55 protein-coding genes and 1 tRNA gene (2 of these 56 cut by a window edge) are annotated in these 54,607 nt (G+C 67.3%); 33 read left to right on the forward strand and 23 right to left on the reverse strand.

Annotation, left to right across the window (positions count from 1 at the left end; translation table 11 throughout):
* A protein-coding gene (locus tag JT720_RS10600; RefSeq protein ID WP_205481220.1) for a hypothetical protein crosses the window boundary here: on the forward strand, nucleotides 1-68 show its 3' end. It extends 304 nt beyond the left edge of the window; only the last 68 of its 372 coding nucleotides appear in the window; its start codon lies beyond the left edge, outside the window; it ends in the stop codon at nucleotides 66-68.
* Between the two features lie 211 nt (nucleotides 69-279).
* On the opposite strand, the gene JT720_RS10605 is transcribed toward JT720_RS10600, so the two are convergent.
* Nucleotides 280-1,275: a ligase-associated DNA damage response exonuclease gene (locus JT720_RS10605; protein ID WP_205481417.1), complete on the reverse strand. Its 996-nt coding sequence runs from the start codon at nucleotides 1,273-1,275 to the stop codon at nucleotides 280-282.
* Between the two features lie 67 nt (nucleotides 1,276-1,342).
* Here JT720_RS10605 and JT720_RS10610 point away from each other — a divergent pair, with 67 nt between their 5' ends.
* The 5 genes from JT720_RS10610 to pdeM all read left to right on the forward strand — a co-directional run bounded on the left by JT720_RS10610 (nucleotide 1,343) and on the right by pdeM (nucleotide 5,594).
* The gene (locus JT720_RS10610) at nucleotides 1,343-1,543 is read left to right on the forward strand and encodes a hypothetical protein (protein ID WP_205481221.1); all 201 of its coding nucleotides are present in this window, start codon (nucleotides 1,343-1,345) and stop codon (nucleotides 1,541-1,543) included.
* Nucleotides 1,540-3,954: a ligase-associated DNA damage response DEXH box helicase gene (locus JT720_RS10615; protein ID WP_205481418.1), complete on the forward strand. Its 2,415-nt coding sequence runs from the start codon at nucleotides 1,540-1,542 to the stop codon at nucleotides 3,952-3,954. The genes JT720_RS10610 and JT720_RS10615 overlap by 4 nt, the downstream gene beginning before the upstream one ends.
* Nucleotides 3,955-4,093: 139 nt before the next feature.
* Complete coding sequence (locus JT720_RS10620; protein WP_237219802.1) at nucleotides 4,094-4,375, forward strand: hypothetical protein; 282 nt, start codon at nucleotides 4,094-4,096, stop codon at nucleotides 4,373-4,375.
* 8 nt (nucleotides 4,376-4,383) lie between these two features.
* Nucleotides 4,384-4,839: a 3'-5' exoribonuclease gene (locus tag JT720_RS10625; RefSeq protein WP_205481222.1), complete on the forward strand. Its 456-nt coding sequence runs from the start codon at nucleotides 4,384-4,386 to the stop codon at nucleotides 4,837-4,839.
* 92 nt (nucleotides 4,840-4,931) lie between these two features.
* Nucleotides 4,932-5,594, forward strand: coding sequence for a ligase-associated DNA damage response endonuclease PdeM (gene pdeM / locus JT720_RS10630; RefSeq protein ID WP_205481223.1), 663 nt, complete (start codon nucleotides 4,932-4,934; stop codon nucleotides 5,592-5,594).
* On the opposite strand, the gene JT720_RS10635 is transcribed toward pdeM, so the two are convergent.
* The gene (locus tag JT720_RS10635) at nucleotides 5,591-6,100 is read right to left on the reverse strand and encodes a hypothetical protein (RefSeq protein ID WP_205481224.1); all 510 of its coding nucleotides are present in this window, start codon (nucleotides 6,098-6,100) and stop codon (nucleotides 5,591-5,593) included. The two genes, pdeM and JT720_RS10635, sit on opposite strands and share 4 nt — an antisense overlap.
* 11 nt (nucleotides 6,101-6,111) lie before the next feature.
* Nucleotides 6,112-7,830: a chorismate-binding protein gene (locus tag JT720_RS10640; protein WP_336511996.1), complete on the reverse strand. Its 1,719-nt coding sequence runs from the start codon at nucleotides 7,828-7,830 to the stop codon at nucleotides 6,112-6,114.
* Between the two features lie 61 nt (nucleotides 7,831-7,891).
* Here JT720_RS10640 and JT720_RS10645 point away from each other — a divergent pair, with 61 nt between their 5' ends.
* The 8 genes from JT720_RS10645 to JT720_RS10680 all read left to right on the forward strand — a co-directional run bounded on the left by JT720_RS10645 (nucleotide 7,892) and on the right by JT720_RS10680 (nucleotide 14,985).
* Entirely contained in the window at nucleotides 7,892-9,157 is a 1,266-nt protein-coding gene (locus JT720_RS10645; protein WP_205481225.1) for a dipeptidase, read from the forward strand.
* Nucleotides 9,158-9,166: 9 nt separating this feature from the next.
* Nucleotides 9,167-11,089 (forward strand): S9 family peptidase, encoded by a 1,923-nt coding sequence (locus JT720_RS10650; protein WP_205481226.1) that lies wholly within the window; start codon nucleotides 9,167-9,169, stop codon nucleotides 11,087-11,089.
* Between the two features lie 29 nt (nucleotides 11,090-11,118).
* Nucleotides 11,119-11,751: an MBL fold metallo-hydrolase gene (locus JT720_RS10655; RefSeq protein WP_205481420.1), complete on the forward strand. Its 633-nt coding sequence runs from the start codon at nucleotides 11,119-11,121 to the stop codon at nucleotides 11,749-11,751.
* A gap of 142 nt (nucleotides 11,752-11,893) precedes the next feature.
* Nucleotides 11,894-12,073 (forward strand): 50S ribosomal protein L32, encoded by a 180-nt coding sequence (gene rpmF / locus JT720_RS10660; protein WP_192585465.1) that lies wholly within the window; start codon nucleotides 11,894-11,896, stop codon nucleotides 12,071-12,073.
* Nucleotides 12,074-12,147: 74 nt separating this feature from the next.
* Entirely contained in the window at nucleotides 12,148-13,167 is a 1,020-nt protein-coding gene (gene plsX / locus JT720_RS10665; protein WP_205481421.1) for a phosphate acyltransferase PlsX, read from the forward strand.
* Nucleotides 13,164-14,126: a beta-ketoacyl-ACP synthase III gene (locus tag JT720_RS10670; protein ID WP_205481227.1), complete on the forward strand. Its 963-nt coding sequence runs from the start codon at nucleotides 13,164-13,166 to the stop codon at nucleotides 14,124-14,126. The genes plsX and JT720_RS10670 overlap by 4 nt, the downstream gene beginning before the upstream one ends.
* Before the next feature lie 110 nt (nucleotides 14,127-14,236).
* Entirely contained in the window at nucleotides 14,237-14,575 is a 339-nt protein-coding gene (locus tag JT720_RS10675; protein WP_237220041.1) for an integration host factor subunit alpha, read from the forward strand.
* 14 nt (nucleotides 14,576-14,589) lie between these two features.
* On the forward strand, nucleotides 14,590-14,985 hold the full coding sequence (locus tag JT720_RS10680) for a MerR family transcriptional regulator (RefSeq protein WP_205481228.1): 396 nt from the start codon (nucleotides 14,590-14,592) through the stop codon (nucleotides 14,983-14,985).
* On the opposite strand, the gene JT720_RS10685 is transcribed toward JT720_RS10680, so the two are convergent.
* A complete protein-coding gene (locus JT720_RS10685) occupies nucleotides 14,929-17,673 on the reverse strand; it encodes a helicase C-terminal domain-containing protein (RefSeq protein ID WP_205481229.1) in 2,745 nt (914 codons plus the stop codon). The genes JT720_RS10680 and JT720_RS10685 overlap by 57 nt on opposite strands.
* Nucleotides 17,674-17,787: 114 nt before the next feature.
* Between JT720_RS10685 and JT720_RS13870 the strand changes: the two genes are divergently transcribed.
* The gene (locus JT720_RS13870; protein WP_237219800.1) at nucleotides 17,788-18,333 is read left to right on the forward strand and encodes a TM2 domain-containing protein; all 546 of its coding nucleotides are present in this window, start codon (nucleotides 17,788-17,790) and stop codon (nucleotides 18,331-18,333) included.
* A 90-nt stretch (nucleotides 18,334-18,423) separates the two neighbouring features.
* Here the strand turns inward: JT720_RS13870 and JT720_RS10695 are convergent, their stop codons facing one another.
* Entirely contained in the window at nucleotides 18,424-18,741 is a 318-nt protein-coding gene (locus JT720_RS10695; protein WP_205481230.1) for a DUF6481 family protein, read from the reverse strand.
* Between the two features lie 115 nt (nucleotides 18,742-18,856).
* Here JT720_RS10695 and JT720_RS10700 point away from each other — a divergent pair, with 115 nt between their 5' ends.
* On the forward strand, nucleotides 18,857-20,461 hold the full coding sequence (locus tag JT720_RS10700) for a lysine--tRNA ligase (protein WP_205481231.1): 1,605 nt from the start codon (nucleotides 18,857-18,859) through the stop codon (nucleotides 20,459-20,461).
* Here the strand turns inward: JT720_RS10700 and JT720_RS10705 are convergent.
* Nucleotides 20,458-21,525, reverse strand: coding sequence for a S41 family peptidase (locus JT720_RS10705; RefSeq protein WP_237219862.1), 1,068 nt, complete (start codon nucleotides 21,523-21,525; stop codon nucleotides 20,458-20,460). The genes JT720_RS10700 and JT720_RS10705 overlap by 4 nt on opposite strands.
* 24 nt (nucleotides 21,526-21,549) lie before the next feature.
* Nucleotides 21,550-21,726, reverse strand: coding sequence for a hypothetical protein (locus JT720_RS10710; RefSeq protein ID WP_205481233.1), 177 nt, complete (start codon nucleotides 21,724-21,726; stop codon nucleotides 21,550-21,552).
* Between the two features lie 73 nt (nucleotides 21,727-21,799).
* Here JT720_RS10710 and JT720_RS10715 point away from each other — a divergent pair, with 73 nt between their 5' ends.
* Nucleotides 21,800-22,294, forward strand: a complete 495-nt coding sequence (locus JT720_RS10715; RefSeq protein ID WP_205481234.1) for an AsnC family transcriptional regulator — start codon at nucleotides 21,800-21,802, stop codon at nucleotides 22,292-22,294.
* 147 nt (nucleotides 22,295-22,441) lie between these two features.
* On the opposite strand, the gene JT720_RS10720 is transcribed toward JT720_RS10715, so the two are convergent.
* The 3 genes from JT720_RS10720 to JT720_RS10730 form a co-directional block, all read right to left on the reverse strand.
* Nucleotides 22,442-24,301, reverse strand: coding sequence for a DUF885 domain-containing protein (locus JT720_RS10720; RefSeq protein WP_205481424.1), 1,860 nt, complete (start codon nucleotides 24,299-24,301; stop codon nucleotides 22,442-22,444).
* 94 nt (nucleotides 24,302-24,395) lie between these two features.
* The gene (locus JT720_RS10725) at nucleotides 24,396-25,295 is read right to left on the reverse strand and encodes an RcnB family protein (protein ID WP_205481235.1); all 900 of its coding nucleotides are present in this window, start codon (nucleotides 25,293-25,295) and stop codon (nucleotides 24,396-24,398) included.
* 29 nt (nucleotides 25,296-25,324) lie between these two features.
* A complete protein-coding gene (locus tag JT720_RS10730; RefSeq protein WP_205481236.1) occupies nucleotides 25,325-25,882 on the reverse strand; it encodes a (2Fe-2S)-binding protein in 558 nt (185 codons plus the stop codon).
* A 48-nt stretch (nucleotides 25,883-25,930) separates the two neighbouring features.
* On the opposite strand from JT720_RS10730, the gene JT720_RS10735 reads away from it, so the two are divergent.
* From JT720_RS10735 to JT720_RS10755, 5 genes are all read left to right on the forward strand, one after another.
* Nucleotides 25,931-26,707: an alpha/beta fold hydrolase gene (locus JT720_RS10735; RefSeq protein WP_205481237.1), complete on the forward strand. Its 777-nt coding sequence runs from the start codon at nucleotides 25,931-25,933 to the stop codon at nucleotides 26,705-26,707.
* Nucleotides 26,704-28,293, forward strand: a complete 1,590-nt coding sequence (locus JT720_RS10740) for a tetratricopeptide repeat-containing sulfotransferase family protein (protein ID WP_205481238.1) — start codon at nucleotides 26,704-26,706, stop codon at nucleotides 28,291-28,293. The genes JT720_RS10735 and JT720_RS10740 overlap by 4 nt, the downstream gene beginning before the upstream one ends.
* An 86-nt stretch (nucleotides 28,294-28,379) precedes the next feature.
* Nucleotides 28,380-30,962, forward strand: coding sequence for a TonB-dependent receptor (locus tag JT720_RS10745; protein ID WP_205481239.1), 2,583 nt, complete (start codon nucleotides 28,380-28,382; stop codon nucleotides 30,960-30,962).
* A gap of 39 nt (nucleotides 30,963-31,001) precedes the next feature.
* The gene (locus tag JT720_RS10750; protein ID WP_205481240.1) at nucleotides 31,002-33,278 is read left to right on the forward strand and encodes a bifunctional salicylyl-CoA 5-hydroxylase/oxidoreductase; all 2,277 of its coding nucleotides are present in this window, start codon (nucleotides 31,002-31,004) and stop codon (nucleotides 33,276-33,278) included.
* A gap of 41 nt (nucleotides 33,279-33,319) precedes the next feature.
* The gene (locus JT720_RS10755; RefSeq protein ID WP_205481241.1) at nucleotides 33,320-34,039 is read left to right on the forward strand and encodes an energy transducer TonB; all 720 of its coding nucleotides are present in this window, start codon (nucleotides 33,320-33,322) and stop codon (nucleotides 34,037-34,039) included.
* A 3-nt stretch (nucleotides 34,040-34,042) separates the two neighbouring features.
* Here JT720_RS10755 and JT720_RS10760 read toward each other — a convergent pair whose 3' ends face one another.
* On the reverse strand, nucleotides 34,043-35,419 hold the full coding sequence (locus JT720_RS10760) for a L,D-transpeptidase scaffold domain-containing protein (RefSeq protein WP_205481242.1): 1,377 nt from the start codon (nucleotides 35,417-35,419) through the stop codon (nucleotides 34,043-34,045).
* Between the two features lie 8 nt (nucleotides 35,420-35,427).
* Nucleotides 35,428-36,000, reverse strand: coding sequence for a glycine zipper domain-containing protein (locus JT720_RS10765; RefSeq protein ID WP_237219798.1), 573 nt, complete (start codon nucleotides 35,998-36,000; stop codon nucleotides 35,428-35,430).
* A 283-nt stretch (nucleotides 36,001-36,283) separates the two neighbouring features.
* On the opposite strand from JT720_RS10765, the gene msrB reads away from it, so the two are divergent.
* On the forward strand, nucleotides 36,284-36,733 hold the full coding sequence (gene msrB, locus JT720_RS10770) for a peptide-methionine (R)-S-oxide reductase MsrB (protein ID WP_205481243.1): 450 nt from the start codon (nucleotides 36,284-36,286) through the stop codon (nucleotides 36,731-36,733).
* A 33-nt stretch (nucleotides 36,734-36,766) separates the two neighbouring features.
* Here msrB and JT720_RS10775 read toward each other — a convergent pair.
* Nucleotides 36,767-36,859: transfer RNA gene (locus JT720_RS10775), tRNA-Ser, on the reverse strand.
* A 255-nt stretch (nucleotides 36,860-37,114) separates the two neighbouring features.
* Between JT720_RS10775 and JT720_RS10780 the strand changes: the two genes are divergently transcribed.
* Entirely contained in the window at nucleotides 37,115-37,888 is a 774-nt protein-coding gene (locus JT720_RS10780) for a Crp/Fnr family transcriptional regulator (RefSeq protein WP_205481244.1), read from the forward strand.
* Here JT720_RS10780 and pyrC read toward each other — a convergent pair.
* Nucleotides 37,885-38,919, reverse strand: a complete 1,035-nt coding sequence (gene pyrC, locus JT720_RS10785; protein WP_205481245.1) for a dihydroorotase — start codon at nucleotides 38,917-38,919, stop codon at nucleotides 37,885-37,887. The two genes, JT720_RS10780 and pyrC, sit on opposite strands and share 4 nt — an antisense overlap.
* A gap of 23 nt (nucleotides 38,920-38,942) precedes the next feature.
* Between pyrC and ygfZ the strand changes: the two genes are divergently transcribed.
* Complete coding sequence (gene ygfZ / locus JT720_RS10790) at nucleotides 38,943-39,644, forward strand: CAF17-like 4Fe-4S cluster assembly/insertion protein YgfZ (protein ID WP_205481246.1); 702 nt, start codon at nucleotides 38,943-38,945, stop codon at nucleotides 39,642-39,644.
* Here the strand turns inward: ygfZ and JT720_RS10795 are convergent.
* The 4 genes from JT720_RS10795 to JT720_RS10810 all read right to left on the reverse strand — a co-directional run bounded on the left by JT720_RS10795 (nucleotide 39,641) and on the right by JT720_RS10810 (nucleotide 43,534).
* Complete coding sequence (locus JT720_RS10795) at nucleotides 39,641-39,898, reverse strand: CBU_0592 family membrane protein (protein WP_205481247.1); 258 nt, start codon at nucleotides 39,896-39,898, stop codon at nucleotides 39,641-39,643. The two genes, ygfZ and JT720_RS10795, sit on opposite strands and share 4 nt — an antisense overlap.
* Nucleotides 39,892-40,290 carry a hypothetical protein gene (locus tag JT720_RS10800; protein ID WP_205481248.1) on the reverse strand — a complete coding sequence of 133 codons (399 nt, stop codon included), beginning with the start codon at nucleotides 40,288-40,290 and terminating at the stop codon, nucleotides 39,892-39,894. Before JT720_RS10800 ends, JT720_RS10795 begins: the two co-directional genes overlap by 7 nt.
* Nucleotides 40,290-42,968 (reverse strand): aconitate hydratase AcnA, encoded by a 2,679-nt coding sequence (gene acnA, locus JT720_RS10805; protein WP_205481249.1) that lies wholly within the window; start codon nucleotides 42,966-42,968, stop codon nucleotides 40,290-40,292. Before acnA ends, JT720_RS10800 begins: the two co-directional genes overlap by 1 nt.
* A 71-nt stretch (nucleotides 42,969-43,039) precedes the next feature.
* The gene (locus JT720_RS10810; protein ID WP_205481250.1) at nucleotides 43,040-43,534 is read right to left on the reverse strand and encodes a low affinity iron permease family protein; all 495 of its coding nucleotides are present in this window, start codon (nucleotides 43,532-43,534) and stop codon (nucleotides 43,040-43,042) included.
* A gap of 99 nt (nucleotides 43,535-43,633) precedes the next feature.
* On the opposite strand from JT720_RS10810, the gene JT720_RS10815 reads away from it, so the two are divergent.
* Nucleotides 43,634-43,870 carry a hypothetical protein gene (locus tag JT720_RS10815; RefSeq protein ID WP_205481251.1) on the forward strand — a complete coding sequence of 79 codons (237 nt, stop codon included), beginning with the start codon at nucleotides 43,634-43,636 and terminating at the stop codon, nucleotides 43,868-43,870.
* A gap of 10 nt (nucleotides 43,871-43,880) precedes the next feature.
* Here the strand turns inward: JT720_RS10815 and JT720_RS10820 are convergent, their stop codons facing one another.
* Nucleotides 43,881-44,861 (reverse strand): magnesium transporter CorA family protein, encoded by a 981-nt coding sequence (locus JT720_RS10820; protein WP_205481252.1) that lies wholly within the window; start codon nucleotides 44,859-44,861, stop codon nucleotides 43,881-43,883.
* Between the two features lie 67 nt (nucleotides 44,862-44,928).
* Here JT720_RS10820 and dmeF point away from each other — a divergent pair, with 67 nt between their 5' ends.
* From dmeF to JT720_RS10835, 3 genes are all read left to right on the forward strand, one after another.
* A complete protein-coding gene (dmeF, locus tag JT720_RS10825; RefSeq protein ID WP_205481253.1) occupies nucleotides 44,929-45,825 on the forward strand; it encodes a CDF family Co(II)/Ni(II) efflux transporter DmeF in 897 nt (298 codons plus the stop codon).
* Nucleotides 45,822-46,400: a DUF2585 family protein gene (locus tag JT720_RS10830; RefSeq protein WP_205481254.1), complete on the forward strand. Its 579-nt coding sequence runs from the start codon at nucleotides 45,822-45,824 to the stop codon at nucleotides 46,398-46,400. Before dmeF ends, JT720_RS10830 begins: the two co-directional genes overlap by 4 nt.
* Before the next feature lie 67 nt (nucleotides 46,401-46,467).
* A complete protein-coding gene (locus JT720_RS10835) occupies nucleotides 46,468-46,986 on the forward strand; it encodes an acyloxyacyl hydrolase (protein ID WP_205481255.1) in 519 nt (172 codons plus the stop codon).
* Between the two features lie 106 nt (nucleotides 46,987-47,092).
* On the opposite strand, the gene fumC is transcribed toward JT720_RS10835, so the two are convergent.
* Both fumC and JT720_RS10845 read right to left on the reverse strand, forming a co-directional pair.
* Entirely contained in the window at nucleotides 47,093-48,487 is a 1,395-nt protein-coding gene (gene fumC, locus JT720_RS10840; protein WP_205481256.1) for a class II fumarate hydratase, read from the reverse strand.
* A 129-nt stretch (nucleotides 48,488-48,616) separates the two neighbouring features.
* The gene (locus JT720_RS10845) at nucleotides 48,617-49,108 is read right to left on the reverse strand and encodes an SspB family protein (RefSeq protein WP_205481257.1); all 492 of its coding nucleotides are present in this window, start codon (nucleotides 49,106-49,108) and stop codon (nucleotides 48,617-48,619) included.
* A 48-nt stretch (nucleotides 49,109-49,156) separates the two neighbouring features.
* Here JT720_RS10845 and JT720_RS10850 point away from each other — a divergent pair, with 48 nt between their 5' ends.
* Both JT720_RS10850 and JT720_RS10855 read left to right on the forward strand, forming a co-directional pair.
* On the forward strand, nucleotides 49,157-49,534 hold the full coding sequence (locus JT720_RS10850; protein ID WP_205481258.1) for a histidine triad nucleotide-binding protein: 378 nt from the start codon (nucleotides 49,157-49,159) through the stop codon (nucleotides 49,532-49,534).
* Nucleotides 49,535-49,618: 84 nt separating this feature from the next.
* Nucleotides 49,619-51,193, forward strand: coding sequence for an amino acid permease (locus JT720_RS10855; protein WP_237219797.1), 1,575 nt, complete (start codon nucleotides 49,619-49,621; stop codon nucleotides 51,191-51,193).
* Nucleotides 51,194-51,259: 66 nt separating this feature from the next.
* Here JT720_RS10855 and JT720_RS10860 read toward each other — a convergent pair whose 3' ends face one another.
* Complete coding sequence (locus tag JT720_RS10860; RefSeq protein ID WP_205481259.1) at nucleotides 51,260-52,252, reverse strand: adenosine kinase; 993 nt, start codon at nucleotides 52,250-52,252, stop codon at nucleotides 51,260-51,262.
* Between the two features lie 188 nt (nucleotides 52,253-52,440).
* On the opposite strand from JT720_RS10860, the gene JT720_RS10865 reads away from it, so the two are divergent.
* Nucleotides 52,441-52,800, forward strand: coding sequence for a hypothetical protein (locus JT720_RS10865; protein ID WP_237219796.1), 360 nt, complete (start codon nucleotides 52,441-52,443; stop codon nucleotides 52,798-52,800).
* On the opposite strand, the gene queG is transcribed toward JT720_RS10865, so the two are convergent.
* On the reverse strand, nucleotides 52,761-53,840 hold the full coding sequence (gene queG, locus JT720_RS10870) for a tRNA epoxyqueuosine(34) reductase QueG (RefSeq protein ID WP_205481261.1): 1,080 nt from the start codon (nucleotides 53,838-53,840) through the stop codon (nucleotides 52,761-52,763). The two genes, JT720_RS10865 and queG, sit on opposite strands and share 40 nt — an antisense overlap.
* 69 nt (nucleotides 53,841-53,909) lie before the next feature.
* On the opposite strand from queG, the gene JT720_RS10875 reads away from it, so the two are divergent.
* On the forward strand, nucleotides 53,910-54,607 hold the 5' portion of the coding sequence (locus JT720_RS10875; RefSeq protein ID WP_205481262.1) for an ABC transporter ATP-binding protein. The gene runs 253 nt beyond the window's last position; the window shows 698 of its 951 coding nt (coding positions 1-698); its start codon is at nucleotides 53,910-53,912; its stop codon lies off the right edge, out of view.

A 54,607-nucleotide genomic window follows, 5' to 3' on the forward strand; every position in this document is an offset into this window, starting at 1 on the left:
TGCGCCGCCTACTTGCTGAAGCCGAGGCGTTGGCCGAAAATGAGCCACATACCGGAGTTGGTGGTTAGGTCCGCTTTCCGCCCATAGCGGACATTCACACCATCCTTGAACAGTAGGATCGCGCCTGCTCCAAGCCGGGGCGCGGCTCCCCGCAGGCTCCTTCTCAACTCAGCAGCACAGTTTGGTCGAACTCCGCACGACCGTGAACATTGGGAACATTGGGGAGCCAGGAGGCAGGGGCGAGGTCCCCATCAGGCAAATTTTGATATCCCGTCCTCCTCACCCATCCTCCTCGTCATCTTCGTACCCCACAAGGTTCAGCTCCCGCGCCTTGATCTGGTGGAGCATGCACCAGTGCATCAGCGCATCCTCGCGGCCGTGGGTGATCCAGACTTCCTTCGGCGCGACCTCGCGAATGGTGGCGATCAGCTCGTCCCAGTCGGCGTGGTCGGAAACGATCAGCGGCAGCTCGACATTCTTCTGCCGCGCGCGCTGGCGGATACGCATCCAGCCGCTGGCCATGGCCGTGATCGGATCGGGCAGCCGCCGCGACCAGCGGTCGTTGAGCGCGCCAGGCGGACACAGGATCAGCTTGCCCTGAAGCTCCGCCTTCGGAACGCCCGTCGCCGGCCGCAGCTCGCCGAGATCGATCCCGAGGTCCTGGTACAACCGGCACAGCCGCTCGAGCGCACCATGGTAGTAGATCGGCTCCTCATGTCCGCGCCGCCGCGCCTCAGCGATCACCCGCTGCGCCTTGCCGAGCGCATAGGCGCCGACCAGCACGCACCGGTCCGGATTGTCGTGCAGCCGTGCTAGCAGCCGGTCGACTTCGGCACCAGTATCGGGGTGACGGAACACGGGCAGGCCGAACGTCGCCTCCGTGATGAAGATGTCGCACGGCACCGGCACGAACGGCTCGCATGTCGGGTCCTCGCGGCGCTTGTAGTCGCCTGACACCACCACCCGCTCGCCCCCGTAGTCGAGCACGATCTGCGCCGAGCCGAGCACATGGCCGGCAGGCACGAAGCTCACCTCCACCTCGCCGACCTGGACGCTTTTGCCATACGCCACCGGGCACTCGGTCTGCGGGCCATAGCGAACGCCCATGATCGCCAGTGTTTCGGGCGTCGCCCACACCCGCCCGTGCCCGCCGCGCGCGTGGTCGGCGTGGCCGTGGGTGACCAGCGCCCGCTCCTTCGGCTGCGACGGATCGACCCACGCATCGGCGGGCCGCACGTAGATGCCTTCGGGAAAAGGCTCGATCCAGGAACCCAAGCGGGGCATCGCGTTGTTATACCCGAAACGAAGCGGCATGGTTCCGCTTGGCTAAGGAGTGCTTCAGATGGCCGACGGCAACGACGTCAACTATTGGAACCTGATCTTCATCGGCGCCATGCTGCTGCTGGCGGTGATCGTCGTCCTGATGCTCCGGTCCAAGCCGCGTTCGCAGGAAATGCACGACCCGACCACCGACGAAGGCACGCGCCGGGTCTATGAAGAGGAGCAGCGGATCCACAAGCGGGATCCCGGCAGCGGCCTCTGACGGAAGGGGCACTGCCGGCGCCCGTCGCGCGCTGGTTCGAGACACGCGGGTGGCAGCCTCGCCGGCACCAGATGGAAATGCTGGAGCGCGCCCACGCGGGCCGTAGCGCGCTGCTGGTCGCCGCCACCGGCGCGGGCAAGACGCTCGCGGGTTTCCTCCCCACCATCTGCGACCTGGCTGAGCAGCCCGCGGAAGGGTTGCACACCCTCTACGTCTCGCCGCTGAAGGCGCTCGCGGTCGACGTTCAGCGCAATCTCCTCACTCCCATTGAGGAGATGGGCCTGCCGATCCGGGTCGAGACCCGCACCGGCGACACGCCGTCCGACCGCAAGGCCCGCCAGCGCGTCCGCCCGCCACAGGTGCTGCTGACCACACCCGAATCACTAAGCCTGCTGCTGAGCTATCCGGACAGCTTCACCCTGTTCGAGAACCTGCGCACCATCGTGATTGACGAGATCCACGCTTTCGCCCGGGAAAAGCGCGGCGATTTGCTGAGCCTCTCGCTCTCCCGTCTGCAGGCGATCGTTCCCGACCTCCGCCGCGTCGGCCTCAGCGCCACGGTCGCGGACCCGGACGCCTACCGCCAGTGGCTAGCACCCGACGCCGACGAGGAGCTGGTGGACCTGGTCATCGGCGATCCCGGCGCGGAGCCGCACCTCGACATCCTCATCCCCGAAGGCCGCGTTCCTTGGTCCGGTCACTCCGGCCGCTACGCTGCACGCCAAGTGATGGATCTGATACAGCGACACAAAACGACTTTGGTCTTCTGCAACACCCGGGGCCTGGCCGAGCTCATCTTCCAAGACCTCTGGCGGGTGAACGACAATGCCCTTCCAATCGGCGTTCACCATGGCAGCCTCGCGCTGGAGGCCCGCCGCAAGGTCGAGGCTGCCATGGCCGACGGCCGGCTCCGAGCCCTGGTCTGCACATCGTCACTCGATCTCGGCATCGACTGGGGCGATGTGGAGCTGGTCATCCAGATGGGCGCGCCCAAGGGCAGCTCGCGCCTGCTTCAGCGCATCGGCCGAGCCAACCACCGGCTCGACGAGCCGAGCGAGGGCACGATCGTGCCCGGCAACCGCTTCGAATATCTCGAGGCCCGGGCTGCCCTCGATGCGGTGGACGCACGGGAGATGGACCCGGAGGTCTTCCGCCCCGGCACGCTCGACACGCTCGCCCAGCACATCCTCGCCTGCGCTTGCGCCGCCCCGTTTGAGCAAGCTGCGCTGCTGCGCGAAATTCGCTCAGCCGCACCCTACGCCGGACTTACGGACGAGGTGTTCGACCGCGTCCTCCAGTATATCGCCACCGGCGGCTATGCCCTGCGCGCCTACGACAAGTTCCGCCGCCTGGTGGAAGATTCGCCGGGCCACTGGCGCATCACCAAGCCCGCGGTCGCTCTCCAGCACCGTCTGAATGCGGGCATCATCGTCGACAATCCCATGCTCGACGTCCGCTTCAAGAATGGTCGCATGCTCGGGCGCGTCGAGGAGGGGTTCGCGTCGACCCTGACCGTCGGCGACCACATCTTCTTCGCCGGCCTCAGCCTCGAGGTCCTCTCGTTCAAGGACAGCGACATCCTGGTCCGCGCCTCGGCCAAGGAAGCGCGGCTGGTCACTTACGGGGGCCAGCGGATGAGCATGACGACCCATCTCGCCGACCGCGTCCGGGCGTTCCTCGCCTCGCCGCAAGAATGGCACCGCTTTCCCGACGATGTCCGGGAGTGGCTGGAAGTCCAGCAGCGCCGCTCCCGTCTGCCGCAGCCCGACGAGCTGCTGGTCGAGACCTTCCCGCACGAGAAGCGCCATTACATGGTGATGTACAGCTTCGAGGGCTGGAACGCGCACCAGTCGCTCGGAATGCTGATCACCAAGCGGATGGAGAAGGCCGGCCTGAAGCCTCTCGGCTTCGTCGCCAACGACTATGCCATCGCCGTCTATGGCCTGGAGCCGATCGACGATCCTGCGCCCCTGCTCTCCGCCGATATCCTCGAGGGCGAATTCGTCGAATGGGTGGAGCAGTCCATGCTGCTGAAGCGCGCCTTCCGCGAGGTCGCGGTCATCGGCGGCCTCGTGGAACGCCAGCACCCGGGCAAGCGCAAGACCGGCAAGCAGGTCAGCTTTTCCACCGACCTCATCTACGACGTGCTTCGCAAGTACGAACCCGAGCACCTGCTGATGAAGGCCGCGTGGGAGGATGCCCGGGCCCGCATGACGGAGTTGGGCCGCCTTGCCCGATTGGTGGAACGCGCCGCCGACCAGATGGTCCATGTCGCCACCAGCCGCGTCACGCCCATGGCGGTGCCCCTGATGGTGATCATCGGCCGGGAGGCGCTGCCCAGCGGCACCGCGGACGACCAGTTGCTGATCGAGGCCGAAGCGCTGGCTCAGGAAGCGATGCGACTGGACTGATCCGGTCTTCCCTTCGCTCGTGCTGAGCGGAAGGCCGCAGGCCTGCAGTCGAAGGGCGCCCTTCGACTTCGCTGCCGCTCCGCTCAGGACGAACGAAGGGTTCATCCCGCAGCAAGGTCCGCCCACTCATCACCGCCGGATGCGGTTCCTCCTGCCTGTCCTCCTTGTCCCGGCCCTGTCCGGCTGCGTTGTCGGCACCATCGCCAGCACCGCCGTCGACGTTGCCACGCTGCCGGTTAAGGTCGTGTCCGCCGGGGTCGATGCCGCCACCACTAGCCAGTCCGAAGCCGACGAGAAACGCGGTCGAGAGCTGCGCAGGGAAGAAGAGCGCCGGGGCCGCGAGGCTCGCGAACTTGCTGAGCGCTGTCGCAAGGGCAAGGAACGCTCCACGGACATTTGCCCAGAACCGCAACCGCGCTAAGCGCGGGCATGCGCTATTTCCTCGACTGCGAATACAACGGCTTCGGCGGCGGCCTGATCAGCCTCGCCCTCGTACCGGAAGACGGTGGCGAGGAATTCTACGCGGTCGTCACCTGCACCGAGCCGCTGCACGAATGGGTGCAGCGCAACGTCCAGCCCTATCTCGACCACGTTCCGGTCGGGCTGCAGCACCCCGCCCAGGACCCGCTGGAGGTTGCAGCCCACCTGTCGTCCTGGCTGTCGGGCTTCCCGGATGTGGAGATCGTTGCCGATTGGCCGGAGGACATCGCGCTCTTCTGCCGCTTGCTGATGACCGGACCCGGGCAGATGGTCGCCGTGCCCGCGCTCACCTTCCGATTGTGGAAGCTGCCAGGTTTCTCGACCGCACGGAACAGCACCGTGCCGCACAATGCGCTTCACGACGCACGGTCCTTGCGGGACCATCTGCTTGGGCTGGAGCACTGACTGCGCTTCGACAGGCTCAGGGTGAGCGCGAGAGCAGCCTTGCGCTCACCCTGAGCTTGTCGAAGGGTGAAGCCGGAAGCTAAAGCGTCATCATGGTTCCCTTTTCGTTCGCTGGCCACGACTTCCTCGCCGACCCGCAAGGCGCGCTTCACTGGCCGGCCGAGCGGGCGCTGCTGGTGGCCGACCTGCACCTTGAAAAGGCGAGCTGGTTCGCCCGCCTCGGCCAGTTCCTCCCGCCTTACGACAGCCAGGCGACACTCGCCGCGCTGACGGCCATCGTCGAGCGGGCGGGAGTCGAGCGGCTCTACTGCCTTGGCGACAGCTTCCACGACCGCTTCGGCTGCGACCGCTTGCCGGAAGAGGCCCGCGCCATGCTGCTGGCGCTGACCGCAAGGCTCGACTGGACCTGGATTCTCGGCAACCACGACCCCGGCTTCGCCGACCATTGCGGCGGACGGCTGCTGGAGGAAGCGGAGGTTGCGGGTGTGCTGCTGCGTCACGAAGCGGATCCCGCGGACCCCCGGCCGGAGATCAGCGGCCACTATCACCCCAAGCTGCGGCTGCAGCTCAAGGGTCGGAACGTGTCGCGGCGCTGCTACGTGGGCTCGTCCGCCAAGCTGATCCTGCCGGCATTCGGTGCGCTCACGGGCGGCCTCGATGCCGGCCACCCGGAGATCCGTCGAAAGGTCGGTCCGGAAGCGGCGGCGTTCGTTCCCGTCGCCGACCGGATGCTGCGCTTCCCGCTCGCCGCTTAGGTGGTGGGAGCCTTGCGCGGCACGCCGGCGATCACGCCCCGGCGCAAGGTCACCCTGGCACCGGTGACCCGGTCCGTCACCACCGCCTGGATCAGATACGGTCCGGGCTTATCGCTCGCCTCGATCTTCATCGTCAGGGCGCCCGGCGATGCGAGCAGGTTGGTGCCCTTCGCCGGAGGTCCGCTGTAGGCGGTCCCGGTGGTTCCCTTGCCGTAGGTCTTCTTGTCGGGACCCATGATCGAGAAGGTGACCCCCACATTGCACTTGCCGTTCGAGGCCGCCCTGCAGCCGGTGAGGATCAGCAGCGCATGAACCGGCTTGAACGGCGTGACGGTGTTGGTCTCCCGGATCTTGGGCGGCGGGGGCCCGCGCCACGTGCGCCAAAATCCGCCGAGATCGTCGACCAGGATCAGGCGCGCGGCGAGATTGCCGCTCTTGCCCTCGAAGGGCCGGGGCTGAGCCGCCGCGGGGGAGGCGACCAGCCCCAGCACAAACAGCCAACGCAAGATAAACCCGATCATTTGAGCCTCGCTGGAATGAGTCCGCGAACGATGTTGCCGATGAGGAAACCGCCCGACAGGTCTTCAACGCGCACGTCGCCCTCCTCGGCCCGCCCCTCGTCGATCAGCTTGGCGCGGAGGATCCCGGGGAGCAGGCCGCGATTCAGTGGTGGTGTCACCAGCTTGCCGTCCCGCTCCACGAAGACGGAGCTGAACGTCCCTTCCGTCACGAAACCATCCTGGTCCACGAAGATCGACTCATAGGCTCCGCCGGCCCGTCGGGCCTCGTCGTAGAAACTCCGGTCACTCGTCTTGTGGCGGATGCGGAAATCATCCGCCGACACGGGCAGCGGAAGCACGGCGACCGTGACTGGAAGCTCGTCGGGCGCCTCGATCCGCCTGACCTCCACCGACATGATTCCAGTGGGCGAGAGCATCAGCCGGGCCATCGCCTTCTGCTTGCGCCCGAATGTCGCCGCCTGAAGCTCGTTGCGGGCCGCATGGCGATTGTAGCGGAACCCCAGCGTCGTCGCCGCCTTGCCGAGCCGGTCGAGGTGTCGGTCGAGTTCGACAATCCCCTCTTCGGGATCGAACCGCATCGTTTCCAGCAGGTCGACGGCAGGCATGGACCGGGTCACGAAGGCTCCCTTGCTGAGGCACTCGTCCCACTCATCGCGGAGACACGAGTCTACGACAAGCCCCGATCCGAGCCCGAGGTGCGCCGGTCGCTCCTCCGGACCGATCTCGAGCGTCCGGATCAGCACGTTGAACGAAGCATCACCTTCAGGCTCGATCCAGCCCATCGCCCCCGTGTACGCACCACGCGGCTCCGGCTCGAGCTCCCGCAGCGCCAGCATGGCCGCGATCTTGGGCGCACCCGTAACGGAGCCGCACGGAAAGATGGTGCGGAGTACGTCGACCGCGTCCAGCCCCGGCGCCAGCCTCGCCGTCACCCGGCTCACCATCTGCTGGAGCGTCGGAAACCGCTCCACCGCGAACAGCTCCGGCACGGCCACGCTGCCGGCAACGGCAACGCGGGCGAGGTCGTTGCGGAGCAGGTCGACGATCATCAGGTTCTCGGCCCGGCTCTTGGCGTCTGCGGTCAGCGTCTCGGGCGCAGCATCGCGCGGCGCGGTGCCCTTCATGGGCTTGGCTTCGATCACGCCGTTGCGAAGCGTGAAGAATTGCTCCGGGCTCAGCGAGAGCAGCCAGCGGTCCGGCAACCGTACCACCCCGCCCCAGGCGGCCGCACTTGCCTCCCGCAGCCGCCGGTAGAGCGCCAGCGGATCGCCTGCGAATGGCACGTCACAGCCGAACGTCAGGTTCGCCTGGTAGAAATCGCCCTCATAGAGGTGATCGCGAACCCTCTCCGCTGCGCGCAGATATTCCGCGGGGCTGATCCGCGGTCGGGGCGATGCGGCAAAGGCACCCTCCCCGGGTGGCAGCCAGGCTGCGGCATCCACCTGCTCGAACCCGTCGAAGAGACCGAACCACAGGAGCGGCCCGGAACCCTGGCGAGCAGCAGCCAGCAGCGCCGGGTCGAGCGCGTACCCCGCCTCGTACGCCATGAAGCCGGCCGCGTGCGAGCCACTGCGAACCGCCTGCTGCAGCCGGTCCAGTGCCGGCAGCACCTCCTCCATCCGCCACGCCACCACCTCCTCGACAGGACGGTGATACAACCGGGCATGCACCCCAGGCGTGCGCGCATCGTCGAACAGGAGAAATGGCGGGTCCACCGGCCCCGTTTGCCCGCTGGCCCGCGGCTTCGTAAAGCTCGCCCTTCAATCAGGAGAGCCCATGCGCCCTTTGCTCGTCGCCGCAGTCCTTGCCCTGCTCGCAACTCCCGCCGCCGCTCAGACCCAGCCACTCGATCCCGCCATCGCCAAGCGGATCGACCGGATCCTCAAGCGCACACCCCTGATCGACGGACACAATGATCTGCCAGGCGAACTTCGGGAAAAGTACGGCAGCCGCGTCGACAATCTCGCCAGCGGGACCGACAAGCTCGAAAAGCCGCTGATGACCGACATAGCGCGGCTGCATGCCGGGCGAGTGGGCGGACAATTCTGGTCGGTCTACATCCCAGCGTCGGTCACTGGAGCGGAGGCGATCCAGATGACGATCGAGCAGATCGATCTCACGCGCCGGATGATCGATGCCTACCCCAAGGACCTGCAGCTTGCGCTCACTGCCGACGATATCGTGCGGGCGCATCGCAAGGGCCGCGTCGCCTCGCTGATCGGCATGGAAGGCGCTCACCAGATCGGCGATTCCATGGCGGCCCTGCGCCGCTTCCATGACCTTGGCGTGCGCTACATGACGCTCACCCACACCAAGACCAACACGGTTGCCGACAGCGGCACGGACGAGCCGCAGCACCAGGGCCTTTCTCCGTTCGGTCAGGAGGTGGTCAAGGAGATGAACCGGCTCGGGATGCTGGTGGATCTCAGCCACGTGTCACCCGAGACCGCGATCGCCGCCATCCAGCTGAGCCGCGCCCCGGTGATCTTCTCGCACTCCAACGCGAAGTCGATCGCCGACCACCCGCGCAACGTTCCCGCGGACGTCCTTCGACAGCTCGCCTTCAATCGCGGCGTGGTGATGGTGAACTTCTATCCCGTCTTCCTGTCCGAGCAGGTGCGCCAGTGGAACGCCAATCGCGCCGGCGAGGAAGCCCGGCTGAAGAGCCTTTACCCCGACGGTGCCTCTAAGGTGGCCGAAGGGCTTGAGACATGGGACGCCGCCAATCCGCGACCTGCAATGGACGTGAGCCTCGTCGCCGATCACATCGAGCGGCTCGCGGCGTCCACCAGCTATGACAATGTCGGGATCGGCGGCGATCTCGACGGCGTGCCGTTCACAGCCGCCGGTCTCGAGGGCGTGGACGACTATCCCCGCCTGTTCGCCGAGCTGATCCGCCGCGGGTGGAGCGACCGGAACCTGGCCAAGCTGGCGGGCGGCAACCTCCTGCGGGTCATGCGCCAGGCCGAGGCGGTCTCCCGTTCGATGAAGGACGTGCCCCCGTCGATGGCCGTGCTTGAGGTGGAGAAAACTGCCCCTTAAGCAGGCCGCATGATCAAGCCGCTCCGCATCGCGCTGGCCGCGACCGCCGCCCTTCTCCCCACCCCGTTGCTGGCGGCCGATGCGCCCAGGCCGGCGGCGCTTGTCGCGGACGGCATGCCTGCCATCCCGCAGGAGCTTGCCGTCGCCGCCCGACCCTACATGGAATTCCGCACCGCCGGCTTCTCCGGCTGGAACGCCCGCGACCGCTCCATGCTGATCAGCACCCGGTTCGGAAACGTCTCGCAGCTCCATAGTGTCGCCGGGCCGCTGATGATGCGCCGCCAGATCAGCTTCGAGGCCGAGCCGCTCGGTGGGCGCTGGTCGCCGCAGGGTGATGTCCTCGCCGTCTCCAAGGACAATGGTGGCGACGAGTTCTACCAGATCTACACGCTCGCCAACGGCCGGCTGAACCTCCTGACCGATGGCAAGAGCCGCAACGAAATGGGTCCGTGGAGCAAGGACGGCCGCATGCTCGCCTACAGCTCGACCCGCCGCAACGGCACGGATTCCGACCTCTATGTGGTCGATCCGCGCAATCCTTCCACCAACCGGATGGTTGCGCAGGTCAAGGGCGGCGGCTGGGGCATCGCCGACTTCGCGCCGGACGGGCGGCGCGCCGCGGTGATCAACTACCAGTCGATCACCAACAGCGATCCCTACCTGCTCGACCTCACGACCGGCGCGCTGAGCCCCATCGGCGACCACTCCAAGGACATTGCCTACGGTGGGGGCAAGTTCGCGCCGGACGGCACCTTGTGGGTCACCTCCGACGAGGGATCGGACACGCAGCGGCTCGGCATTCTCTACCCGACCACCGGCAAGTTCACGCCCGTCTCGGCACCAAGTCGCTGGGACGTCGAGGAGATCGAGATCTCTCACGATGGCCGCACCATCGCGTACGTCGTGAACGAGGCCGGCATCAGCCGCCTCTACCTCATGGACGTGGCCAGCCGGCGCGTGCGCCCGGTCACCAGCCTGCCGGTCGGTGTCGCCGGCGGGCTCGAGTTCGCACCCTGGGGAACGCTTGGCCTGACCCTGACCTCTGCCCGCAGCCCCTCGGATGCCTATGCCGTAGACCCGAAGACACTGAAGGTCACGCGCTGGACCGAAAGCGAGACCGGCGGCCTCGATCCCGCCCGCAACGTCGAGCCCGAACTGGTGGAGGTGAAGAGCTTCGACGGGGAGACAGTGAGCGGCTTCCTCTATCGCCCGGACGCCAAACGCTTCCCGAGCAAACGACCCCTGATCGTCAACATTCACGGCGGCCCGGAAAGCCAGACCCGCCCCGGCTTCCTCGGCCGCACCAACTACCTCATCAACGAGCTCGGGATCGCCGTCTTCTACCCCAACGTCCGCGGCTCCACAGGCTACGGCAAGCGGTTCGTCAGCCTCGACAACGGCCCCTTCAAGCGGGAGGACAGCGTCAAGGACGTCGGCGCCTTCCTCGAGCGGCTGGCTGCCGACCCCCGCTTAGATGCGGAGCGCATGGGTGTGACCGGCGGCTCCTATGGCGGCTACATGTGCTACGCCTCGGCGATCCGCTACAATACCCGCTTCGACGGTGCCCTGTGTGTCGTTGCCATCTCCAACTTCAACACATTCCTGGAAAACACACAGAGCTACCGCCGCGACCTGCGCCGCGTGGAATATGGCGATGAGCGTGATCCCGCGCAGCGCGCCAAGCTGGAGGAAATTTCGCCCCTTCGCCGCGTCAGCGAGATCAAGGCGCCGCTATTCGTGGTGCAGGGCGCAAACGACCCGCGTGTCCCCGCGTCGGAGGCCGACCAGATCGTCAAGGCGGTCCGCAGCGGCGGCAATGAGGTCTGGTACCTGACCGGCCAGAACGAGGGCCATGGATTCGCGAAGAAGGAGAACCAGGACTATCTGTTCTGGGCGACCCTCCTGTTCTGGCAGAAGAACCTCCTGAAGTGACCGAGCCTAACCCGCCGCTCCGCGCGGCCATGATCCCGGTGACGCCGCTGCAGCAGAATTGCAGCCTCGTCTGGTGCACCGCCACCATGAAGGCGGCGGTCGTCGACCCCGGCGGGGGCCTGCCACGGATCAAGGACGCGATCGCGAAAACGGGCGTCACGGTCGAGAAGATCATCCTCACCCACGGCCACATCGATCATGCGGGCGCTGCGGGAATCCTGGCGGAGGACCTCGGCGTTCCCATTGAGGGACCGCACGAGGAGGACCGCTGGCTGATCGCCACGCTGGCGGAGGATGGGGCACGCTACGGCATCGAGGGCCGACCATTCGAACCCTCGCGCTGGCTGGTCCAGGGAGATACGGTCACGATCGGCGATCTGACGCTGGATGTGCACCATTGTCCCGGTCACACTCCGGGACACGTCGTCTTCCATCACCCCGCCTCCAGGCTGGCGATCGTCGGGGACGTGCTGTTCGCCGGCTCCATCGGCCGCACGGACTTTCCGCGGTCCGATCACCAGGCCCTGATCGATTCGATCCGCACCCGCCTTTGGCCCATGGGCAGCGATACGATGTTCATTCCAGGCCACGGGCCGATGTCGACCTTCGGGCGTGAGCGGGCATCCAATCCTTTCGTTTCGGATCGCGCGTTGGCGGCCTGAGCCGAAGCGCTTGCGCTTCCTTAGCTTTACGCTATAGGGCACCCCGTTCGCGACGACCCATCGCCGCCGCGGGGCATGTCCCGTTGAGCATGGCATGGATCGTCGCATCTTTTTTTGACCGCTTGAAGAAACAGGTGCCGCAATGGCCGTCCCTAAGAGAAAAACCTCGCCGTCGAAGCGCAACATGCGTCGCAGCCATCACGCGCTGACGCCCGCCAGCTTTCAGGAGTGCTCGAACTGCGGTGAGCTGAAGCTTCCGCACAACCTGTGCACGGCCTGCGGCCACTACAACGGCCGCGAAATCGTTTCGACCGAGGCCTGACGGTTCCAACGTCCGTGACCCGCAACCCGGAAAGCGCCGGATCTCTCGGGGCGCCGCGGATTGCGATCGACGCCATGGGAGGCGATGCCGGCCCGGCCGCGATGCTGGGTGGAATGGCGCGCGCCCTGAAGTCCGACCGTTCGCTCCGCTTCCTTCTGGTCGGTGACGAAGCCCGCGTGCGCGCGGAGCTGGAGCGCCATGCCTTCCCGGCCGGTTCGGCCGAGATCCTCCACGCCCCTGACTCGATCGAATCGAGCGAGAAGCCCAGCCAGGCGCTGCGCCGAGCGCGCACGACGTCCATGGGCATGGCCATCAATGCCGTGAAAGACGGTGCTGCCCATGCCGCGCTGTCCGCCGGCAACACCGGTGCGCTGATGGCCATCGCCAAGCTGGCGTTGCGGACGATGCCCGGGATCGACCGGCCCGCACTCGCGGCCCTCCTCCCCACCTTGGGGGAGCATGATTGCGTCATGCTGGACCTCGGCGCGAACACCGAATGCGACGCCCAGAACCTCGTTCAGTTCGCCGTCATGGGGGCGGCCTATAGCCGCACCGTGCAGGGCATCCGCCGGCCGCGGGTAAAGCTGCTCAACATCGGCACCGAAGAACTGAAGGGCACGGACGAATTGAAGGATGCCGCTGCCCTGCTCCGCGAAGCGAGCTATCTGCCGTTCGCATTCGACGGCTTCACCGAAGGCGACCAGCTGTCGCGCGGCAAGGTGGATGTGGTCGTCACCGACGGCTTCTCCGGCAACATCGCGCTCAAGACCGCCGAGGGAACTGCCCGCTTCGTTACCGACCTGCTGAAGCGGGCGTTCACCTCGTCGCTGCGGTCGAAGGCGGGTTTCGCTTTGTCCAAGCCCGCGCTGCACATGCTCAAGGTGCATCTCGATCCGAACAACCACAACGGCGCGGTCTTCCTCGGCCTCAATGGCCTGGTCGTGAAGAGTCACGGCAGTGCCAACGCCAAGGGTGTCGCGAACGCGATCGGCGTGGCCGCGCGGATGGTCCGCAACGACATCACGCGAAAGATCGGCGACGACCTCGACAACTTCCGCGCCCATGCCTTCGCCAATGGGCAAGCGGCAGAATGACCCTTCGTTCCGTGATCGCGGGCGTCGGCTCCGCGCTTCCGAAGCGGCGGCTCGACAACGCCGAACTCGCCGCACAGGTCGATACATCGGACGAGTGGATCGTCGAGCGCACCGGCATCCGGACCCGCTACATCGCCGGCGAAGGGGAGACCACGGCGACGCTCGCCACCGAGGCCTGCCGCAAGGCGCTGGCCGAGGCGGGGATGGACGCAACCGAGGTGGACCTCATCGTCCTCGCGACGGCGACTCCCGACCAGACGTTCCCGTCCTCCGCGACCAAGGTGCAGGCGCTGCTCGGCATCCGCGACTGCATCGCGTTCGACGTGCACGCGGTCTGCACGGGCTTTCTCTACGCGCTGTCTGTCGCCGACGCGATGCTGCGCGGCGGCAATGCCCGCACCGCGCTGGTGATCGGCGCGGAGACGTTCAGCCGCATCCTCGACTGGGAAGACCGCACCACCTGCGTGCTGTTCGGTGATGGCGCCGGCGCGGTGGTGCTTCGCGCCGAAGACACGGAGGATCGCGGCATCCTCGCTACCCGGCTGCACGCGGACGGGCGGCATGGCGATATGCTCTACGTGGACGGCGGTCCTTCGACCACCGGCACCGTCGGCAAGCTGCGGATGAAGGGCCGTGAGGTCTTCCGCCATGCGGTCGTGAACCTCGCCGACGTCCTCGGCGAAGTGCTCGAGGCATCCGGCCTGACGCCGGACGATGTCGACTGGGTCGTGCCCCACCAGGCGAACGCCCGCATCATCGACGCCACGGCGCGCAAGCTCGGCCTCTCGCCGGAGCGAGTCGTGCTGACGGTCGATCGTCATGCCAACACCTCGGCTGCCTCCGTGCCGCTCGCGCTGGACGTGGCGGTGAAGGATGGACGCATCAAGCACGGAGACGTGGTGGTGCTGGAAGCCATGGGCGGCGGCTTCACCTGGGGCGCGGCGGCGATGCGTTTCTAACGGGTTTAACTCGCGGCAATCGCAGCCGATTTGCCGACGCGAGTTGTTTCGGTTAGCGTGCTGAGCAAGGCGCGCCAGCGGGGCGCCAAAAAGGGGGGCGGAGAACGAGAATGGCCGATGCGGGTGTGGCCCGGTCCGGGCACAATGTGGAGATGCACGGGGGCACGTTGACCCGTGCCGACTTGAGCGATGTCGTCCACCGGCAGCTTGGACTGTCGCGGGCGGAGTCTGCCAGCATGGTCGAGCGGCTCCTCCATCACATGTGCGCTGCTCTCGCGGACGGGCAGAATGTGAAGATCTCCGGCTTCGGCAGCTTCATCCTGCGCGACAAGGGTGAGCGCGTCGGCCGCAATCCCAAGACCGGTGTCGAGGTACCCATCGCGCCCCGCCGGGTCATGACCTTCCGCGCCAGCCAGATGATGCGCGACAAGGTCGCGCGCGGCGCTTAAGGAGCGCGCGCCCCGTGGTGACCACCAAGGCTCCGGATGCCTTTCGCACCATCGGCGAACTGGCGGAGGAGCTGGGAGTCGCCCAGCACATCCTGCGTTACTGGGAAAGCAAGTTCCCCCAGCTGAGGCCGCTGCAGCGGGCCGGCAACCGGCGCTACTATCGGCCGGCCGACGTGGAACTCGCGCGTCGAATCCACCGCCTGCTCAACCAGGAAGGCTATACCGTTCGCGGCGTGCAGAAGCTGCTGGCCAACGGCTCCGCAGCAGAAGCGTCCCCCGTTTCTGAGCCCACCCCCGACAGGACGCGGATTCCGGTTCCACCGCCGCCCGCATTGGCCCCGACCGCCGCAGTCTCAGCGGACGATCTCCGCGCCGTCCGAGAGAATCTCGCCCTCGCGCTGGATGCCTGAGCGCCCCGCCGCTCGCACCCGTTCCAGCGCTGCGTCGAGCGTCAGCCTGTGCACCGGCACTCCTTCCGGGAAGGCACTGAGGAAGCGCGACGGGCAGGCGGCCGAGAGGATCACGAACTGCCCGCGGTCGCCCTGCCGCCGGATCAGCCGCCCGAACGCCTGCGCCAGCCGCGCCTTGATCACACGGTCGTCGTAGGCGGAACCGCCCGAGGCCATCCGCCGCGCGGCGTGCAGCACGGTCGGGCGAGGCCAGGGGATCCGCTCCATCACCACCAGCCGCAGCGATTCGCCGGGCACGTCCACCCCGTCCCGCAGCGCGTCGGTGCCGAGCAGGCTGGCCCGCGGGTCATCGCGGAAGATGTCCACCAGCGTGCCGGTGTCGATCGGGTCGACATGCTGGGCCAGCAGCGGCAAGCCTTCCCGCGCGAGCCGGTCCGCGATCCGCGCATGTACCGCTTTCAGCCGCTGGATGGCGGTGAACAGGCCCAGAGTGCCGCCGCCCGACGCTTCAATCAGCCGGGCATAAGCACCGGCCAGCGCCGCCAAGTCGCCCTGCTTGACGTCCGTGACGATCAGTACCTCGGCATTGGCGGCATAGTCGAACGGGCTCGCCGCCTCGAACCGTTGCACGGGCGCCGGCAGGTGCGCCGCACCGGTCCGGGCCTCGGCCGCAGCCCAGTCGCCACCGCCGCCCTTGAGCGTCGCCGAGGTGACCAGCACCCCATGCGCCGGCTCCAGCACGGTCTTCGCCAGCGGCCGGGTCGGGTCGAGCCAGCGCCGCTGCAAGCCGATGTCCAGCTCACGCCCCTCGATCCGGTCGACGTTCAGCCAGTCGACGAAATCCGGGTCCGCCGCTCCCCCCACCCGAGCCAGCAACTGCGCCCAGGCCTGCACCGCGGCCGCCCGCCAGGTCAGCCCGGCTATGGCACCCTCGACCCGCGCCCGTGCGGCCGAGTCGAGCCAGTCCGGCGCATCCTCCAGCACCGCTTCCAACCGTCGCCCCAGCGCAGCCAGCGGCTTCAGCAAGCCCTCAAGCGCCTCCAGCGCATCCGCAGCGGCCGCCACCAGGTCGCCGTCCGGCTCGGCCAGCTCCGTCTCGAGCCCGTAGCCGGCATCTTCGGCCCGGGCCCGGGCGTAGACGGTGCCGCGAACCTGGCCGAACAGGCGCTCCAGCGGCCCGAACGGCGCGCCTTCCACGATCCGCCCGATCCAGCCGTCCGACGGGAGCGCCCGGGCGGCGTCCACCGCCGCCTCCAGCGCCTGCGCCCCCTGCTCGTCGTAGCTCGCCACGTCCATCAGCCGCGCTGAAAGCCCCCGCCGCCGCCCCCGCGACTTGCCTTCCGGCCCCACGATCCACCGCCTCAGCTCGATCGTTTCCTGCCCTGTGAGCGCAACGGCGAAGGTCGAATCGGCCGCGTCGAACAGGTGGTGACCCTCGTCGAACACGATCCGCTCGGGCGGGCGAGTCATTCGGGCACGCGCCGCGCTGACCATCACCAGCGCGTGATTCGCGATCACCAGGTCCGCGTCCCGGCTGGCCCGCTCCGCCCGCTCGATGAAGCAGCGGCGGTAGTGAGGGCAGCCCGCGTAGACGCACTCGCCCCGCCGGTCGGTCAGCGCGGTGGAGCCCGCACGGCGGAACAGGCTCGGCAGCCAGCCCGGCAGGTCCCCGCCAACCATGTCACCGTCCTTGGTGTAAGCCGCCCAGCGCCCGACCAGCTGCGCCAGCACCGCCGCCCGGCCGGAGAAGGCGCCCTGCGACGCATCCTCCAGGTTGAGCAGGCACAGGTAATTCTCGCGCCCCTTGCGCACGACGATCCGGCGGCGGCGCTCGGCCTCGTCCGGCACCAGCCGCGCGCCTTCCGCATCGAGCTGCCGCTGCAGCGCCTTGGTGTAGGTTGACACCCACACCGCCCCTCCCGCCTTTTCCGCCCACAGTGACGCGGGCGCGAGATAGCCCAGCGTCTTGCCGATCCCGGTGCCGGCCTCTGCCAGCAGCATGTTGGGCGCGTCCTTGCGCTCGCGGGGCGCGAAGGCTGAGGCCGCCGCCCCGGCGAACGCACGCTGTCCCTCGCGCACCTCCGCGCCGCGCCCGGTCAGGGCAGCGAGCCGCTCCTGCGCTTCAGTCTCCGCGATTCGGATGGTGCGCGGCGGCGGGCGATCGCCGGTTTCCTCCCACTGCGGCAGCCGGGAAAAGAGCATCCGCTCGGCGCGCTCCGGCCGGGCAAGCCGCGAACCGATGATCCCGGCCCAGCCCCAGCCGAGCCGATGCAACGTCGCATTGCTGGTCCACGCGCCCTCTCGCGCCGCCCATGCCGGATCGGCGAGGACTGCCAGCAAGGCTTCTGCGATCTGCGGTAGCAGTGCAGCCGCCTCCGCATCGCTCATCGGCGCTTGACCAGAGCCTGTCGCAGGGACCAGTCCCACCGCCCGCGCCATCCCCGTGACCGTTGGCACCGCGAACCGCGCCGGGTGGACGAAGGCGAACAGCTCCAGCAGGTCGAGGCCGCTGATATCGGGATAACCGAGCCGCTGCCCGACCAGCGGGGCGTTCAGCAGGATGTGCGGAGTTTCGGCCGCTTGGCCGATCGCCTCGCCCCGGCTCGCCTCGCGCACGCCATTCTCACCCGCGATCCAGATGCCGGCATGGGTCGCATGAAGCGCGGGAAGGCGGAGCGGAGCGGCCACTCGCCTCGATGTAGCCTTCGAGAACGAAAGGGCAACAGCGGATCAGCCAAGGCGGCGGTAAACCATCGTTAAAGTGCAGCGGCTATGCTCGGCCGTCCTCGAGGAGAGTTGAAGATGACGGGCTTTGGGCGAAAGGGTTCAGTTGGCGGCACGGACTCCTCGGCGCGGCAGCAATTCGGTGCCGCGCAGCCAGTTCGGCAAGCCACCGCCGCAGCCGATCACGGCCTCTCGCCCCAAGCTCGCGCCTTCCTCGCCGCCGAACGCAGCCGGAAGAGTTCGGAGCCGGCACCTGCCCCCTTGTCCGCATACGAGTCGGCCGCGCTGCTTCAGCCCACCGTCGCCAAGCCGATGAAAAGCCTCGCTGTCGCCTACCTGCTCTGGTGGTTCGGAGCCACCTTCGCGGCGCACCGCTTCTACCTGGGAGCTTACCGCTCGGGCGCCGCCATGCTCGGTCTCTTCTGGGGTGGTCTTCTGCTTGGTGCGGTCATGTCCAAGACCAGCTCGATGTGGGTTGGCGATGTCGCCGTCCCACCGCTCTGGGCCGCGATGATCCTGGTTTGGATGATCTGGTGCGTCGTGGATGCTTTCCTGATCCCGGGCCTGCGACGCCGTCATGCGCAGGTCGGTGCCAACCGATCTCTCTCGACAGTGTTCGCCTAAGCGGCGGACGTCATCCGCAAGGGCGTCGCAACCGCTACGCCCGACGCCGGTCGCCAAACGATTGTTTCGCCCCCCGGGAGTGTCAGCTCCCTACCTCCGGGCCTTGCGGGCAGCGTAGCGGGCGTCGCGGGCAGCCTTGCGCTCCGCTTCGGTGAGCTCGGGCTTGGCAGCCTTGGCTGCAGCGGTCGCCTTGGCTTGCGCGGCGGCTTCCTTCTCGGCCTCCCGCGCGGCCTTGCGAGCAGCGGCCTTCTCCGCCTGCGCCGCCCTGCGCCGCCCTTCAGCCGCCAGTTGCTCGGCAATCACCTCCGGGCTGGGCGCAGGCTTGGCGCGCAGCTTCTCCAAAGCCTTCTGCTTGGCGGCGGCTGCCTGACCGGCGCGATCCTGGAACGTGGGAATCTTGTAAGCCATCGAGTTCGTGTCTCCTGCCTCCTTCCAATTCGGAAAGACGATCGCCGGGGGCCCTAGCACAGCTCGGCCGGGAGCGGGACTTGCCTTCGCAGGTGCGAAGGGACATGCGGCGGGCATGACCGACGACGCTCTCCGCACTGCTGCTCTCACCTCCAAGGCCTGGCCGTTCGAGGAAGCGCGCAAGCTGCTGAAGCGCTGGCCGGATGGGAAGCCGGACCCTTCGGCAGGCTCAGGGCGAGCGGCTCCCATGCTGTTCGAGACGGGTTACGGACCCTCGGGCCTGCCGCACATCGGAACCTTCACGGAGGTCCTGCGCACCACCTGGGTGATGCACGCTTATCAGACACTCGCGGGTGGTGCGCCGGCCAAGCTGATCGCGTTCAGCGACGACATGGACGGCCTGCGCAAGGTGCCAGACAACGTGCCCAACGGCGCGATGCTGGCCGAGCATCTCGGCCGCCCGCTGACCAGGGTGCCGGACCCGTTCGGCGAGTACGAGAGCTTCGCGCACCACAATAATGCGATGCTGCGGCGTTTTCTCGACCGGTTCGGCTTCGAGTACGAGTTCCTCAGCGCCACCGACTGCTACGCCAGCGGTCGCTTCGACGAGACGCTGCGCCAGGTGCTGCGTAAGTTCGACGACATCATGGGGGTCATGCTCCCGACCCTGCGCGAGGAGCGGCGGCAGACCTACTCGCCCGTGCTCCCCGTCTCCCCCACGACGGGCCGCGTGCTGCAGGTGCCGGTTCGCGTCGTCGATGCGGAGGCCGGCACCATCGCCTTCACCGACGAAGACGGGACCGAGGTCACGCAATCGGCGCTCGGTGGCCTCTCCAAGCTGCAGTGGAAGGTCGACTGGGCGATGCGCTGGGTGGCGCTCGGCGTCGACTATGAGATGGCGGGCAAGGACCTCATCGACTCCACCATCCAGTCCGGCAAGATCGCGCGGGTGCTCGGCGGCCGGCCGCCCGAGGGTTTCAACTACGAGATGTTCCTCGACGAAAAGGGCGAGAAGATCTCCAAGTCGAAGGGCAACGGGCTCAGTCTCGACGAGTGGCTGACCTACGGCAGCGAGAAGAGCCTGGAATTCTACCTCTACCGCGAACCGAAGAAGGCCAAAAGCCTCCACCTCGGCCTCATTCCGCGCGCGGTCGACGAATATTGGCAGTTCCGCGAGAAGTGGCCCGAGCAGCCGGTCGAGCAGCGCCTCGGCAATCCGGTGCACCATATCCACGACGGCCAGGTGCCGGCGCCGTACAGCCTGCCGGTCAGCTTCGGCCTGCTGCTGAACCTCGTCAGCCTGCCCGGCTGCCACGACAAGGAGACGGCCTGGAAGTTCGTCCAACGCTACAATCCGGCCTGCTCGCCCGAGGCCAGTCCCGACCTCGACGAGCTGATCGGCGTAGCGGTCAACTATGCGCGGGACTTCGTGGTGCCGACGCTGAAGCGGCGCGCTCCGATCGGGCATGAGGTGGATGCACTACGCGATCTCGACGCGCATCTCGCGACCCTGCCCGCAGCCGCGAACGCCGAAGCCCTCCAGAACGAGGTGTTCGAGATCGGCAAGAAGTATCCCTTCGAGAGCCTCCGCCACTGGTTCCAGGCGCTCTACGAGACGCTCCTCGGCAGCAGCCAGGGCCCCCGCATGGGCAGCTTCATCGCACTCTACGGGATCGACAACAGCCGCAAGCTGATCGCGGAGGCGCTCGCCTCCGCCTAGCGGAGGTTGGCGAGCGCCAGCTTGGCGTCCCCGCTCACACCGGCTCGCTTCAGGGCTTCGTCCAGCGCCTCGTCCGCGGCCACGGCGACATCGGGCTTGATGCCCACGCCGTCCCAGCCTTCGCCGGTGTCCGGGTCGAACGTCCGCCCGACCGGGATGAACGCAGAATAGCCGTGGCCCAGGTCGGCCAGGCCACCATAGTTGCCCGCGCCATAGGTGGTCTCTCCGATCAGCGTCGCGCGACCGGTCCGCTTCAGCGAGAGCGCAAAATGCTCGGCGGCGGAGGCGGTCTTCTTCGAGGTCAGCACGAAGACCTTCGCCTCCCGCAACGGAGTGACGGCGCCCGGCGTGGCCCAGTGGGCGCGCCGCACGACCCCTTCAGGGCCGTCCATCTTGCGGACCGTCGGAATGTCGGCGACCGGGCTGCCCATGCGCTGCTCGACGGAGACGCGCGTGTCCATGCGCACCAGCTCCGTCGGGGTGGCGAACAGGTAGGGGAAGATGACGTCCATTTCGCCCAGCCCGCCGCCATGGTGGGCCCGGGCGTCCAGGATCAGCGTCTTTGCATCCTTGTGCTGCTCGAGGAACGTCCGCAGCCTGGCTGCAGTCGCCTCATCGCTCGGGAAGAGCTCGAACCCGATATAGGCCACGCCAGGAGCGATCCAGCCCGACCTGGTGATCGCCTTCGACGGATCCAGCGAGCGGCTCGGCCGGCGTTCGCCACCCTTGTCCAGGCGCGGCGGCTTGAGATCGAGGTGCCCGTCGGGGTGAACGGCGGCAAGGTCTTCGCTGACCTGCTTCGCAAAGGCGCCGGCATCGGCGAACGAGGAATACTTCCCGGCCGCCAGGTTGGAGCGCAGCATGGTCGCGTAGCGCTTGGCGATGTCCGGGAAGACGTAATCCTCCTCCAACTGCTTCGCGAGCGCGGAGACGACGCTCTCCGCCTCTGCCTTCACGAACGGCGCGACCACGGGCGCCTGCAACGGAGTGGCCGGCACGGCGGTCTGGGCGACGGACGGGAACGGGGCAGCCGCGGTCAGCAGCAAGGTCAGCGAAAGACGCATTGGCAATGCAGAACTCCTGAACGATCAGAGGGAGACGGCGGGGACCGCGAAGAAGGCGTAGGTGCCCTCCTTCGCGCCGATCTGCGGCGGGCTGCGCTCCTGGGAGCAGGCCGGTCCGCCGGCGAGGGAATGGACGCGCGTGTCGGCGGCGGGAAGCTGGGCCGACATGGCCGCGAACATCATCATGGCAATGAGACGCATGGGAACCTCATGACCTCCGAGCCTGATCTTACGCCCGCCTTCAGGTTCTTTGCGCGCTTTGCGGGTGCACATCGTGCCAGAATTTGGCACCACTGCCCCGATGCTCGACGATTTCGATCTCGCCCTCCTCGACCAGGTCCAGCGCGACGACTCCCGCACGGCCGAACAGCTGGCGGAGTCGGTGCCCCTGTCCCCTTCCGCCATCGCCAGGCGGATGCGGCGGCTTCGGCACGAGGGCTGGATCGCCCGCACCGTCGCCCTGCTCTCACCCAAGCTGACCGACAAGCGACTGCGCGCGCTGGTGCTGGTCCAGCTTGGAGAACATGCCGACCGGGCGGGCAAGGACGCGCTGTTGCGACGTCTGCACACCTCCCCGGAAGTCCAGTTCGTGTACGAGATCAGTGGGACCTACGACCTGCTCGCCCTGCTCAGCTGCGAACACATGGACGCGTTCGTCGAGGAGGCCGAACGCCTGTTCGCGACCGACGCAACCGTGCGCCGCTACGAGACCAGCTTCGTCAAGCGCGAGCTCAAGTTCGCGCCGTTCGTTCGCCTGAGCGGCTCCTGAGCCAGCCTATGCGGGCCTCTCGGCCTGCCCTCGAATGCTCTGCCCGCGTCACCGCGATCTCCGCCCGAGCTGCATCACTGCACTTCGCGGCCTCGGCACCGACCTCTTCGGCCATCTCGGCCGAAGGCCCCACGCGGGGTAAGCGGCCTAGGAGGCTTTGCGCTCCGCGATCCAGCGGTCGATCTTCTGCTCGAGGATCGTCAGCGGCAACGCGCCCGTCATCAGCACCTGCGCGTGGAAGTCGCGGATGTCGAATTTGGGCCCCAACTCCGCCTCGGCCTTCTGGCGCAGCCGCTGGATCGTCAGCGCGCCGACCTTGTACGCGGTCGCCTGACTCGGGATCGCGATGTAGCGCTCGACCTCGGCGGTGGCGTCGGTCTTCCCCATGCTGCTGTGGTCCAGCATGTACTGGATCGCCTGGTCGCGGCCCCACCCCTTCGAGTGGATGCCGGTGTCGACCACCAGCCGCATCGCGCGCAGCATCTCGTCGTCGAGCGTGCCCATCCGCTGGTAGGGGTCCTGGTAGAAGCCCATGTCGTAGCCCAGCGTCTCGGCATAGAGCGCCCAGCCTTCGACAAAGGCCGTGTTCCCGCCGAACCGCATGAACGACGGCAGCGCCTCGTTCTCCTGGGCCAGGCTGATCTGGAAGTGATGCCCCGGCGCACCCTCGTGAAGGTAGAGCGTCGTGATGCCCGGAGTCGTGCGCGACGGCAGGTCGTACGCATTGAAGTAGAAGATGCCCGGCCGCGAGCCGTCCGGCGTGCCCTGGCTGTAGCTCCCGCCGGCTTCGAACTTCTCACGGAAAGGCTCGTAGGGGCGGATCTCCAGCTTGGTCTTGGGCACGGTGGAGAAATATTGCGGAAGCTTCGCGTCGACCGCCTTGCCCACGTCATAGTAGCGCTGGGTCAGCGCCTCGCGGCTCTTGGCCTTGAACTTCGGGTCGGTCCGCAGGTGATTGAAGAACTGCTGCAACGTCCCCTTGAACCCAACCTCCTGCCGGACCTTCTCCATTTCCGTCGTGATCCGCGCGACCTCCTTCAGGCCCAGTTCGTGGATCTCTTCGGGGGTCATGGGAAGCGTCGTCGTCGACTGCACCTGATAGCGGTAGAGCTTGTCCCCACCCTTCATGTACATCTGGCCAACGCCCTCACGCGCCGCCGGCAGATATTCGGTGCGCAGGAAATCCCGCACCCGCTTCAGGGCCGGGTACAGCTCGCCCGTGATTGCCGTGCGATACTCCGCCGCCAGCCGCGTCCGGTCCGACGCGGAGATGCCGTCCGGAAACTTCTTGATGGGGCCGTAGTAGGGAGAATCCTCCGGCTTCTGCTTCAGCTGCGTGTCGAGCTGCTCGATCATGTTGCGGACCGTCAGCTTGGTGTCGACCACCCCGCTCGCCATGCCCTCGCGCCAGCGGCCGATCGCCCGGTCCAGGAAGGTCACGAAGTCCTTGTGACGCTTCAGGTTGTTCTCATAGTCCGCGAGGGTGGTGAACGGCGCCCCACCCTGCCCGCTCGCCAGCGTCGGGTAGAAGGTATGGATGCCGAAGAAGTGATTCATCGGCCGGACTCGCGTCAAGGCGAGCAGGTCCGGCTGATAACCGCGCAGAGTATCCTCGGTGGTGAACTTGAACGTGTCGTAGGCCAGCTGGTCGGTGGGGTTCAGGACCGACCGGTCGATCGCGGCCAGCGCAGCCAGGTCCTGCTCGGCCGCCGCCTTCTCGGCCGCATAATATTCGTCGCTGATGAAGTCGCCGAGCCGGTCGGCATAGCGCTGGTCGCCACGGAACAACGCATTGATCGGGTTTCGCCGGAGATTGTCCTCGTCGCTCTGCTTGAACAATGCCCAAAGCTTCGCCTTTTCGCTCTCGGCCGTTGCTCTCAGAGCGGCCGGCGCGGCGGCTGGCGTTTCGGTTACGGGCGGCGTCAGCAGCGGATCGGCCTGGGGGGCGGTGGCGCAGGCCACCAGGGTTGCAGTCGAGGAGGCAAGCAGCAGCAGGCGAAGCTTCATCAAGGATCCCCAGGCGATATGGTGCAGGTGTCGGTGGCAAGCGGGCGCGCCGCATCAGGCGCAATGCTTCCTTCGACCAACCGGCGGCCGGCGTCTACCAGAAGACGTCGTAAATGACGTCCACCACGCGCCCGGTCCGCAAATCCACCAGCAGGGCGTCGTCATAATAACGGATCCAGCGGTATGAGCCGTAAACCGTCGGAAGGCGCCACTGCCAGGGATCGCGCAGCCAGTAGCGGTCGCTCCAGTAGCTCGGCCAGATGTTCCAGCCGATGTTCCAGCGGCGATAGCCCCAGCCGAACGGGTCGTAGTACCAGCCGAAATGGAACAGGTGCCGGTTGCGGTCACGGTGCCGGCGCCAGTCGTAGCGATGATCCCGCCGCCAGCTGTGTCGGAAGCTGTCGACTGAACCCCGGTCGCGCAGGTCGCGGAACGCCGGCGGCCGAGCCACTGGCGAGCGGTCGCGTTCGGCCCGGCGTTCGGCTTCGCGCTCCGCCCGGCGCTCGCGCAGGTTGTCGCCGAGGATCTGGCCGGCCCGCTGGCGCCGCTGCTCGGGCGTGAGATCGGCCGGGGGCAACTCGCGGGGCACGGTGGTACCGGCCTGCTCACGGCGCAGGATCCGCTCCCGCGCGCGCCAGTCCGTGACACTGTCTCTCGAGCGCTGCTCGACATCCCGGCGAGACGCCCGACCCTCCGAAGCTTCGCGTCGCTGCTGCAGGATTTCCTGCGCCCGTTCGAACCGCTGCGCCCGGGTCGGCTCACCCCCGTCGGGAGCCGATCGGAGCACCGGCTGTGGCCGTTCCACCTCGATCCGCCGCTGCACGTCCCGCCGCTCGGAGCGGGGCTGCTCAGTCCGCTGTTCACGAGCCTCGCGCGCCCGTTCGACAACGGCGGCGCGCCGTTCCGCACGGCTCTCGCCGTCGCTCGGATCGGCGCTGGCGGCAGCCGGCAACAGGACGGACGAAAGCAGCAATGTGGCAAGGAACGTACGCATGGTGAGCCTCGAGCGAACCGCGACTGGTCTTAACCCGGAATGTCGCTCCCAGCAGATGAGCCGTTGCTTAACGGCTGTTCCGGTGCCGGTACGTTCGATCCACCCGGAGGAGAGACCGGCGGAGCAGGCGCTGCAGCCCCCGCAACCGCCTGGCTCGCGCGCTGGATCGCCTTCAGGATACGCGGCTGCGCGCCGCACGCGCACATGTTCGGCAGCGCTTCGATCTGCTCCGGGCTTGGCTGCGGGCTTTTTGCCAGCAATGCGGCAATTGCCATGATGAAGCCCGGCTCGCAGAAGCCGCACTGGCTGACCTGCTCCGCCGCCCAGGCCTGCTGCACCGGGTGGGCGCGTCCCTGGGACAAGCCTTCGATGGTCGTAATATCCGCGCCTTCGAGCGCAGCGATCGTCACCGTGCAGCTCGCCACGGCATTGCCGTCGATGATTACCGTGCAGGCGCCGCACTGGCCGGTGCCGCAACCATATTTGGCGCCCGTCAGGTTGGACGCATCGCGCAGCGCCCACAGCAAGGGCGTCTGCGGGTCCAGGCGGTAGTGGATGGCTTGGCCGTTCACCGTCATGCGCGTCATGGGCGCAAGGCCTAGCGCGCGCCCGCCCCCGCTGCCAGTATGCAAGGCATGGGGTGGGTCGAGACCGCGCGCGGGCGCATCGGCATGGTCGAGCAGGGCAGCGGCGGCGTTCCGCTGGTGCTCCTGCATGGCGTCGGGTCGGACAAGAGCGTGTGGCATCCCCAGCTCGACCACTTCGGCGCGAGCAGGCGGACGCTCGCCTTCGACTATCCCGGTTACGGCGAGAGCGACTTTGCGGCCGGTGCCGGCCGCGATGACTTCGCGAGCGCCATCCTCGCCGCCATGGACGCGCTTGACGTCCGGCAAGTCCACGTCTGCGGGCTGTCGCTCGGCGGAGTGATCGCGCTCGCCATGCACGCCGCCGCACCCGAGCGCTGCGCTTCGCTGATCCTCGCCGACAGTTTCGCCGTCCACCCCGATGGACAGGCGATCCACGACCGATCGCTGGCGGCCAGCGGCAACCTGGGAATGCGCGGCCTCGCCGAGTCCCGCGTCGACGCGCTTGTAGGCTCCTCGGCATCTCAGGAGGTACGGTCCGAAGTGATCGAAACCATGAGCCGCATCGACCCCTCCGCCTACGCCCTGGGCGCCCGCGCCGTCTGGCTGGCCGACCAGCGCGACCGCGCCGCCGCCGTCCGCTGCCCGACCCTGATCCTGTGCGGCACCGAGGACCGCATCACCCCGCCGTCGCTCAGCGAGGAACTGAAGGACCTCATCCCCCATGCCGTGCTGGTCGAGATCGCTGGCGCCGGCCACCTCAGCAACCTGGAACAGCCCGCCATCTTCAACCGGGTGGTCGAGCGCTTCCTGGCAGGGATCGAATGAGCGCCGCTGCCCGCCCTTACGGCCCGCGCCTGATCGACGCGGCGCTGGCGTTGCACGACAACCGCCTGGACGTGGCCGAGCGGCTGCTCAAGGCTCAGCTCCGCGACGACCCGTTCGACGTGAAGGCGATCCGCATGCTGGCGGAACTCGCCTCCCGCATCGGACGCATGCAGGACGCGGAGCATCTCCTCCGCCGCGCACTCGAGCTGGCGCCCGGCTTCACCGCAGCCCGCGCCAACCTCGCCTTGGTGCTCGGTCGCACAGGCCGGCCAGCCGAAGCGCTGGACCTGATCGGGCCGCTGGTCGAAGCCGAGCCGGACGATATCGGCCACTTCAACCTCAAGGCCGCGACCCTCGGCCGTCTCGGCGACTTCGACGAGGCCATCGCGCTCTACCAGCAGGTGGTCGAGCGCACCCCCAACCAGCCGCGCGTGTGGCTCAGCCTTGGTCACATGCTGAAGACCGTCGGCCGACTGGACGAAGGCATCGGCGCCTACCGTCGCGCCCTCGCCATCCGGCCGGACCTGGGCGAGGCGTGGTGGAGCCTCGCCAACCTCAAGACGGTCCAGTTCACGCCTGAGGACCGGGACGCCATGCGCACTGCGCTGACCCGAACCGACCTTCGCGACGAAGATCGTTTCCACCTCGATTTCGCCCTCGGCAAGGCGCTGCACGACCTGGGCGAAAGCGACGCGGCATTCGCCCACTATGCCGCCGGCAACGCGCTCCGGCGCAAGAGCCTGCCCTACCGTCGGGCCGATATTCGCGGGCTCGTGGACCGCAGCATCGCCGCCTTCGCCCCGCAGGCCTTCGCGGACCGGGCGGGCGGCTGCGAAGCGCGCGACCCGATCTTCATCGTCGGGATGCCGCGTTCGGGATCGACCCTGCTGGAGCAGATTCTCTCCTCCCACCCGCTGGTGGAAGGCACGTCCGAGCTGCCCGACCTCCCTGCCCTGGCCCGCTCGCGGCCCGGCTATCCGGAAAGCGTTCTCGGCCTGTCCGCAGACGAGCGAAAGGCGCTGGGCGAGGACTACCTCCGCCGCGCCTCCGTTCAGCGCCGGACCGACCGGCCCTTCTTCATCGACAAGCTGCCGAACAACTGGCTGTTCGTGCCCTTCATCCAGCTGATCCTGCCCAACGCCACCATCATTGACGCCCGGCGCCATCCGCTCGGCTGTTGCCTGTCGAACTTCCGCCAGCATTTCGCGCGGGGGCAAGCCTTCAGCTATGACCTGTCCGACATGGGCAGCTACTACGCCGACTATGTCCGCCTGATGGCGCATGTCGATGATGTCCTGCCCGGCCGCGTGCACCGAGTGATCTACGAGCGGATGGTGGTTGATACCGAGGCCGAGGTTCGCGCCCTGCTCGCCGCCTGCCGTCTTGACTTCGATCCCGCCTGCCTCGAGTTCCACAAGACCGAGCGCGCCGTCCGCACACCCAGTTCGGAGCAGGTCCGCCGTCCCATCTACCGCGACGCCACCGACGAATGGCGCCGCTACGAGCCGCACCTCGAACCGCTCAAGCAGGCACTCGGCCCAGTGCTGGACGCCTACCCCGACGCACCGGCGCAACATCCATTGTAAAAGAGCACCGAATGCCGCGCCCGCGTTGACAATCCTCTGCCCCTCTGCCGCAATGTTGCATTCGAGGAACGATCCAGGGGGATTCGATGATCGACAAGACCTCGCGCGTGGCTTGGGCTCTCCTTGCCACAAGTGCGCTCGCGTCACCGGCTTTTGCCCAGACTGGCGTAAACGACACTCCGCCTTCTCCGCAGGAACAGGTCGCCACCGATGGCCGGGAAGAAGACCCGACCGAAATCGTGGTCACCGCCACCAAGCGGGAAGAGAACCTCCAGGACGTTCCCGTCTCCATCCAGGCGATCGGCACCCGGCGGCTGGACCAGCTGAACATCTCGAACTTCGAGGATTACACCAAGCAGCTGCCCTCGGTCAGCTTCCAGACGCTGCAGCCCGGCTCGACCACCGTCTACATGCGCGGCGTCGCTACCGGCGGTGACGGCAACCACTCGGGCTCCTTCCCGTCGGTCGGCACCTACCTCGATGAGCAGCCCGTCACGACCATCGGCGGCACGCTCGACATCCACATCTATGACATCGCCCGGATCGAGAGCCTCGCCGGGCCGCAGGGCACGCTCTACGGCGCGTCCAGCCAGGCGGGTACGATCCGCATCATCACCAACAAGCCCGAGATCGGGCAGTTCAACGGCCGCGTGGACGGTGAGATCAACAAGATCGCTGGCGGCGACTGGGGCGGCAGCCTCGAAGGCATGGTCAACGTGCCGATCAACGACCGGATGGCCGCCCGCTTCGTCGCCTTCTACCAGCGCGACGGCGGTTTCGTGGACAACGTCTTCGGCTCGCGCACCTACTGCGGCGATCCGGTCCTCGATGGCGAGGGCGAGGTCGTGGGCTGCGTCCGCAACGGCATCAGCGTCGATAACGAGGAGTTCGTCGAGAAGAACTTCAACGACTACCGCGTTTATGGCGGTCGCGCCGCGCTGAAGATCGACCTCGACGACAACTGGACCGTCACGCCCACGATCATGCATCAGAACGGCAAGGTCGATGGCTATTACGGCGTCGATCCGGATCTGGGCGGGCTGCGCATCGACCGCTTCCGTGACGAAATCAGCAAGGACAAGTGGACGCAGGCCGCGCTGCTGATCGAAGGCAAGGTCTTCGACTTCGACGTGACCTACTCGGGCGCCTACCTGAAGCGCCCGACGTACAGCCTGACCGACTACACCGACTATGCCGATGCCTATGACGCGGCCTACGAAGGCGTGGGCGGCCTCGCCAACTACTTCTACTACCAGGATGCCGCGGGGAACACGATCGACCCTCGCCAGTACATCATCGGCACGAACGACTTCCGGAAGCTCAGCCAGGAAATCCGGGTCGCCTCGCCCCAGGACAAGCCGTTCCGGGTGATCGCCGGCGCCTTCTACCAGGTCCAGAAGAACGATATCTTCCAAGACTACAAGATCGACAATCTCGCGCCCGACCTGTCGGTCAACGGCTATCCGGGATCGCTGTGGGTCACCAAGCAGAAGCGCAAGGACAAGGACTACGCGCTGTTCGGCGAGGCCAGCTTCGACATCACGCCGCAGGTCACGCTGACCGGTGGCGGGCGCCTGTTCAAGTTCGACAACACCCTGTTCGGTTTCGCCGGATTCGGCGTGAACCCCAACTACGACCCGGACGATCCAGACTCGCCGCCACGCAACGCTGCGGGGGGCTCGTCCGGCGTCTACCGCTGCTTGACGGTGAACGGAGAAGCCTATCTCGACGACTTCGGCGCACCCTTCGCGCCGGGTGGTCTGGCGGGCACGCCGTGCACCAACGTGGGCACCTTCCGCGACGGCAAGGTCGTCCCCCGGCGGAGCAAGGGCAACGGCTTCATCCACCGGCTCAACGCACAGTACAAGCCGATCGAGGACGTGATGTTCTACGCGACCTGGTCGCGCGGCTTTCGTCCGGGCGGCATCAATCGCCAGCCGCTCGCCCCGGCCTACGATCCCGACTACCTCACCAACTACGAACTCGGGTGGAAGACCAGCTTCGGGCGGCTGCGCTGGAACGGCGCCATCTATCGACAGCGCTGGGAGAAGTTCCAGTTCAGCTTCCTCGGCCTCAACAGCCTCACCGTTATCCAGAACGGCCGCGATGCGATCATCAATGGCATCGAGACCGACGTGAACTACGTGGCTGGCGGGCTGACGCTGAACGCGGCGGCCGCCTACACCGATGCGAAGACGGACGGGAACATCTGCAACTTCGCGGAAGGCAATTCCGACTGCTCCGGTCTCGACGATCAGGGCGATCCCGATTTCGTGGTCACGCCGTCGGGCTCACGCCTGCCGGTCACGCCCAAGTGGAAGGGCTCGGTCACGGCGCGCTACGCCTGGCCGATGTGGACCGGCCGGGCCCACGTGCAGGGAGCGATGAGCTTCCAGTCGGGCGCCCGCGCCGACATCCGCCGCAACGTTGGCGACGGCGAAAACCCGCTGGATCCCGCCACCTATCTCGGTCGGATCAAGGGTCGCACCGTGTTCGACATCTACGCGGGCTACGACTGGAGCACGTACAATGCCGAGCTCTTCGTCTCGAACCTGTTCAACGAGGATATCGAGCTGACCCGCGGCGTGGTGTGCAGCATCTGCACCAACACGCTGATCACCCCCGGCCGGCCGCGCACGATCGGGGTGAGGCTCGGCACGAAGTTCTGAGCTGGTCATCGCGGCGCATGGCGTTCTAGGTTGAGCGCCATGCGCATCGCGGTGATCGGAGGCGGGCCGGCGGGGCTGTACTTCGCGACAGCCATGCTGCTGCGCTCACCCGCGCACGACATCACGCTGTTCGAACGCAACCGCGAAGGCGAGACCTTCGGCTGGGGCGTGGTCTTTTCCGACCAGACGCTCGAAAACCTGCAGCGCTGCGACCCCGTTTCCGCCGACGCCATTGCCGGTCAGTTCGCGCATTGGGACGACATCGCGGTCCACATCCATGGCGAGGTGGTTCGCTCGACCGGGCACGGCTTCATCGGCATCGGTCGCAAGCGGCTGCTGGAGATTCTCACCGATCGCGCGCGAGAACTCGGCGCCACCCTCCACTTCGAGCACGAGGCGGAAGTCGACCCGGCCGACTACGACCTCGTGATCGCCGCCGATGGCATCAACAGCCCAACCCGTGAGCGCGAACCCGAGGCGTTCGGCGTCGAGGTGGACACCCGCCTCAACAAGTTCGTCTGGCTCGGCACCCGGCGGACCTTCGACGCCTTCACCTTCGCCTTCGAGCAGACGGAGGCGGGCTGGATCTGGGCGCACGCCTATCGCTTCGACGAGGACCTCTCGACGTTCATCGTCGAATGCTCGGAAGCGACGTGGCGCGGATTGGGCCTCGACCGCATGGAGCAGCCCGAAGCAATCGCGCTGTGCGAGCGCATCTTCGCCCGCCAGCTCGGCGGCGAGCGCCTGCTCAGCAATGCGGCCCACCTGCGCGGCTCGGCGGCATGGCTGAACTTCCGCCGGATCACCTGCCGCCGCTGGTATCACGGCAACCTCGTCCTGTTGGGCGACGCGGCCCACACCGCTCACTTCTCCATCGGCTCGGGCACCAAGCTGGCCTTGGAGGACGCGATCAAGCTGGCCGAGGTGCTGAACCGCCCCGGCCTGCCGCTGGCCGCCGCACTGGAAGAGTACCAGGCCGAGCGCGAGGTCGAGGTCCTCAAGCTCCAGAACAGCGCGCGCAACTCGACGGAATGGTTCGAGACCCTCGAGCGCTACCTGCACTTCGAGCCGATCCAGTTCGCTTACTCGCTGCTCACCCGCAGCCAGCGGATCAGCCACGACAACCTCCGCCTGCGCGACCCGAAGTGGCTCGATGGAGTCGAGCGCTGGTTCTGGAACCGCGCCGGAGTCCCGAATCGCGGCGCACCGCCGATGTTCGCGCCCCTCCAGTTGCGCGACATGGCGCTGGAGAACCGCGTCGTGGTCTCCCCCATGGCGACCTATTCGGCGGTCGACGGAACACCGACCGACTTCCACCTCGTCCATTATGGCGCTCGGGCGCAGGGCGGCGCGGGGCTGGTCTTCACGGAAATGACGTGCGTCTCGCCGACCGGTCGGATCACGCCGGGCTGTCCAGGCCTCTATGCGCCCGACCATGTCGCGGCGTGGAAGCGGATCGTCGACTTCGTGCATTCGCACAGCCCTGCGCAGTTCTGCCTCCAGCTCGGCCATAGCGGCGGCAAGGGCAGCACGCGGGTGGGCTGGAACGGCATGGACCAGCCGTTGGACGAGGGTAACTGGGAGCTGATCGCGGCCTCCGACGTGCCCTGGTCGGAAAACAACCAACGCCCCCGGCCGATGACCCGCGCCGACATGGACCGGGTCCGCGACCAGTTCGTCGCCGCCACCCGCATGGGCCTGGAAGCCGGCTTCGACATGGTCGAGCTCCACGCCGCCCACGGCTACCTGCTCTCCAGCTTCATCACGCCGCTCCAGAACAAGCGCACCGACGAATATGGCGGAAGCCTCGAAAATCGCCTTCGCTTCCCACTGGAGGTGTTCCGGGCCATGCGCGCGGCCTGGCCGTCCGACAGGCCGATGTCCGTCCGCATCTCCGCGAACGACTGGGCGGGTGACGAGGGCGTCACGCCCGCGGAGGCCGTGCTGATCGCCCAGGCTTTCGCCAACGAAGGCGCCGACCTGATTGATGTCTCGGCGGGCCAGACCTGGGCCGACGCACGCCCGGTCTATGGCCGCATGTTCCAGACGCCCTTTGCCGATCGCCTCCGGAACGAGGGGCGGCTCTCGACCATGGCGGTGGGCAACATCACCGACCATGACCAGGTCAACGCCATCCTCGCCGCCGGGCGGGCGGACCTCGTCGCCATCGGCCGGCCGCATCTCGTGAACCCGTTCTGGACCCTGCACGCCGCCGCGGCGCAGGGCTACGAGGACCTGTGGTGCCCGCCGCCCTATCTCAACGGCATGGCCCAGCTGCAACGTCTGGCGGAACGCGCGCGCACCGCAACGAGTTAATGCATTAGCGAGCTGTTTGGCGCTAATATGCTGCTTGTCCAATGGCCTACGCACGCAACAGAGCGGATCGACAGAAGGCGGCGGCGCTGGTCGTCGCACTCCACGTCGCGCTTGGCGCGGCGCTGATCAGCGGCCTTGGCGTCGACACCGTCCGGCAGGCGACCGAGACCCTGAAGAGCTACACCGTCGAGGAGGTGCCGCCTCCGCCTCCCCCGCCGCCCACCCTTGAGCAGGCCGGCGCCCGCCAGGAGCCCGCCCCCGCCAACATGCATTCCCGGCCCCTCCCCCAGGTCGCTCCGCCCCCACGCATCCCCCTGCCCGCACCGCCGGCCGCGGATGTCCGAGCGCCCGAGACCGGCCTTGACCGGACCGCCGGTGCAGCGGACGAGGCCGGCCCGGGGACGGGCGCGGGCGGTTCCGGCAACGGCTTCGGCGGCGGAGGCACGGGCGGTTCTGGCGCCGGCCCCGGCGGCGAGGTCGGCTCTCCCGCGCGCCTCATCCGGGGCATGCGCTCCAGGCTCGACGAGACTTACCTGCGCGGTTTCGCCGTGAGTAGCGGCCGCGCGGTCCTTGCCCTGACCATCGACGCCCGCGGCCGCGTTCAGGATTGCGAGGTCACGGAAGGGACCGGCAGTCCCATGCTCGACCAGGAGCTGTGCGCCCGCATGGCCAGCCGCAGTCGCTGGCAGCCCGCGCTCGACCGTAACGGCGAACCCATCCCCGTCCGCGTCCGCTACACCGCGACCTGGTCGCGTGGCTGAGCGCTAGCGGGCGGCCACCTCACGCCCACCGCGCCGTTGCGCCAGGCGCTGCGCATCGCGGCCATAGATATCCTGGTAGAAGGCGACCTCGGAGCCGGACGGCACGGCTGTCAGGTAGGTCAGGTACACGGGCACGGGCTGCGGCAGCGGCACCGCCTGTTCGGGCTTCGCGCCCTTCGCCCGAAGCGGCTTGCCGTACAGCCAGGTCGCCAGCCGCGGCGCAGCCTCCAGCCGCACGCACCCGCCGCTGAACATGCGTGATGCCTCGTTGAACAGCTCGGTCGATGGCGTGTCGTGCAGGTAGATGCCCTGCGCATTGGGGAACATGAATTTCATGGCGCCCATGGAGTTCGACGGCCCCGGAAGCTGCCTCACGCGGATCTCCGTACGTCCCTCCGCGACGGCGCGCCAGTCCACGGTTGACGGGTTCACGACCTTCGGATTGTCGCTCCAGTCCGACAGGACCTGGTAACCGCGGCTCCGCAGAAAACCCAACCCCTCCTTCAGCACAAATGGGGCAACCCGCTCGGCGGCGAGGTCCGGCGGCACGTTCCAATAGGGGTTGAGGCTCGTGAAGCGGATCAGCGCCGCCATCATCGGCGTCGGCTGGACGGGCTTGCCGACCACCACCCGCATGGAGTCCACGACCTGCCCGTTCTCCATCATGAACAGGCGCTGCTGCGCGATGTTCACCACGACATAACGGCCAAGGCCGCCTGGCAGGCTGCGCGCCCGCTCCAGGTTGAGCTGCAGCAGCTGTGGCTGCGATCGCTCGCCGAAATTGCCCTGGATCAGCGCGTTGCGAAGCTCCGCATAATAGGGATGCATCCAGCCCATGCCCGCCACAAACCGCGGCAGGGATGGCGACGCCGCCGCCAGCTCGAGCAGTGCGCGCGGGCTTGGCGCCTTGGGCCTCAGCTCCGGATCGACATAGATGGTGCCCACGTCCGGCGCATCCCGGAGGTCACGGGCATAGGCCACGTAGGCGCTCGAAAGTTCCAGCTCCGCACGCCGCACCGCGTGCGGGTTCCCGCCCCAGGCGGCACGCAGGGCCCGTTCGATCTCGCGCGTACGGTAGCGCTTGGGGTTCAGCCCGTCCGACCTGGCGGTTCGAAGCAGCATCAGCAGCTCGGTCGCCGCATCCCCATTGCTCTGGCGCAGCCACAACGGCTGCCACCCCCGCGCTGCATAAAAGTCCTCGACCGACTGGCCATAGGCCGGCCGCGCCAGCACCGCCCCCTCGAGCGGTGCAGCCGCAGCCACCGGCAGCGGCGCCAGCGCAAGCGCCAGTCCCGCCGCGACTCCAGGCCCCAAAACAAGACGTGCCGGCCGGGATGGCCGGCCGGCACGCTGATCAGCTTTGATACGCAAGCGGATCATTCAGGTCCTTAGCCGCGCTCGCCGCTACGGACCGGAGCGCTGTAGGTCGGCTGCGTCGGAGCAGTGGTCTGCTGCGGAGCGCCCGCGTAATACTGACCGTTCTGGACGTAGCCATCGACTCGGCCGTCGTTGTTCTGGTCGGCCCAGATCGCACCGGCGAGACCGCCGACGACCGCACCGGCAACCGCGCCCTCAAGGACGCCGAGGCCCGGGATCAACGCGCCCGCGCCGGCACCAACCGCAGCGCCAACACCGGCACCCGTGGCAACGCGGCCGAGGGTCGAGTCATAGCCCTGCGGCTGGCCCTGGTAATACTGGCCGTTCTGGACATAGCCGTCGGCATAACCGTCATTGTTCTGGTCGGCCCATACGGCGCCGGCCAGGCCGCCGATGGCCGCACCGACGGCCGCGCCGGCGATCGGGCTCACGCCCGGAACCACTGCGCCAACGGCCGCACCGCCGACTGCGCCCACGCCAGCACCGGTCGCCGCATCCGCGAGGGTGTCGTTGCCGGTGGTCGAGCAGGCGCCCAGTGCGAGCGAGCTGGCTGCTGCCAGTGCCAAAATCTTCGTCTTCATCATGCCTTCTCCCGATGGTTGAATGGCAGCCCGTGCCCCGGACGCGGGAAACACCCGGCGTCGGCGCACGAAGTCAGCACCCGGCCTAACGACACACCGCACAAAAGAGTTCCGGGTCGGTAACAACCGGCTGAAAGCGAAGGGATTATGCCGTCCGCATTTGCACGTCGGGGCTTCATCTTCCTCCGAAAACACGGAAGCTGGACCCGGATCCCGCTTGCCACGAAGGCGGCCGGCCCCATGTTAACGACCGACCGCCAGTGCGGTGAGACCAGTGAGGACACCCATGCCCACGTACGAAAAATCCGAAGACGTTATCGCCCGCCTGACGCCCGAGCAGTTCCACGTGACGCAACGCAACGGAACGGAACGTCCCGGCACCGGAGAGCTCCTCCACAACAAGGAGCCTGGCATCTACGTCGACATCGTGTCGGGGGAACCGCTGTTCGCCTCTTCCGACAAGTATGAATCGGGTTGCGGCTGGCCCAGCTTCACCAAGCCCATCGAACCGGCCAATGTCGCGGAGCTGCGCGACACCAGCCATGGGATGATCCGGACCGAGGTCCGCTCCCGCCACGGCGACAGCCACCTGGGCCATGTCTTCGACGACGGCCCCCGGGACCGCGGCGGTCTGCGCTACTGCATCAACTCCGCCTCGCTGCGCTTCATCCACCGCGACGACATGGAGCGGGAAGGTTACGGCGCATACCTGTCCCAGGTCGAGGACGTACGCTGAGGCGGAAAAGGCTGATGCGCGCCGAATAAACGCTGGCGGAGACGGAGGGATTCGAACCCTCGGTAGGAGTAATCCCCCTACGGCGGTTTAGCAAACCGCTGGTTTCAGCCACTCACCCACGTCTCCGGATGCGGCAGGACACGGCGCTTAGCGGAGAGGGGCGCGCGGTTCAACCGCCCTTCTCGTGCGCCCTCCATAGTCGGCTTCAGGGTAACTTCCACCGTCGCGCAGCAACGTCGGATAGCCGACATAGAAACGGGTCTAAGCCTTTGTAACTTAAGCTATTGCAGTCGGTCGGAACGTTGGCGTAATGCTGTGCGCGTAGGGGGATCGCGGCGCTTGCGGCGAGATGATTGTCTACGCCGCACAGAGGGGGATTGCATGAACCAGCCGGTCGAAGCTCTCGTGGGTGACGAGTTCGACGGAGCCTTCCAGGGCAACCGCCTCCTGGCAACGCTGGGTCCGGCCGAGCGCAACCTCTTGCGGCCGCACATGACGCTGGTCGAGATGGCGGCGGGGGACACCGTGCTGAGCGCGGGTTCGCCCGTCACGCGCAGCCTGTTCCCTTTCGATAGCCTGGTCGTCTCCATGATGGTCGAACTCTCGGGCGGCCGCTCGGTCGAAGTCGCCTCGGTCGGCAAGGAAGGTGCGGTCGGCGGGATCGTCAGCTGCGGGAACTCGCCCGCCTTCACCCATGCCGTGGTCCAGATCGGCGGCCCGGCGGTCACCATCCCTATCCACGCCCTGGAGCTGGCAAAGCAGGCGTCCAAGCACCTCGAGCACCTGTTCTGCCGCTACGCCGATTATCTGCTGGCGCAGGTCATGCAGTCCGCCGCCTGCAACAGCTTCCATCCGATCGACGCCCGCGCCGCGCGGTGGCTCCTCCACGTGCAGGATCGCGTGGGTGACGACCGCATCACCCTGACGCAGGAAGCGCTCGCGGCCATCCTGGGTGTCCAGCGGACCACGGTGAACGCGGTCGCCCGCGTGCTGCAGGAGCAGGGGCTCATCTCCTACCGTCGCGGCAACATTCAGGTAGCGGACCGCGAGGGGCTGATGAAGGCGGCCTGTGAATGCTATGCCGCAGTGGAGGGCCACTTCGCCGCCGTCCTGGGCGAAGACGGCCGCGGCGGTCCGATGAGCGACTGCGCTTAAGCGGCCAGGCGCCAGCCGATCGTCTCTCCGGCGTGGAAGGGGACGAGGCTGCTGCCCGCAGCGGACACGCCGGCAGGCACCGGCACCTCGGCCCGCTCCAGCGTGACCGTCCCTTCGTTCAGCGGCAAGCCGTAGAAGCGTGGTCCGTTCTCGGAGGCGAAGGCTTCCAAGAGGTCCAGCCGCCCTTCCTCGTCGAACACCGTGGCATAGCTCTCCAGTGCGTAAGGCGCGTTGAAGATGCCTGCGCAGCCGCAGCTCGACTCCTTGGCTTCCTTGAGGTGCGGAGCACTGTCGGTGCCGAGGAAGAACTTGGGGCTGCCTGACACCGCCGCGGCACGCACCGCCAGCCGATGCTGCTCGCGCTTGGCGACGGGCAGGCAGTAGGCATGCGGCCGGATGCCGCCGGCAAAGATGGCGTTGCGATTGATGATGAGGTGCTGCGGCGTGATCGTCGCTCCGACCCGCTCCGGCGCTTCCATCACGAACTGCGCCGCATCGGCGGTGGTGATGTGCTCGAACACGATCCTGAGCGCCGGAAAGTCGCGGACGAGGTGCTGGAGGATGCGCTCGATGAACACCGCCTCGCGATCGAAGATGTCGACCTCCGGGTCGGTCACCTCGCCGTGCACCAGCAGCGGCATGCCGATCCGCTGCATGCGCTCGAGCGCCGGAAAGATGTTGCGGACGTCGGTAACGCCATGGGCGCTGTTGGTGGTGGCGTTCGCGGGATAGAGCTTGGCCGCCACCCACACGCCTTCCGCATGGCCTACCTCCAGCTCGTCAGGGTCGGCGCCGTCGGTCAGGTAGCAGGTCATCAGCGGCGTGAAGCCCGCGCCCGCCGCCGCGCGGATGCGCTCGCGATAGGACGCCGCGGCTGCGATCGTCGTCACCGGCGGCGTCAGGTTCGGCATGATGATCGCCCGTGCGAACTGGCGCGCGCTGTAGGGCGCGACGGCCCGCAACATTTCCCCGTCCCGCAGATGGAGGTGCCAGTCGTCCGGGCGGCGGATGGTGATGCTTTGCGTTTCCACGGGGCCGCTCTTAGCTAACAGCCATGCCCGCCACCACCCTCGCCGACCGCGCCTTGATCCGTCTCTCCGGACAGGACGTCCGCGGCTTCCTTCAGGGCCTCGTCACCAACGACGTCGCTGGCGAATTGCCAGTTTGGACCGGCCTGCTGACCCCGCAGGGCAAGTGCCTCTTCGATTTCCTGGTGTGGGCAGATGGCGAGGACCTGCTGCTCGACTGCGAGGCGGCTGCGGCAGATGATCTCGCCAAGCGGCTGACGCTGTACCGCCTGCGCCGGCCGATCACGATCCGGCGCGTCGAGGAGCTGGCGGTGCATTGGTCCTTCGACCTCGAGCAGGGGCAACCCGATCCCCGGCTCGACGCGCTGGGCCGGCGCTGGATTGCGCCCGGAACCGAGTCTGCTTCGGGCTGGCTTCGGCACCGCCTCTCCCTCGGCGTCTGCGAGGGCCGGGCGGAACTCGGCGACCTGCTCTGGCTGGAATGCAATGCGGCCGAACTGAACGGCGTCAGCTTCACCAAGGGCTGCTTCGTCGGACAGGAAAACACCGCCCGCATGAACTGGCGAAGCAAGGTCAACCGGCGACTGGTGGTCGTCTCAGCAACCGAGCCCGGCCCGCGGACGCGCGTCTTCTATCCCGAACTTGGGCTCGCCGTGGAGCATCGCCGGGTCGAGGACCTCGCCGACGCTGCCCTGCCCGCGTGGCTCGCCGAAGCGCTTGCGAGCTAGGCGGCCGGGGACCGGCGCCTCAGGATCGCCTGCAACGCCACGATACCGATGCCCATCCAGACGATGTTAAGCACGGCCGATGGCAGCGCTCCGTGCCACCAGCCATTGATCGCGAATCCCGCCGCGCCGACGACGTTCATCGACTGGTAGGCGATGCTGTTGGCCTGCAACTTGCCGGCGGTCAGCAAACCATAGGCGCCCAGGATCAGCACCGCTCCGGTCCAGCCGACGATTTCGACCAACAGGTTCAGCATCCGACGACCCTCCGCCGAGCCGCTTCGGCTCCGCCGCAATACCACGCGTCGGTGGCGCCGATCACATATTCGACCACCTCCCAGTGGCCCTGCTTCCGCCGGAGGACGGCATCGACCCGCAGGCCGTCCATGTTGTCCCAATCCTCCCCGAACAGCGCCAGCCCGTCGATCCGGGTTCCGCCGGGCCGCTGCGGCTCCGCCACGACGAACGCCCACGCGCCATCGCTGCGCAGCGTGTCCACCACGAACTCGACCTTGCCCCGCAGGCGCGCCTCGACCGCAGGCCGAAGCGTATCCAGGATCGCCGCCCGCTCGGCCGATCCAGCGGGTGGAGTGATCACCCGCGGCGGCGATGTCGCCAGCAGCATGGCGGCAAGGGCCGCCGGGAGCATCAGGCCGCCAGCCGCCGCAGCACGTACGGCAGGATCCCGCCCGCGTGGAAATATTCCAGCTCGTTGTACGTATCGATCCGGCACCGCGCCGTGATGGTCGTCGTCGAGCCGTCCGCTCGCGTGACCAGCACCTCCACGTCCTGCCGCGGCTTGATGCCCGCCACATCGACAATCGTGAACTGCTCGTCGCCGGTCAGGCCGAGGCTCTCCGCGCTCTCGCCATCGCGGAACTGCAGCGGCAGCACGCCCATGCCGACCAGGTTCGACCGGTGGATGCGCTCGAAGCTCTCGGCGATCACCGCCCGCACGCCCAGCAGCACCGTGCCCTTGGCCGCCCAGTCGCGCGAAGAGCCGGTACCGTACTCCTTGCCCGCCAGGATCACGAGCGGCGTGCCCTCCGCCTTGTAGCGCATGGCCGCGTCATAGATCGGCAGCTGCTCGCCGCTGCCGATGTGCCGCGTGAAGCCGCCCTCGACGCCCTGCAGCATCTTGTTGCGGATGCGGATGTTGGCGAAGGTGCCGCGCATCATCACGTCATGGTTGCCGCGCCGCGCGCCATAGCTGTTGAACTCGGCACGCGTGACCTGCCGCTCCTGCAGCCAGCGGCCGGCGGGGCTGTCCGGCTTGATCGCGCCCGCCGGGGAGATGTGGTCGGTGGTGATGGAATCCCCAAACACCGCCAGCGCCCGAGCGCCGTTGATGTCCTCGATGCCCTTGGCGGTCATCGTCATGCCCTCGAAATAGGGCGGGTTGGCGATGTAGGTGGAGCCCGCCGGCCACGCATAGGTGTCGCCGCCGGTCACGTCGATCGAGGCCCAGCGCTCGTCGCCCTTGTAGACGTCGGCATAACGCGCGCGGAACAGGTCGGAGTGGACGTGCGCATCGATCAGCGCGCGCACCTCGTCGTTGCTCGGCCAGATGTCCTTCAGGAACACCGGCGTGCCGTTGCGCGCGATGCCGATCGGCTCGTTGACCATGTCGGAGGTGACGGTGCCCTTCAGCGCATAGGCGACCACCAGCGGCGGCGAAGCGAGATAGTTCGCCCGGCAGTCCGGCGACACGCGCCCCTCGAAGTTGCGGTTGCCCGACAGGACCGAGACCGCGACCAGGTCCTGCTCGTTGATGGCGGCGCTGATCGGCTCCGGCAGCGGCCCCGAATTGCCGATGCAGGTCGTGCAGCCATAGCCGACCAGGTCGAAGCCGATGGCGTTCAGGTCCTCGGTCAGGCCCGCGCGGTCGAGATAGTCCGTCACCACCTGGCTGCCCGGCGCGAGCGAAGTCTTCACCCACGGCTTGCTGTCCAGCCCAAACTCGCGTGCCTTGCGGGCGACGAGACCGGCCGCGATCAGCACGGACGGATTGGACGTGTTGGTGCAGCTGGTGATGGCGGCGATCACCACGTCGCCATTGCCCAGGTCATGGCTCGCGCCCTCGACCGGCACGCGCCCGTCCACCGTCTTCTTGTAGGTGCCCTCCAGCTCCGCATTGAACTGGTCGTCCACGTCGGCCAGCAGCACCCGATCCTGCGGCCGCTTGGGCCCGGCGAGGCTCGGCTGCACGGAGGACAGGTCGAGCTCCAGCGTGTCCGTGAACACCGGCTCCGGCGTGTTCGCATCGCGCCACATGCCCTGCGCCTTGGCATAGGCCTCGACCAGCGCGATCCGCTCCTCGTCGCGCCCGGTCAGGCGCAGATAGTCGAGCGTCCGGGTGTCGATCGGGAAGAAGCCGCAGGTCGCGCCATATTCCGGCGCCATGTTGGCGATGGTCGCCCGGTCAGCCAGCGTCATCGCATCGAGACCCGGCCCGTAGAACTCCACGAAGCGCCCGACCACGCCCTTGGCGCGCAGCATCTGCGTCACGGTCAGCACCAGGTCGGTCGCCGTGATGCCCTCGTTCAGCGCGCCCGACAGGCGGAACCCGACCACTTCGGGGATCAGCATGGACACCGGCTGTCCCAGCATCGCAGCCTCCGCCTCGATCCCGCCCACGCCCCAGCCGAGCACGCCCAGGCCGTTGACCATGGTCGTGTGGCTGTCGGTCCCGACCAGCGTATCCGGATAGGCGATCGTCTCGCCGTTCAGGTCCTCGGCGGTCCAGATCGTCTGGCTGATGTACTCGAGGTTCACCTGGTGGCAGATGCCCGTGCCCGGCGGCACGACCTTGAAGTTGTCGAACGCCGACGAACCCCACTTCAGGAACTCATAGCGCTCGCGGTTGCGGGCATATTCCAGATCGACGTTCTGCTCGAACGCCTTGGGCGTGCCGAACTCGTCGACCATCACGGAGTGATCGATCACCAGGTGCACCGGCACCAGCGGGTTGATCTTCTGCGGGTCGCCGCCAAGCTGCTTCATCGCGTCACGCATGGCGGCGAGGTCGACCACCGCGGGCACGCCGGTGAAGTCCTGCATCAGGACGCGCGCCGGCCGATACTGGATCTCGCGGTTGATCCGCCGTTCCTTCTGCCAGTCGACCATGGCCACCAGGTCGTCCCGCGTGACCGTCACCCCGTCCTCGAAGCGAAGCAAATTCTCCAGCAGCACTTTCATGGAGAAGGGCAGCCGCGAAACATCGCCCAGCGCCGCGCCTGCCTTCTGCAGGCTGTAATAAGCGTAGCTCTTGCCGCCGACCGTCAGCGTGGAACGAGTCTGGAGGCTATCCTGGCCAGTGGGGATCATGGCGCTTTCCTGCTTCGAACGAGGGAATTGGCGCGGCCCTTAGCAAGCCTCCCCTGCCCCCGCAAACGCCCTCACGCGCTCCCGCCGGTCTTTCGGCGCCGGCTCTTCACCTGCGCCTTCGCCCGGGCGCCCGCCTGTTCGACAGCCGCCTTAGCCGCCGCCCGCTCTCCCGGGTCGCCGGCCCGCTCGCCCTGGGCGTCGATCGCCTCCTTGGCCTGCTCCTTCAGCTCCTCGATCTCCTCCTCCTCGAGCACCTCTATGCCCGCCATCTCGTCGCGGGCGCCCTTCATGGCGTGAAGCAGCTCGTCGAGCTTCGCGTGCATGGCGACATCGCGCTTGCGATCTTCCGCTTCCCGGTCGTTCTGACGATTGAGGACCATCTGCGTGAGGGTGATCGCAAGGATGGAGAGAGCCGCCGTCAGCGACTCCGCATGAAAGCCCAGCCAGAACCAGGCCACGCAGAAGAGGATGACCCCGACCTGCAGGTAAGGGTGGGCGAACAGGTTGCTGACCCATTCGGAGATGCGATCCCCGATTTCGACCAGCTTGCTCTTCCGCACAGACATCAGGGCACGAACGCCGCCTCGTGAAAGTTGTTGCGTCGAAACGAACTGCCCGCACGTTGGTCAGAGGGAACAAAGCTCGCCCCAACCGGTTGTGCTCTCGTGGAAAAGCGTACGCCCGCGGGGATCCCAGACATGTTCGCCACGCCCGAGTTCAATCGCCGGATGGCATCGCTCCAGCGGGCGGAGGCTGGCCGATCCGGCGTGCCCGTGCGCTCTCCGCTGGCCAAGGTGGCGCTTGCCCGGCGTCTGTCGGCCCGCGCTGCCGATCTGCCAGGGGCGGTCGACCCGGTCGCCGCCTCCGTGCCGGACTGCCGGCCGCTCTTCTTCGGCGCCTGAAGGCCAGGCCCTAGATCCAGCCCCTACGCTTCAGGATCCACAGGGGAAGCACCGCGCTCAGCAGCATCACCAGCAGCGCCATCGGATAGCCCCAGACCTCGTCCAGTTCCGGCATGTGGGTGAAGTTCATGCCAAAGATTCCGGCAATCAGCGTCGGCGGCAGGAAGACGATCGCCACCCATGAAAACAGCTTCATTGCGGCATTCTGCTCGATGCTGATCAGGCCCATGGCGGCATCAAGCTGGAAGTTCAGGTCATCGCCCAGATAGCCCGCATGATCGAGCAGCGCCGACGCGTCCGTCTGCAGGCTGACGATATGGTCCCGCTCTCCCTGGCAATCGCTCCGATGGAGGCGCTCGCTGCCGGACAGGAAACTGAGCAGCCGGATCGCGCTGACCGCCGTTTCGCGCACCCGCGCCAGCAGCGCCTGGGCTCGTCCGATCCGGGTCAGCAGCGCGGTCAGTTGTCGGGCCGGAATGCGCCGCTCGTCCATGTTCGGGGCGAAGATGATGGAGGAGACCTCCTCCATCTCGGCTCCCGAGCGCTCCAACTCGTCGGCCAGCCGGTCGATGATGGAATCGAGCAGGCGAACCAACACCGTCAGTGCATCCCGCGCCAGCGTCGGCTCGTGGTGCACATGGTTGGCGAAATCGCGAATGGGCCGGGGCGTCGCGTATCGGATGGTGACCAGCTTGCCGTCGGTCAGGACGAAGCCGATGGGCTCGGTGGTCGGCCGCCCCTCGTCGACGCCGCGCAGGGTGCTCAGCGTCATGTAGAGCACGCCGCGCTGCTCATACAGCCGGCTGGACGGTTCGATCTCGCTGAGGTCGTCGCGCGTCGGCACGGATACGCCGATGGCCTGCTCCACCAGCTTCTCCTCCTCGCGGGTTGGCTCCTCCAGGTCGATCCAGGTCGCGCCCGCCGGAATGACCTGCCCGCGGCCGGCCTCGACCAGCCCGCCGTCACAATCCGGTCCATACACGCGCAGCATGCCCCTGCTTGGAACCGGCCGAGGCTGCTTGGCAAGCCCTCCCCGCTCGCCTAGCCAGGGGTCCGGCATGACCAGCAGCCATTCCCACGATTTCCTCGGCCAAAGCCACGACCGCAACGAGCGGCGGACCCGGTGGGTGGTATTGCTGTCGGCGATCATGATGGTGGCCGAGATCACGGTCGGAACCATCACCGGCTCCATGGCGCTCACTGCCGACGGATGGCACATGGCGACCCACACGCTGGCGCTCGGCGTTGCTGCACTCGCCTACTGGCTGGCGCGACGCTGGTCCAAGGATCCGCGCTACAGCTTCGGAACGGGCAAGCTCGGCAGCCTGGCCGGTTTTGCCTCCGCGCTCGGGCTCGGGGCCGTGGCGATCGGGATTGCCGTCGAGAGCGTCAGCCGCTTCTTCGAACCCCGCACCGTCGACTATCGCGAAGCCATGGTGGTGGCGGTGATCGGCCTCCTGGTGAACCTGGTCAGCGCCGCCCTGCTGCACGAAGGCGGTCACGCGCACGACCACGACCACGATCATGATCACGGGCACCACCACGGGCACGACCACAATCTTCGCTCGGCCTACCTCCACGTCCTCGCGGACGCGCTGACGTCCGTGCTCGCCATCGCGGCGCTCGCCGCGGGCATGTTCGCCGGCTGGGGCTGGCTCGACCCCGCGGTCGGCATCGTCGGCGCGATCGTCATCATCCAGTGGAGCCTCAAGCTCCTCCAGGACACGGCCGGAGTGCTGCTCGACCGCGTTCCGGACCCGTCGCTGGAGCAGTCCATCCGCGCCCGGATCGAGAAGGGCGGCAATGCGCGCATCACCGACTTCCACCTGTGGCAGGTCGGTCCGGGGCGCTACGCCGTTATCGTCGCCTTAACCGGCGATGTGGATAGGGGGGAGGTCTGCCGCCGCATCGGCAAGGACGCTCGCCTCGCCCACATCACGGTGGAGATCGCTTGACCCGTAAGCAGCAGCGGCCCCTCTTCGCCGCCTTCGCCGTCATCCTCGTCGCCGCCGTCATCCTGTGGCTGATGGGCCGTCCGCCCATCTGCACCTGCGGGGAGATCGACCTGTGGGTGAACAGCGCCGCCAGCCCGCGCACCAGCCAGATGCTCGCCGACTGGTATGCGCCGAGCCACATCCTGCACGGCATCATCTTCTACGCGCTGCTGACCTGGGCTTTCCGCCGCTGGAGCGTGCAACGCCGTTTCCTGGCCGCCACCCTCATGGAGGTCGCATGGGAGATCGTCGAGAACTCCCCGATCATCATCGACCGCTACCGCGAGGCGACCGCGGCCGTCGGCTACACCGGCGACAGCATCCTCAACTCGGTGAGCGACATCGCCATGATGGGCATTGGCTTCTTTCTCGCCCGAAAGCTGCCGATCTGGGCAATTTTGGGCCTGATTGTCGCACTGGAAGTGATTCCACTGCTCATTATCCGCGACAATTTGTCACTCAACGTGTTGATGCTGCTTGCGCCCGACCCCGCGATCAAGGCGTGGCAGGCCGGCCCGCCGCTGCTTTCCTTCTAGGCGGCGCACCGCGCAAGCTTTCCCCGCACGCAGCCGCTAAGTGCCGGGAGAAAGGACCGAATCACCCATGCGCCACCTGCCCGTAGCCCTTCTCGTCACCGCCCTCACCCCCACCACCGCCCATGCCGGGGAACTGTTCGGCGGCGTCTACAAGCACGCCGTCGATACTCCCCTCAGCCTCAGCGGCGGCGATGAAAAAGGCGTGGATTTTCAATTAGGTTACCGGTTCGATGGCCTCGGCCGGACGGGATTGCAGCCCTACGCCTTCGCCGCCCTGAACAGCGCTGGCGACACCCACTATGCCGCCGCCGGCATCAGCTATCGCTTTGGCCGCAAAGTCTTTTTGCGGCCCGGCGTCGGCCTCGCCGTCCACACCGGCTCCGCTCGCGAGTTCGACCGACCAGGCAACGGCGAGATCGAGTTCGGCAGCCGCATCCTGTTCGAACCCGAACTTGGGCTCGGCTACCAGGCCAACGAGCGCCTCAGCCTCGAGGCCAGCTGGGTCCACATGAGCCACGCCGCCCTGTTTAGCGGCCAGAATCCAGGCATCGACAACATCGGTGTCCGGCTGAACTGGAGGCTCTAATCTATCCGTCACTCCCGCGAAGGCGGGAGTCCATCTCCAGGCCGCTCGCACGAGCGCACCGTGCGGAGATGGATCCCCGCCTTCGCGGGGATGACGGTACAAGAGCCTACCGCCCCAGCATCGCCTCCGGCTTGACCACCCGGTCGAACGTCTCTTCGTCCACCAGCCCCAGCTCCAGCCCGGCTTCCTTTAGCGTCAGCCCCTTCTTGTGGGCATGCTTGGCAATCGTCGCCGCATTGTCGTAGCCGATCTCGGGCGCGAGGGCCGTCACCAGCATCAGCGAGCGGTTCATCAGCTCGGAAATGCGCCGCTCGTCCGGCTCCGCGCCGTCCAGCATGCGCTCGGTGAAGCTCTCCATGCCCGTGGCAAGCAGGTTGATCGAGCGCACCACGTTGGCCCCGATCAGCGGCTTGAACACGTTCAGCTCCATGTGGCCCTGCAGCCCGCCGACGGTCACCGCGACATGGTTGCCCATGACCTGCGCGGCGACCATGGTCAGCATCTCGGCCTGGGTCGGGTTGACCTTGCCCGGCATGATCGAACTGCCCGGCTCATTCTCCGGAAGCTTGAGCTCGCCCAGGCCACAGCGCGGGCCCGATCCGAGCAGCCGGATGTCGTTGGCGATCTTGGTCAGCGCCACCGCGATGGTGTTGAGCACGCCCGACAGCTCCACCAGCGTGTCATGCGCCGCCAGTTCCGCGAACTTGTTCGGCGCGCTGGTGAACGGCAGCTGCGTGAGGTTGGCGACCTCGGCCGCGAACGCTTCGGCAAAGCCCTTCGGTGCATTGAGCCCCGTGCCGACAGCGGTGCCGCCTTGCGCCAAGCGCATCACGCGCGGCAGGCATCCCTCGACCCGCTCGATGCAGTCGGCGATCTGCTGGGCATAGCCGCTGAACTCCTGCCCCAGCGTCAGCGGGGTCGCGTCCTGGAGGTGAGTTCGGCCGATCTTGACGATGCCGTCCCACTGCTTGGCCTGCTCCTCCAGCCGCGCGTAGATCATTCGCAGCGCCGGCAGCAGCCGCTTGTAGACGGCCCGCCCTGCGGCGATGTGCATGGCGGTCGGGAAGCTGTCGTTCGACGACTGGCCCTTGTTGACGTGGTCGTTGGGGTGCACCGGCTCCTTGCCGCCGCGCTTGCCGGTGAGCATCTCGTTAGCGCGGCCCGCGATCACCTCGTTCGCGTTCATGTTCGACTGGGTGCCCGAGCCGGTCTGCCAGATGACCAGCGGGAACTGGCTGTCGAGATCGCCCCGTGCCACCTCGCCCGCGGCCTGCTGGATCGCTTCGGCCAGCTGCACGTCGAGCCCGCCGATCCGGGCGTTCACCCGCGCCGCGGCCTGCTTTACATAGCCGAGCGCATGGACGATCTCCGCCGGCATCTGCTCGCGCGGGCCGAACGGGAAGTTGCCGATGGAGCGCTCCGTCTGCGCTCCCCAGTAGCAATCGGCGGGGACGTCGATCGGGCCGAAGCTGTCGGTCTCGGTGCGGGTCGGTGCGGGCATATGGTTCCTTTCGTCACCCCGATCCTGAGCCGGGGTCCGCCTGTTCTTCTGGCGTGCGGGGTGAAGGAAGGCGGACCCCGGATCAAGCCTGTCCTGAGTTAATCGACGGGGCTCAGGGTAATGCCTACGTCACTTCTTCCGCGTGAAATCCACCGAGACGACGTTCGAGCCATCCTCGGCCGGCTTGGCCGCGGGCTCAACGGGCACGTCGTTCTCAGGAGCGTCATGCTCCTCATGGCTGCCGTCCGCGCCATGCGCCTGGAACTTGAGGCTGAAATCGACGGCCGGGTCGACGAAGTCCGTCACCGCCGCGAACGGCACCCGCAGCGTCGAGGGCACGCCCCCGAATGACAGCCCCACCGTGAAATGGTCCTTCGCCACCTTCAGGTCCCAGAAACGGTGCTGGATGACGATGGTCATCTCGTCCGGGAACCGCTGGGCGAGGTGCTTCGGAATATCGACTCCCGGCATCCGAGTCTTGAACGTGATGTAGAAGTGGTGCCCGCCCGGCAGGGCACCGCCGCGCTCCACCTCGCTCAGCACGCGGCCGACCACATCGCGCAGCGCTTCCTGGACGATCTCGTCGTAGGGAATCAGGCTCTCGGGCGTCTCGTCGGTCATCGGGACTCGTGGTAGCGGGGTGAGAAACAGCGTCAACCGGGGAAGTCCATGCCGATCGATCACACGCAGCCTTACGACGACAGCAACATCTTCGCCCGCATCCTGCGCGGCGAGCTGCCGAACAAGACGGTGCTCGAGACCGAGCACAGCCTGGCCTTCCACGACATCAACCCGCTGGCCCCGATTCACGTGCTGGTGATCCCCAAGGGGGCCTACGTCAGCTGGGACGACTTCAGCGCCCGCGCGTCGGATGCGGAGCTGGCGGATTTCTCCCGCGCTATCGGGGAGGTCGCGCGTCAGGTCGGGGCGAGCGCGCAGGGCTACCGGCTGCTCGCGAATGCGGGCAAGCGGGCCGGACAGGAGGTGCCGCACCTCCACGTCCACGTGTTCGGCGGCCAGCCGCTGGGGCCGATGCTGGCGCGCTGACATTGTATCGGAGGGATTGCGCCGTGCGGAGTTGCCGCTAGGCTCCGCGCCACACGGGGACGTACCTCAAGGGGAAGAAGAATTATGGCGACTGCACCGCCCAAAGGGCTGCTCGGCCGCATGTCGATGCGCAAGAGTGTTGAACAGGTCCAGCGGGAAACCCAGACGAGTGAACTGAAGCGCTCGCTCGGGCCCTGGAACCTTGTTCTGCTCGGCATCGGCTGCATCATCGGGGCGGGCATCTTCGTCCGGACCGGCAACGCGGCCGCGCTGCACGCTGGACCGGCGGTGCTGATCTCCTTCGTGATCGCCGGCATCGTCTGCGCCTTCGCGGGCCTGTGTTATGCCGAACTCTCCTCGACCCTGCCGGTCTCCGGGTCCGCCTACACCTACAGCTACACGACCTTGGGCGAGTTTGCGGCCTGGATCATGGGATCGCTGTTGCTGCTCGAATATGGCCTTGCCGCTTCCGTCGTTGCAGTCGGCTGGTCCGGCTACATGGTCAGTCTGCTCGGGGACATCGGCATCATCGTGCCGGCGACGCTCACCGGGCCGGCCGGACATCTGAAGGAACTAGCGGACGGGACCACCATCACCACGGTCTTCAACCTGCCGGCCTTCCTGGTCTGCCTCGCTCTCTCGCTCTTGCTCGTGCTCGGCGTAAGCGAGTCCGCGAAGGTCAACAACCTCATCGTCGGGATCAAGGTCTCGGTGCTGGTCGCCTTCATTGTCGTGGGCGGGATCATGATCCTGTCGAACTGGTCGCAGTTCGCGCCGAACTGGGATCCGTTCATCCCGGAACCGACCGGTGAGAAGGGCGAGTTCGGCTGGGGCGGCATCCTGCGCGCCGCTTCCATCGTCTTCTTCGCCTACATCGGGTTCGAAGCAGTTTCCACCGCAGGACAGGAAGCCAAGGATCCGGCGAAGGACATGCCGTTCGGCATTATCGGATCGCTGGTCGCCTGCACCATCATCTATATCCTTGTCTCGATCGTCCTGACCCTGATCGTGCCTTACACCGACCTCAACGTGCCCGATCCGGTCGCAGTGGCGGTGGACGCGTTCGGTCCGGAATGGGCGTGGTTCGCAGCGACCATCAAGGTTGGCGCAATCATCGGCCTCACCTCGGTCATTCTGGTGTTGATGTACGGCCAAACCCGCATCTTCTACACCATGGCGCGCGACGGCCTCCTGCCACGAGTCTTCTCCCGGGTGCATCCGAAGTTCCGCACCCCGTGGGTGAACACGTTGCTGGTCGGAATGATCGTCGCAGTGGCCGCGGGCTTCTTCGACATCAACACACTTGGCGACATGACGTCCGTGGGAACGCTTGCGGCATTCGGTATCGTCTGCCTGACGGTGATCTGGCTGCGCACCACCCATCCGGAGATCCCGCGGGGATATCGCGTGCCGCTCTACCCGGTGGTTCCGGCGCTCGGCATCCTGAGCTGCTTCGCGCTGATCTTCACCGTGGAGACGCGGGTGCTGATCTTCTTCGGATGGTTCGTGGTCGGAGCGGTCGTGCTCTACTTCGTCTACGGGATGCACAATTCGGAACTGGCCAAGGGCCATCGCGTCACCGATGCGGACGACCAGTTGCCCATCTATCCGGAGGACGCTCCGCTGGGGCCAGATGGCAAGCCGGTGGTCCGCCCGTAACGGCTGGAGACCGGCTGAAAGAAGAAGGGCGGCTCCAGCGATGGAGCCGCCCTTCTTCGTTTCGGATTACAGGATGCCGGCCGCGAGCGCCTTCAGGTCCTGCTCCGGCCGCGCACCGTAGTGCTGGATCACTTCGGCCGCGGCGATCGCGCCGAGCTTCAGCGATGGCTCGAGCCCGAGTCCCCGTGCCTGCCCGGCCAGGAAACCCGCCGCGAAGAGGTCGCCGGCACCTGTCGTGTCGACCAGCCGATCGATCGGCTCGGCCGGCACAGTGGCATGCTCTCCCTTCGCGAGCGCCACCGCGCCCTGCTCGCTGCGGGTCACGACCAGCAGCGGCACCTTGGGGGCGAGCGCCTGCAACCCCGCGTCAAACGCGCTTTCGCCCGTCATGGCGGCAAGCTCCGCCTCGTTCGCGAACAGGATATCGATGCGCCGCTCTTCGATGAGGCGCCAGAAGTCGGCCTTGTGCCGGTCGACGCAGAAGGTATCGGATAGAGTGAAGGCCACCTTGCGCCCGGCTCCGCGCGCCGCGTCGATGGCCGCTTCCATCGCCGCCCGCGGAGCCGGCGGGTCCCACAGATATCCCTCCAGATAGAGGATGGCCGCATCGGCCACATGGCTTGGGTCGATGTCTCGCTCCTCAAGCTGCTGCGCTGCGCCAAGGAAGGTGTTCATCGTGCGCTGGGCATCCGGCGTGACCAGGATCAGGCAACGGGCAGTCGCCCCGACGTCGCTGCGCGCAGGCGTATCGAACTCCACTCCCAGGCTCCGGATGTCGTGCCGGTAGATGGCGCCGAGCTGGTCAACGGCAACCTGGCCGATGAAGCCTGCCTTGATCCCCAGTGCTGCAAGCCCTGCCGCGGTATTGCCGGCCGACCCGCCGCTCGCCTCGCGGCCCGGGCCCATCAGCCTGTACAGGCGCTCCGCCTCCGCCTCGTCGATCAGCCGCATGCTGCCCTTCGCCAGTCCCTGCGCGTCGAGAAACGCATCCTCGGCATCGGCGATGACGTCGACGATCGCGTTGCCGATGGCGAGCACGTCGAGGCGAGGCTGGGTCATGAAGGGTCCTGCTGAGCTGTCGAAAGAAAGCGCGCGCGGTAGCGGCGGCTGCCCGGCTGGGCAAGGAAGCGCTCACATGCCCTGTCCTGAGCGACCCCGCAGGACGAGCCGCAGGAACTGGTCGAAAGGTGGGCCCATCATGCCGAACCACCCTTCGACAAGCTCGGGGTGAGCGCTATGGGATGCTCATGCGCCTTATCGTTACCGCCGCTCTGTACCTTGCTCTTGCCGCTTGCGCCACTCGCCCACCGGCACCGGTGGAACAGCCTCGCCCGGCGCCCCAGCCCGGCCCGAGGGTCAGCGGCGACCTGATCGGGCTGACCGTGAACGAGCTCGGCCAACGTTTCGGCCAGCCGACGTTCCAGGTCCGCGAAGGGCCAGGACTCAAGCTGCAGTGGAGCGGTGGCGGCTGCGTGCTCGACGTGTTCCTCTACACGCCCGCGGACGGCCGCGGCGCCGAACGGGTAACTTACGTGGATGCCCGCCGCCCGACCGGCGACCCGACGGATCAGGCCGCGTGCATCGCAGCGATCGACGCCGCCGCCTGAAGCCGCGTCAGCGCCCAGTTCGCTGCTTCCGCTACCACCGGGTCCTCATCACGAGTGAGTGCCTGAACGCCGGTCAGCAGACGCATGTCGCCGCTGTTCCCGGCTGAGATCAGGCAATTGCGCAGGAACCGCTTCACCCCGATCCGCTTGATGGGCGAGCCTGCAAACAGCTCGCGAAAGCTCGCATCGTCCAGCGCCAGCAAGTCGGCGAGCCTTGGTGCAGCCAGCTCCGCGCGCGGCAGGAACGCCTTGTTCGCCTGCGCCGCCGCAGCGAACCGGTTCCACGGGCAAGCTGCCAGGCAATCGTCGCAGCCGTAGATGCGGTTGCCCATGGCCTCGCGAAACTCGAGCGGGATGGGACCATCATGCTCGATCGTCAGGTATGAGATGCACCGCCGCGCATCGATCCTGCCCGGTCCGTCGAACGCGGCCGTCGGGCAGGCCTGGAGGCATCGGGTACAGCTGCCGCAATGAACCTGCGGGTCCAGCGGCGGGTCGGGCTCCAGCTCCAGTTCGGTGAATATGATGCCCAGAAATGTCCAGTTGCCGTGCTCACGGGACACGAGGTTGGTGTGCTTGCCCTGCCAGCCGATCCCCGCGGCGGCGGACAGCGGTTTTTCCATCACCGGGGCCGTGTCGACGAACACCTTCAGTTCGGACGGCACCGCATCGATGATGAACCGCGCGAGGGCCTTCAGCGCCTTCTTGACCGTCTTGTGATAATCGCCGCCCTGCGCATAGACGCTGATGCGACCGATATCCGGTTCGGCGCCCAGTCGGCGGGGGTCTTCTGCGGGCGCATAGCTCATCGCGAGCGCGATCACGCTTCGCGCTTCCGGCCACAGAGCCTGCGGGTGGGCCCGCTGGTCGGCGCGCTCCTCCATCCAGCCCATGGTGCCATGCCGTCCCGCGGCGATCCACCGCCGCAATTCGTCGCCGACGCCCGGCACCGCATCGGCGCGCGTGAAGCCACAGGAAACGAAGCCGAGCCGCTTCGCCTCCGCTCGTATCGCTTCCTTAAGGCTTGCCGAGTCAGACACCGGTCTCCACTACTCCACCTGTCCTGAGCTTGTCTTGAACAAGCTCGACAAGGCCTGAAGGTGAGGACGTTGCTCCAGCAAGTTCAGCATAGCGGCGAGTTCGCCATCGAAGCCGATGACCTGGTCAAGGACTTCGGCGACAAGCGGGCGGTCGACGGCGTATCGCTGCGGGTGCCCACCGGCACCATTTACGGTATCCTTGGCCCAAACGGCGCGGGCAAGACGACGACACTTCGCATGCTGCTCGGGATCATCGATCCGTCGTTGGGCACCCGGACCTTGCTTGGACACGGCCGTCCCCTCGATGCCGCCGCGGAGGTGGGTTATCTCCCCGAAGAGCGGGGCCTCTATCCCGCGATGACCTGCCGCGAAGCCATTGCCTTCATGGGCGCGCTGCGTGGCCTCCCAATCAAGGAGGGTCGTCGGCGGGCCACCGAGATGCTGGGGGAACGCGGGCTCGCCGACTGGACGAACAAGCCTATCCGAACCCTTTCCAAGGGCATGGCGCAGACTGTGCAATTGCTGGGAACGCTGGTCCACCACCCACGCCTGATCGTCCTCGATGAGCCGTTCTCCGGGTTGGACGCCATCAACCAGGAAAAGTTGGAGGCCCTCATCCGGCAGCAGGCGGATAATGGCGCCACCATCATCTTTTCCACTCACGTGATCGCCCACGCCGAGCGGCTGTGCGAGCGCATCGCGATCATCGCGGCCGGCAAGGTGGCGTTCGAAGGCGCGGTTGACGAGGCGCGTAGCCGATTGCGGCC

Source organism: Sphingomonas arenae (genome assembly GCF_016924655.1).
In the GTDB taxonomy this organism is placed as follows: Bacteria; Pseudomonadota; Alphaproteobacteria; order Sphingomonadales; family Sphingomonadaceae; genus Sphingomicrobium; species Sphingomicrobium arenae.

What these genes read in the sequence shown, in the direction of transcription:
- JT720_RS10610 (WP_205481221.1), top strand. Translation starts at nt 1,343, where the DNA reads ATGGCCGACGGCAACGACGTCAACTATTGGAACCTGATCTTCATCGGC.
- JT720_RS10620 (WP_237219802.1), top strand. Translation starts at nt 4,094, where the DNA reads ATGCGGTTCCTCCTGCCTGTCCTCCTTGTCCCGGCCCTGTCCGGCTGC.
- JT720_RS10625 (WP_205481222.1), top strand. Translation starts at nt 4,384, where the DNA reads ATGCGCTATTTCCTCGACTGCGAATACAACGGCTTCGGCGGCGGCCTG.
- pdeM (WP_205481223.1), top strand. Translation starts at nt 4,932, where the DNA reads ATGGTTCCCTTTTCGTTCGCTGGCCACGACTTCCTCGCCGACCCGCAA.
- JT720_RS10645 (WP_205481225.1), top strand. Translation starts at nt 7,892, where the DNA reads ATGCGCCCTTTGCTCGTCGCCGCAGTCCTTGCCCTGCTCGCAACTCCC.
- JT720_RS10650 (WP_205481226.1), top strand. Translation starts at nt 9,167, where the DNA reads ATGATCAAGCCGCTCCGCATCGCGCTGGCCGCGACCGCCGCCCTTCTC.
- JT720_RS10655 (WP_205481420.1), top strand. Translation starts at nt 11,119, where the DNA reads ATGATCCCGGTGACGCCGCTGCAGCAGAATTGCAGCCTCGTCTGGTGC.
- rpmF (WP_192585465.1), top strand. Translation starts at nt 11,894, where the DNA reads ATGGCCGTCCCTAAGAGAAAAACCTCGCCGTCGAAGCGCAACATGCGT.
- plsX (WP_205481421.1), top strand. Translation starts at nt 12,148, where the DNA reads ATGGGAGGCGATGCCGGCCCGGCCGCGATGCTGGGTGGAATGGCGCGC.
- JT720_RS10670 (WP_205481227.1), top strand. Translation starts at nt 13,164, where the DNA reads ATGACCCTTCGTTCCGTGATCGCGGGCGTCGGCTCCGCGCTTCCGAAG.
- JT720_RS10675 (WP_237220041.1), top strand. Translation starts at nt 14,237, where the DNA reads ATGGCCGATGCGGGTGTGGCCCGGTCCGGGCACAATGTGGAGATGCAC.
- JT720_RS13870 (WP_237219800.1), top strand. Translation starts at nt 17,788, where the DNA reads ATGACGGGCTTTGGGCGAAAGGGTTCAGTTGGCGGCACGGACTCCTCG.
- JT720_RS10695 (WP_205481230.1), bottom strand. Translation starts at nt 18,741, where the DNA reads ATGGCTTACAAGATTCCCACGTTCCAGGATCGCGCCGGTCAGGCAGCC.
- JT720_RS10700 (WP_205481231.1), top strand. Translation starts at nt 18,857, where the DNA reads ATGACCGACGACGCTCTCCGCACTGCTGCTCTCACCTCCAAGGCCTGG.
- JT720_RS10705 (WP_237219862.1), bottom strand. Translation starts at nt 21,525, where the DNA reads ATGCGTCTTTCGCTGACCTTGCTGCTGACCGCGGCTGCCCCGTTCCCG.
- JT720_RS10710 (WP_205481233.1), bottom strand. Translation starts at nt 21,726, where the DNA reads ATGCGTCTCATTGCCATGATGATGTTCGCGGCCATGTCGGCCCAGCTT.
- JT720_RS10720 (WP_205481424.1), bottom strand. Translation starts at nt 24,301, where the DNA reads ATGAAGCTTCGCCTGCTGCTGCTTGCCTCCTCGACTGCAACCCTGGTG.
- JT720_RS10725 (WP_205481235.1), bottom strand. Translation starts at nt 25,295, where the DNA reads ATGCGTACGTTCCTTGCCACATTGCTGCTTTCGTCCGTCCTGTTGCCG.
- JT720_RS10730 (WP_205481236.1), bottom strand. Translation starts at nt 25,882, where the DNA reads ATGACGCGCATGACGGTGAACGGCCAAGCCATCCACTACCGCCTGGAC.
- JT720_RS10735 (WP_205481237.1), top strand. Translation starts at nt 25,931, where the DNA reads ATGGGGTGGGTCGAGACCGCGCGCGGGCGCATCGGCATGGTCGAGCAG.
- JT720_RS10740 (WP_205481238.1), top strand. Translation starts at nt 26,704, where the DNA reads ATGAGCGCCGCTGCCCGCCCTTACGGCCCGCGCCTGATCGACGCGGCG.
- JT720_RS10745 (WP_205481239.1), top strand. Translation starts at nt 28,380, where the DNA reads ATGATCGACAAGACCTCGCGCGTGGCTTGGGCTCTCCTTGCCACAAGT.
- JT720_RS10750 (WP_205481240.1), top strand. Translation starts at nt 31,002, where the DNA reads ATGCGCATCGCGGTGATCGGAGGCGGGCCGGCGGGGCTGTACTTCGCG.
- JT720_RS10755 (WP_205481241.1), top strand. Translation starts at nt 33,320, where the DNA reads ATGGCCTACGCACGCAACAGAGCGGATCGACAGAAGGCGGCGGCGCTG.
- JT720_RS10760 (WP_205481242.1), bottom strand. Translation starts at nt 35,419, where the DNA reads ATGATCCGCTTGCGTATCAAAGCTGATCAGCGTGCCGGCCGGCCATCC.
- JT720_RS10765 (WP_237219798.1), bottom strand. Translation starts at nt 36,000, where the DNA reads ATGATGAAGACGAAGATTTTGGCACTGGCAGCAGCCAGCTCGCTCGCA.
- msrB (WP_205481243.1), top strand. Translation starts at nt 36,284, where the DNA reads ATGCCCACGTACGAAAAATCCGAAGACGTTATCGCCCGCCTGACGCCC.
- JT720_RS10780 (WP_205481244.1), top strand. Translation starts at nt 37,115, where the DNA reads ATGAACCAGCCGGTCGAAGCTCTCGTGGGTGACGAGTTCGACGGAGCC.
- ygfZ (WP_205481246.1), top strand. Translation starts at nt 38,943, where the DNA reads ATGCCCGCCACCACCCTCGCCGACCGCGCCTTGATCCGTCTCTCCGGA.
- JT720_RS10795 (WP_205481247.1), bottom strand. Translation starts at nt 39,898, where the DNA reads ATGCTGAACCTGTTGGTCGAAATCGTCGGCTGGACCGGAGCGGTGCTG.
- JT720_RS10800 (WP_205481248.1), bottom strand. Translation starts at nt 40,290, where the DNA reads ATGCTCCCGGCGGCCCTTGCCGCCATGCTGCTGGCGACATCGCCGCCG.
- acnA (WP_205481249.1), bottom strand. Translation starts at nt 42,968, where the DNA reads ATGATCCCCACTGGCCAGGATAGCCTCCAGACTCGTTCCACGCTGACG.
- JT720_RS10810 (WP_205481250.1), bottom strand. Translation starts at nt 43,534, where the DNA reads ATGTCTGTGCGGAAGAGCAAGCTGGTCGAAATCGGGGATCGCATCTCC.
- JT720_RS10820 (WP_205481252.1), bottom strand. Translation starts at nt 44,861, where the DNA reads ATGCTGCGCGTGTATGGACCGGATTGTGACGGCGGGCTGGTCGAGGCC.
- dmeF (WP_205481253.1), top strand. Translation starts at nt 44,929, where the DNA reads ATGACCAGCAGCCATTCCCACGATTTCCTCGGCCAAAGCCACGACCGC.
- JT720_RS10835 (WP_205481255.1), top strand. Translation starts at nt 46,468, where the DNA reads ATGCGCCACCTGCCCGTAGCCCTTCTCGTCACCGCCCTCACCCCCACC.
- fumC (WP_205481256.1), bottom strand. Translation starts at nt 48,487, where the DNA reads ATGCCCGCACCGACCCGCACCGAGACCGACAGCTTCGGCCCGATCGAC.
- JT720_RS10845 (WP_205481257.1), bottom strand. Translation starts at nt 49,108, where the DNA reads ATGACCGACGAGACGCCCGAGAGCCTGATTCCCTACGACGAGATCGTC.
- JT720_RS10850 (WP_205481258.1), top strand. Translation starts at nt 49,157, where the DNA reads ATGCCGATCGATCACACGCAGCCTTACGACGACAGCAACATCTTCGCC.
- JT720_RS10855 (WP_237219797.1), top strand. Translation starts at nt 49,619, where the DNA reads ATGGCGACTGCACCGCCCAAAGGGCTGCTCGGCCGCATGTCGATGCGC.
- JT720_RS10860 (WP_205481259.1), bottom strand. Translation starts at nt 52,252, where the DNA reads ATGACCCAGCCTCGCCTCGACGTGCTCGCCATCGGCAACGCGATCGTC.
- JT720_RS10865 (WP_237219796.1), top strand. Translation starts at nt 52,441, where the DNA reads ATGCGCCTTATCGTTACCGCCGCTCTGTACCTTGCTCTTGCCGCTTGC.